Source organism: Spirosoma terrae, from assembly GCF_010435915.1.
GTDB lineage: Bacteria > Bacteroidota > Bacteroidia > Cytophagales > Spirosomataceae > Spirosoma > Spirosoma terrae.
In genome coordinates this window covers 230686-288356 of the sequence record NZ_JAAFZH010000008.1, presented here as the reverse complement: position 1 = coordinate 288356, position 57671 = coordinate 230686, and the positions used below count along the sequence as shown (strand labels likewise).

General features: G+C 47.9%; 46 protein-coding genes (2 of these 46 only partly in view). 15 read left to right on the top strand and 31 right to left on the bottom strand.

All coding sequences use genetic code 11. From position 1 onward, the window contains the following. On the top strand, positions 1 to 356 hold the final stretch of the coding sequence (locus GK108_RS18690; RefSeq protein WP_212592834.1) for a sensor histidine kinase. 1183 nt of this gene lie to the left of the window's left edge; only the last 356 of its 1539 coding nucleotides appear in the window; its start codon lies off the left edge, out of view; the stop codon is at positions 354 to 356. 1 nt (position 357) lies between these two features. Here GK108_RS18690 and GK108_RS18685 read toward each other — a convergent pair whose 3' ends face one another. Next, a complete protein-coding gene (locus GK108_RS18685; RefSeq protein ID WP_163951892.1) occupies positions 358 to 1359 on the bottom strand; it encodes a glycosyltransferase family 9 protein in 1002 nt (333 codons plus the stop codon). A 43-nt stretch (positions 1360 to 1402) separates the two neighbouring features. On the opposite strand from GK108_RS18685, the gene GK108_RS18680 reads away from it, so the two are divergent. Beyond that, positions 1403 to 2638 (top strand): M16 family metallopeptidase, encoded by a 1236-nt coding sequence (locus GK108_RS18680; protein ID WP_163951856.1) that lies wholly within the window; start codon positions 1403 to 1405, stop codon positions 2636 to 2638. 116 nt (positions 2639 to 2754) lie between these two features. Continuing rightward, the gene (locus tag GK108_RS18675; protein WP_163951854.1) at positions 2755 to 3816 is read left to right on the top strand and encodes a M28 family peptidase; all 1062 of its coding nucleotides are present in this window, start codon (positions 2755 to 2757) and stop codon (positions 3814 to 3816) included. Between the two features lie 91 nt (positions 3817 to 3907). On the opposite strand, the gene GK108_RS18670 is transcribed toward GK108_RS18675, so the two are convergent. The 3 genes from GK108_RS18670 to GK108_RS18660 all read right to left on the bottom strand — a co-directional run bounded on the left by GK108_RS18670 (position 3908) and on the right by GK108_RS18660 (position 8435). After that, the gene (locus GK108_RS18670; RefSeq protein ID WP_163951852.1) at positions 3908 to 5917 is read right to left on the bottom strand and encodes an alpha-1,4-glucan--maltose-1-phosphate maltosyltransferase; all 2010 of its coding nucleotides are present in this window, start codon (positions 5915 to 5917) and stop codon (positions 3908 to 3910) included. A gap of 83 nt (positions 5918 to 6000) precedes the next feature. Beyond that, positions 6001 to 7482 (bottom strand): phosphatase PAP2 family protein, encoded by a 1482-nt coding sequence (locus GK108_RS18665; protein ID WP_163951851.1) that lies wholly within the window; start codon positions 7480 to 7482, stop codon positions 6001 to 6003. 41 nt (positions 7483 to 7523) lie between these two features. After that, positions 7524 to 8435, bottom strand: a complete 912-nt coding sequence (locus tag GK108_RS18660; RefSeq protein WP_163951849.1) for a hypothetical protein — start codon at positions 8433 to 8435, stop codon at positions 7524 to 7526. 403 nt (positions 8436 to 8838) lie between these two features. On the opposite strand from GK108_RS18660, the gene GK108_RS18655 reads away from it, so the two are divergent. Next, the gene (locus GK108_RS18655; protein ID WP_317166547.1) at positions 8839 to 9477 is read left to right on the top strand and encodes an MgtC/SapB family protein; all 639 of its coding nucleotides are present in this window, start codon (positions 8839 to 8841) and stop codon (positions 9475 to 9477) included. A gap of 61 nt (positions 9478 to 9538) precedes the next feature. Here the strand turns inward: GK108_RS18655 and GK108_RS18650 are convergent, their stop codons facing one another. The 15 genes from GK108_RS18650 to GK108_RS18580 form a co-directional block, all read right to left on the bottom strand. Beyond that, positions 9539 to 10630, bottom strand: coding sequence for a glycoside hydrolase family 99-like domain-containing protein (locus GK108_RS18650; RefSeq protein ID WP_163951847.1), 1092 nt, complete (start codon positions 10628 to 10630; stop codon positions 9539 to 9541). Between the two features lie 145 nt (positions 10631 to 10775). Continuing rightward, the gene (locus GK108_RS18645; RefSeq protein WP_170305406.1) at positions 10776 to 11744 is read right to left on the bottom strand and encodes a metallophosphoesterase; all 969 of its coding nucleotides are present in this window, start codon (positions 11742 to 11744) and stop codon (positions 10776 to 10778) included. A 30-nt stretch (positions 11745 to 11774) separates the two neighbouring features. After that, positions 11775 to 12887 (bottom strand): glycoside hydrolase family 99-like domain-containing protein, encoded by a 1113-nt coding sequence (locus tag GK108_RS18640; protein WP_163951845.1) that lies wholly within the window; start codon positions 12885 to 12887, stop codon positions 11775 to 11777. Positions 12888 to 13011: 124 nt separating this feature from the next. Continuing rightward, positions 13012 to 14028: a DUF5627 domain-containing protein gene (locus tag GK108_RS18635; protein WP_163951843.1), complete on the bottom strand. Its 1017-nt coding sequence runs from the start codon at positions 14026 to 14028 to the stop codon at positions 13012 to 13014. A gap of 146 nt (positions 14029 to 14174) precedes the next feature. Further along, positions 14175 to 15932 (bottom strand): RagB/SusD family nutrient uptake outer membrane protein, encoded by a 1758-nt coding sequence (locus tag GK108_RS18630; protein WP_163951841.1) that lies wholly within the window; start codon positions 15930 to 15932, stop codon positions 14175 to 14177. A gap of 14 nt (positions 15933 to 15946) precedes the next feature. Beyond that, the gene (locus tag GK108_RS18625) at positions 15947 to 18940 is read right to left on the bottom strand and encodes a SusC/RagA family TonB-linked outer membrane protein (protein WP_163951839.1); all 2994 of its coding nucleotides are present in this window, start codon (positions 18938 to 18940) and stop codon (positions 15947 to 15949) included. 40 nt (positions 18941 to 18980) lie between these two features. Further along, complete coding sequence (locus GK108_RS18620) at positions 18981 to 20819, bottom strand: RagB/SusD family nutrient uptake outer membrane protein (protein WP_163951837.1); 1839 nt, start codon at positions 20817 to 20819, stop codon at positions 18981 to 18983. A gap of 10 nt (positions 20820 to 20829) precedes the next feature. Then, complete coding sequence (locus GK108_RS18615; RefSeq protein ID WP_163951834.1) at positions 20830 to 24306, bottom strand: TonB-dependent receptor; 3477 nt, start codon at positions 24304 to 24306, stop codon at positions 20830 to 20832. A 215-nt stretch (positions 24307 to 24521) separates the two neighbouring features. Next, positions 24522 to 25604, bottom strand: a complete 1083-nt coding sequence (locus tag GK108_RS18610; protein ID WP_163951831.1) for a FecR family protein — start codon at positions 25602 to 25604, stop codon at positions 24522 to 24524. A 69-nt stretch (positions 25605 to 25673) separates the two neighbouring features. Beyond that, a complete protein-coding gene (locus GK108_RS18605; protein WP_163951829.1) occupies positions 25674 to 26270 on the bottom strand; it encodes an RNA polymerase sigma factor in 597 nt (198 codons plus the stop codon). Between the two features lie 545 nt (positions 26271 to 26815). Further along, positions 26816 to 28363: a phosphatase PAP2 family protein gene (locus GK108_RS18600; protein WP_163951827.1), complete on the bottom strand. Its 1548-nt coding sequence runs from the start codon at positions 28361 to 28363 to the stop codon at positions 26816 to 26818. A 13-nt stretch (positions 28364 to 28376) separates the two neighbouring features. Then, positions 28377 to 29273: a hypothetical protein gene (locus GK108_RS18595; RefSeq protein WP_163951825.1), complete on the bottom strand. Its 897-nt coding sequence runs from the start codon at positions 29271 to 29273 to the stop codon at positions 28377 to 28379. Positions 29274 to 29367: 94 nt separating this feature from the next. Next, the gene (locus GK108_RS18590) at positions 29368 to 31578 is read right to left on the bottom strand and encodes a TonB-dependent receptor family protein (RefSeq protein ID WP_163951823.1); all 2211 of its coding nucleotides are present in this window, start codon (positions 31576 to 31578) and stop codon (positions 29368 to 29370) included. A gap of 218 nt (positions 31579 to 31796) precedes the next feature. Continuing rightward, positions 31797 to 32909, bottom strand: a complete 1113-nt coding sequence (locus GK108_RS18585) for a hypothetical protein (RefSeq protein ID WP_163951821.1) — start codon at positions 32907 to 32909, stop codon at positions 31797 to 31799. A 260-nt stretch (positions 32910 to 33169) separates the two neighbouring features. Beyond that, positions 33170 to 33712, bottom strand: coding sequence for a hypothetical protein (locus tag GK108_RS18580; protein WP_163951819.1), 543 nt, complete (start codon positions 33710 to 33712; stop codon positions 33170 to 33172). A 481-nt stretch (positions 33713 to 34193) separates the two neighbouring features. Here GK108_RS18580 and moaA point away from each other — a divergent pair, with 481 nt between their 5' ends. Then, positions 34194 to 35174 (top strand): GTP 3',8-cyclase MoaA, encoded by a 981-nt coding sequence (moaA, locus tag GK108_RS18575; protein WP_163951817.1) that lies wholly within the window; start codon positions 34194 to 34196, stop codon positions 35172 to 35174. Between the two features lie 7 nt (positions 35175 to 35181). On the opposite strand, the gene GK108_RS18570 is transcribed toward moaA, so the two are convergent. Together GK108_RS18570 and GK108_RS18565 are read right to left on the bottom strand one after the other, a co-directional pair. After that, entirely contained in the window at positions 35182 to 36141 is a 960-nt protein-coding gene (locus tag GK108_RS18570) for an ABC transporter substrate-binding protein (RefSeq protein WP_163951815.1), read from the bottom strand. A gap of 157 nt (positions 36142 to 36298) precedes the next feature. Further along, positions 36299 to 37072 carry an NUDIX hydrolase gene (locus tag GK108_RS18565; RefSeq protein WP_163951888.1) on the bottom strand — a complete coding sequence of 258 codons (774 nt, stop codon included), beginning with the start codon at positions 37070 to 37072 and terminating at the stop codon, positions 36299 to 36301. Between the two features lie 84 nt (positions 37073 to 37156). Here GK108_RS18565 and GK108_RS18560 point away from each other — a divergent pair, with 84 nt between their 5' ends. Next, entirely contained in the window at positions 37157 to 39928 is a 2772-nt protein-coding gene (locus GK108_RS18560; protein ID WP_163951813.1) for a PQQ-dependent sugar dehydrogenase, read from the top strand. Between the two features lie 48 nt (positions 39929 to 39976). Continuing rightward, the gene (locus GK108_RS18555) at positions 39977 to 41002 is read left to right on the top strand and encodes a sugar phosphate isomerase/epimerase family protein (RefSeq protein ID WP_163951811.1); all 1026 of its coding nucleotides are present in this window, start codon (positions 39977 to 39979) and stop codon (positions 41000 to 41002) included. A 126-nt stretch (positions 41003 to 41128) separates the two neighbouring features. Here GK108_RS18555 and GK108_RS18550 read toward each other — a convergent pair whose 3' ends face one another. The 3 genes from GK108_RS18550 to GK108_RS18540 all read right to left on the bottom strand — a co-directional run bounded on the left by GK108_RS18550 (position 41129) and on the right by GK108_RS18540 (position 43468). After that, positions 41129 to 41986 carry a polysaccharide deacetylase family protein gene (locus tag GK108_RS18550; protein WP_163951809.1) on the bottom strand — a complete coding sequence of 286 codons (858 nt, stop codon included), beginning with the start codon at positions 41984 to 41986 and terminating at the stop codon, positions 41129 to 41131. Between the two features lie 87 nt (positions 41987 to 42073). Beyond that, the gene (locus GK108_RS18545; protein WP_163951806.1) at positions 42074 to 43012 is read right to left on the bottom strand and encodes a polysaccharide deacetylase family protein; all 939 of its coding nucleotides are present in this window, start codon (positions 43010 to 43012) and stop codon (positions 42074 to 42076) included. A 153-nt stretch (positions 43013 to 43165) separates the two neighbouring features. Next, the gene (locus GK108_RS18540; protein WP_163951804.1) at positions 43166 to 43468 is read right to left on the bottom strand and encodes a hypothetical protein; all 303 of its coding nucleotides are present in this window, start codon (positions 43466 to 43468) and stop codon (positions 43166 to 43168) included. Between the two features lie 237 nt (positions 43469 to 43705). Here GK108_RS18540 and GK108_RS18535 point away from each other — a divergent pair, with 237 nt between their 5' ends. Together GK108_RS18535 and GK108_RS18530 are read left to right on the top strand one after the other, a co-directional pair. Continuing rightward, positions 43706 to 46132, top strand: coding sequence for an endonuclease MutS2 (locus GK108_RS18535; RefSeq protein ID WP_163951802.1), 2427 nt, complete (start codon positions 43706 to 43708; stop codon positions 46130 to 46132). Positions 46133 to 46211: 79 nt separating this feature from the next. Further along, complete coding sequence (locus GK108_RS18530) at positions 46212 to 46847, top strand: Uma2 family endonuclease (RefSeq protein ID WP_317166546.1); 636 nt, start codon at positions 46212 to 46214, stop codon at positions 46845 to 46847. 7 nt (positions 46848 to 46854) lie between these two features. On the opposite strand, the gene GK108_RS18525 is transcribed toward GK108_RS18530, so the two are convergent. The 6 genes from GK108_RS18525 to GK108_RS18500 form a co-directional block, all read right to left on the bottom strand. Continuing rightward, positions 46855 to 47058 (bottom strand): hypothetical protein, encoded by a 204-nt coding sequence (locus GK108_RS18525; protein WP_163951800.1) that lies wholly within the window; start codon positions 47056 to 47058, stop codon positions 46855 to 46857. 22 nt (positions 47059 to 47080) lie between these two features. Further along, positions 47081 to 47998, bottom strand: coding sequence for a restriction endonuclease (locus GK108_RS18520; RefSeq protein WP_163951797.1), 918 nt, complete (start codon positions 47996 to 47998; stop codon positions 47081 to 47083). Positions 47999 to 48059: 61 nt separating this feature from the next. Continuing rightward, a complete protein-coding gene (locus GK108_RS18515) occupies positions 48060 to 49112 on the bottom strand; it encodes a sugar phosphate isomerase/epimerase family protein (protein ID WP_163951795.1) in 1053 nt (350 codons plus the stop codon). 91 nt (positions 49113 to 49203) lie between these two features. Next, complete coding sequence (locus GK108_RS18510; RefSeq protein ID WP_163951793.1) at positions 49204 to 49578, bottom strand: four helix bundle protein; 375 nt, start codon at positions 49576 to 49578, stop codon at positions 49204 to 49206. A 32-nt stretch (positions 49579 to 49610) separates the two neighbouring features. Then, the gene (locus tag GK108_RS18505) at positions 49611 to 50756 is read right to left on the bottom strand and encodes a Gfo/Idh/MocA family protein (RefSeq protein ID WP_163951791.1); all 1146 of its coding nucleotides are present in this window, start codon (positions 50754 to 50756) and stop codon (positions 49611 to 49613) included. Between the two features lie 84 nt (positions 50757 to 50840). Beyond that, positions 50841 to 51974: a Gfo/Idh/MocA family protein gene (locus GK108_RS18500; protein WP_163951884.1), complete on the bottom strand. Its 1134-nt coding sequence runs from the start codon at positions 51972 to 51974 to the stop codon at positions 50841 to 50843. Between the two features lie 407 nt (positions 51975 to 52381). Between GK108_RS18500 and GK108_RS18495 the strand changes: the two genes are divergently transcribed. The 4 genes from GK108_RS18495 to GK108_RS18480 all read left to right on the top strand — a co-directional run bounded on the left by GK108_RS18495 (position 52382) and on the right by GK108_RS18480 (position 55708). Next, the gene (locus GK108_RS18495; RefSeq protein WP_163951789.1) at positions 52382 to 53632 is read left to right on the top strand and encodes an MFS transporter; all 1251 of its coding nucleotides are present in this window, start codon (positions 52382 to 52384) and stop codon (positions 53630 to 53632) included. Positions 53633 to 53730: 98 nt separating this feature from the next. Then, positions 53731 to 54591, top strand: coding sequence for a LytR/AlgR family response regulator transcription factor (locus GK108_RS18490; RefSeq protein ID WP_163951787.1), 861 nt, complete (start codon positions 53731 to 53733; stop codon positions 54589 to 54591). A 104-nt stretch (positions 54592 to 54695) separates the two neighbouring features. Continuing rightward, on the top strand, positions 54696 to 55409 hold the full coding sequence (locus GK108_RS18485; protein WP_163951785.1) for a hypothetical protein: 714 nt from the start codon (positions 54696 to 54698) through the stop codon (positions 55407 to 55409). After that, complete coding sequence (locus GK108_RS18480) at positions 55409 to 55708, top strand: DUF3471 domain-containing protein (RefSeq protein WP_163951783.1); 300 nt, start codon at positions 55409 to 55411, stop codon at positions 55706 to 55708. Before GK108_RS18485 ends, GK108_RS18480 begins: the two co-directional genes overlap by 1 nt. 71 nt (positions 55709 to 55779) lie before the next feature. Here the strand turns inward: GK108_RS18480 and GK108_RS18475 are convergent, their stop codons facing one another. Continuing rightward, positions 55780 to 56112, bottom strand: a complete 333-nt coding sequence (locus GK108_RS18475; RefSeq protein WP_163951781.1) for a YegP family protein — start codon at positions 56110 to 56112, stop codon at positions 55780 to 55782. A 281-nt stretch (positions 56113 to 56393) separates the two neighbouring features. Between GK108_RS18475 and GK108_RS18470 the strand changes: the two genes are divergently transcribed. Next, positions 56394 to 57170, top strand: a complete 777-nt coding sequence (locus GK108_RS18470; RefSeq protein ID WP_163951780.1) for an META domain-containing protein — start codon at positions 56394 to 56396, stop codon at positions 57168 to 57170. Between the two features lie 165 nt (positions 57171 to 57335). Further along, on the top strand, positions 57336 to 57671 hold the beginning of the coding sequence (locus GK108_RS18465; protein ID WP_163951778.1) for a ThuA domain-containing protein. It continues 3084 nt past the right edge of the window; 336 of the gene's 3420 nt are visible here — the first part of the coding sequence; its start codon is at positions 57336 to 57338; its stop codon lies beyond the right edge, outside the window.

Sequence of the window (57671 nt, the reverse complement as noted above, 5' to 3'; positions counted from 1 at the left end):
TCCAGAATTTATTATCCAATGCACTGAAGTTCCATAAACCCAACGTTACGCCATTCATTCGCGTTACGTCGCAGAAAATAGCGGCAACAGACTTGCCGCCAACCATTAAGCCAGCCCAATGGTCTTCTGCCTATTACCGGATCCGTATCTCGGATAATGGGATTGGCTTCGATGAACAATACTTGAATCGTATATTTCAGGCATTTCAGCGACTCCATACCCGTTCTCAATATGCTGGTACTGGTATAGGCCTGGCCATCTGCGAAAAAGTAGCAAAAAATCATGGTGGCGATATAACCGCATTTAGCCATCCGGGAGAAGGTGCCACCTTTGAGATTTACTTACCAGTGGCATAAACTAAAAACTAGCCAGTTCTTCTACAGAAATACCCCAGGCACACCGAAAATGGCCGAGCGGGCAGGCTGATTTACCGTGGAGATTGCAGGGCTTACACTCAAGCATCTCATTCACCTGTACGACGCGAGATTTTTCGGCCAAGGGGCCAAAGCCAAATTCTGGCACTGTGGAACAGAAAATAGCCGTTGTTGGCGCATTCATGGCCGAACATAAATGCAGCGGTGCCGAGTCATTAACGTAATTCATGACGGCCCTTTCCTGTAGCGCAGCCGACTGCAATAAACTCAGTTTACCGGCCAGATTCACTACGTTACTACGTCCAGCACGGGCAATCATAGCATCGCAGGCAGGCGCATCGGCCGGAGCACCCAACAAATAGATAGACAGATTTGTCGGTATCTGCAGCATCAGCTCAATCCAGCGTTCCTGCGGATACTGCTTGGTAAACCAGACCGAGGTGGGCGACATACAGATATAAGGCCGTTCCTGATACGGCTTCACTACGTTATAATCCGCTTCCGACGGGTAAAGTTTGGGCCGCTGAATCGTTCCATTCACTTGCAGAGGACGTAATAATTCTGCATTCCGTTGAATTTCATGAATACCGGGCTCAATACGATGATCAACCCGATACGTAAAAAATCGGGAAAATGGGTTTTTATTAAAACCAACCGTAATTTTTGCGTTCGACAGAGCCGTTAACAAGCCCGTTGTCCCAAATCGCTGAAGGTTCAGCACTACGTCGTATTGCCGCAAACGAATTGTTTTAAGCAGTTGCCAGAGGCTGCTGTATTTCGCCCCTTTTTTATCCCAGACCAATACCTCGTTCACAAACGGATGATTAGCCAGCAGACTCTCATTACCTTTGCGGACCAATACGTCCAGAATGGCATCGGGCCTTGCCTGATAAAGCTGCTCCAGAAGAGCCGTGGCCAGAATCACATCGCCGATAAAAGCAGTTTGATTGATCAGGAACCGGGGCGAATTGGTTACGGTTATCATTAGTACGCCAGATGCGTCTTGCGACTGCGTCAATTGCTTAAGAATGGAAGATTACGAAGTATATACCCTGCCGAATGGAATTCGGATTGCCCATAAACAAATACCCCATACGCAAATTGCTCATTGCGGTATAATGCTTGACATTGGAAGCCGAGATGAACAACCTCATCAACAGGGCCTAGCTCACTTTTGGGAACATATGGCCTTCAAAGGTACGGAGAAACGTAAATCGTACCATATTATCACACGATTAGAAACGGTTGGTGGTGAATTAAATGCCTATACGACCAAAGAAAAAGTTTGCTTTCATGCCTCAGTATTAGGCGCTCACTTTGAAAAAGCAACGGAATTGCTGGCCGACATTACGTTCCATTCTGTATTTCCCGAAAAACAGATTGAACGGGAACGGGGCGTTATTCTGGAAGAAATGGCCATGTATTACGACTCGCCCGAGGATGCCATTCAGGATGATTTCGATCAGCTGGTTTTTCCGGATCATGCGCTTGGTGGTAATATTCTGGGTACAACCGAAACTGTGAGTTCGTTTCGTCGCGAGGATTTACAGCGGTTTATTGCTGAAAATTACGACACCAACCGGATTGTTTTTGCGTCGGTAAGCAATCTCTCGTTCAAACAGGTTGTCAAAATTGCCGAGAAATACCTCCGCGATGTACCTAGTCAACACTCCAGTCGTCAGCGCAAAACGCCTACGGGTTATGTATCACGCCATACGCGCGTTGAACGGCCCATTACGCAGGCTCAGTGCGCGCTTGGTCGTCCGGCTTACGGGCTGACCGATCCAAGACGATTACCTTTTTTCATGCTTATCAACCTGCTGGGCGGCCCTGGGATGAACTCCCGGTTGAACATGAATCTGCGCGAAAAATATGGTCTGGTGTATTCGATTGATGCCAGCTATACACCGTATCTGGACACAGGGTTTCTGGGTATTTATTTCGGCACCGACCCTAAAAAAGTAGATAAAGCACACTCGTTGATTGGCAAAGAACTGAAACGTCTGCGCGAAGAACCACTTACTACGTTGCAGCTTCATCAAACCAAAGAACAGTTGATTGGGCAGCTGGCAATGGCCGAAGAAAGCAATAATAGCTTTATGCTGATGATGGCTAAAAGTCTGCTCGACATTGACCGCGTTGAAGCACTGAACGATATTTTTAACGATATCAAAGCCGTTACGTCAAGCCAGCTACAAACACTCGCTCAGGACATTTTCGACGAAAGCCAATTCAGTTCTCTTACGTTCGTGCCGGAGAAATAAGTTTTTACGTTTACAGTTTTGGGGCATAGTTTTAAGGGTTCGGAAGTATGACTCACACATAACTTCCGAACCCTATTCGTTTTATTTCAGATCAATTATTCACGTTTTATTTCCCGATGAACAATACGTTTCTACGGTATTTAACTGTTTCTATTACCCTGATCACCAGAGCGTATTCCCAGCCAGCTATTTCTTCTGTTTCAGTACCTGTCTCCCTGTTAACCAAACATGTTTATGCATTAACTGACGATAGTTTCAGAGGCCGTGAAACGGGTACTACAGGTCAACTAAAAGCCGCTCAATATTGTGTACAGTCATTTAGAGCGAGCCATCTGGGATCTGTTTTTCGGGTCGATTCGGCCTATGGTTCTTTTTACCAGCCTTATTTTCTGTCCTATTCAACTATTTCTCTGGTTAAAACCGAAAGAGGGACACTGCCACTCACCTACAAACGGTATGAGCTAGCCCCATCGCCAGTTACCAAATGGGATAGTAGTCAGGTGGTTGCTAGTCACAACGTAGCAGGCCTCCTTATTGGGACAGATCTAAAACAAGAAGTCGTCGTCATTTCGGCCCACTATGATCATCTGGGTTACGTCGAAGGCCGCATCCATCCAGGTGCCGATGATAATGCTTCTGGAACGGCCAGCGTGTTAAGCATAGCATCTGTTTTCGATAGTTTAGCACGCCAGGGTATCCGTAGCCGCAGAACCATTTTGTTTGCGCTCTTTTCGGGAGAAGAAAAGGGCTTATTGGGCTCCAGGTATTTTGTGCATAATAGTCCTATTCCAGTTCAGCAGTTTGCGGGTAATCTGAACATCGATATGGTAGGGCGAATTGATTACAAGCACCGCAAAAAACCAGAATACTGCTACTTGATCGCAGGTCCTAAAGATGACCAACTGCGTAAACTGGTTTCGGCTGCCAATAAGCGTTCTGTTGCTATCGAGCTTGATTATGAGCACGATAGCATGAACGATTCAAAACAATACTTCTATCGCTCTGATCAGTATAATTTTCACAATTTCGGTGTCCCTGCCGTTTTCTTTACAGATGGCGAACATCCGGATTATCATCGGCCAACAGATACAGCAGACCGAATAGATTACCAGATTTTATCCAAACGGGCAACACTGGTTTTTCAAACAGCCTGGCTTCTGGCAAACCCAGATTCCTGACGTAATGAAGAATCAGTGTTGAGTTTACTGTTTTCAGTAGCTGACGCGTCAGCTACTGAAAACAGTAAACTCAAAAACTATAAACTTTAAACTATACCTCAATCCGGAACAGGTGCATAGGCAACACGTAGGGATCTAACTCAACGTAGTTCCATTCGCCTTTCCAGGTATAATACGCTTCTGTCAACAAATCGTGGACGGCGTACGACTGCTCCGGATCGATACCAAGCTGCCAGATCGGAACCTGTACCATAGCCGCCCGACGGTTATAGGCATCCGTATTAACTACGATCAGCAATCGATTATCGCCCGCTGTTTTTACGTAGGCCATAATGGCATCGTCGCTGACATTACAGAATGTGAGGTTGTTCGTCCGTTGCATAGCCGCATTCTCATGCCGAATGCGGTTAACCAACGTAATCAGATACGTCAGCTTATTCGTTTTATTCCAATCCCAGAATCGAATTTCGTATTTCTCCGAATTCAAATATTCTTCTTTATTTGGGAACGGTACGTGTTCCATCAATTCAAACGATGGACCATAAATCCCGTAATTGCTCGACAACGTAGCAGCCAGAAAATAACGGATCAGGAACTGCGGTTCATGTCCAGAATGAAGACTGGGCGGGTTGATGTCGTGCGTAGTAGGCCAAAAATTCGGACGGAAGTAGTATTTCATATCCGTCTGCGTCAGTTCCGTCAGGTATTCCTGCAGTTCCGCTTTCGAATTTCGCCAGGTATAGTACGTATAGGAGTGCGCAAACCCTCGTTTCGCCAGCTCCTGCATCACTTTTGGTTTCGTAAACGCTTCTGACAGGAATATCATATCTGGATACTCCCGCTTCACCTCGGCAATAACCCATTCCCAGAAACCGAATGGTTTTGTGTGCGGATTATCGACCCGGACGATACGTACACCCCACGACGCCCATACGAGCAATACACGTTTGAGTTCTTCCCAAAGGCTTCTCCAATCGTCCGTTTCAAAATAAATCGGGTAAATGTCCTGGTACTTTTTGGGTGGATTTTCGGCGTATTGAATCGTACCATCCGGACGTTTCTTAAACCATTCCGGGTGTTCTATCGCCCACGGATGATCGGGCGAACACTGAATAGCCAGATCCATGGCTACTTCCATACCGTAATTGGCCGCAATAGCAATCAGATGTTTGAAATCCTCTACCGTTCCAAGTTCAGGATGGATCGAATCGTGTCCTCCTTCCGGCGATCCAATGCCATAGGGAACGCCCGGTTCGCCCGGCTGACACGTAACGGAATTGTTTTTTCCCTTGCGATGTGTGGTGCCAATTGGGTGAATGGGTGGCAGATAAAGCACATCGAAACCCATGCCCGAAATACGGGGTAGTAACGCTTCGACGTCTTTGAACGTACCGTGCCGACCTTCTTCTTTTGAGGCTGAACGAGGGAACAGGCAATACCACGTACTGAATCCGGCACGCGCCCGGTCGACTTCTATACCCAATTCGTGCACGTAACGTACTACGTGCTGGCGCTCGGGGTACCGATTGGCGTAGAAGGTAAACTGATCGCTTTCAGCTACAGATACGGCTTCATCATAGCGGTTCTCATCCCGAAACAGAGCAGCCAACTCCCGCAGTGTCTTAACATCCGTCGACTCTTCCGCGACATTTTTTTTACTACTTTTTTTCTTCCCATCTGCCAGCGTGCCGCCCGCCCGAACCAGCATCCCGTCTATGTATTTAGCGCCCGCCAGCAGTTCGCTCGTAATACGTTGCCCATCGGCTACTTTCAGGTGAATTTCGTGCTGCCAGGACCCCGGATGATCGGCCCATCCTTCAATCGTATACAGATACCGACCCTGTTTTTCCACAACGAACGAAGCGCCCCAACGATCGTTGTTCAGCAGCGTCATGGCAGTTTCAGACCAGTTGGCATCGTCACTATGTTTATAAAGCAATACGGCTGATAAATAGTCATGTCCATCCGCAAAGATGTCGGCCTCAACGGCTATTACGTCGCCAGGAACGGCTTTTATAGGGAAACGCCCTCCATCTAATTCAGGCGAAACACGTTCAATAACTACACGAGACTGGCCGGATAGATTAACAGGAATACTCATGAAATCAGTGGTTAGGTTGTCAATAGCAGGGCAATGTTACAAAAAAGCCGGACTCATCGCCCGGCTTTACTCGATCAATCCATTTATTTAGCACCATCATTAGCAGACCAGTCTACAGCAGCTTTACCAACTGCGGCACCCAGTTTAGCCCCATTTTCATTGGCGAATCGAAACTGAGTTCCAGCATACAACCCGGACAAAGTAGCTTCACTCGCCATTGCATTCAGACTTGTCGCTTCATCTGGAAAAATCGCCCCCAATACCGACGTAGCAGCACTGGCAAAGGTGGCCTGCTCCGATACGTAACTCGGCGTATTGGGTATGAGCGTGGTGGTCTTAATGGCTGGATCGATTTGCGAAGGCCGTGGCACAAAATACGTGTACTTTACCGACCAGCAGAGGGCTCCCGCATCCTGCAAAGCCCGATTCATCAGCGCATACGTACGAGCCGCTCTTAACTCATTTTGCCGATACTGATGTACAAATTCCTCAGCAATCAGATTCCAGTGACCGGGAGAGGTGTAGGTACCGGCTCCATCGTCCCATTTGGCTGCTATACTCGACTGCTCACGGGTGCGTGCATTGGCAATCTGCTTCACTTCACCTAAATCTTTCTGAAATTCAGTCGACGTAGTGACCGGAGGCTGACCCACCAGATTTCCACCAGTTGTTACAGTAAACCAGGTTTTCACCTTCCCAGCCAAAGGTAGCAAAGGCGTTCGGGCTGGAATCTGCAAACTCGTCCATTTAACATCATAAGGAGATTGAGCCAACAAGGCTTGCCAGGTATTACCAGGATCGGCGGCACTGCTAAAATTATCCGTCTTAAGATAATCAATCACTTTAGCCATTACGGCCGCACCCAGGTCTTCGCCCGCTTTTACGTCGCTCGGTACGTTAGCGCCGTTCCAGATCCGGCTCTGTTTATGTTCAGCAGCTTTGGTTTTAAGCCAGGCGCTTTCATTTGGAAAAAAGTAAGCCAAAATCTGACACGAGGTTTCGGCAACAACTGCATCTTCTGACGGATACGACGGTACGTTAGCCACGGGCAAACGGGTACTAACTCCCTGATCGACCATCGACGGGCGATTGTATTGGTACTTTGCTTTCCAGGCAACCACCAATCCATCGTATTGAGCCGCACTCAAGGCAGCGTACAGCCGGGCAGCAAACGGCGCACTAGCCGACGAATTTGCTACGTCCTGCGGGTTACTCGATTCGGTATTGTATTTGGCAACCAGCTGACGGGCAATCTGATTCCAGCGTTTTACGCCACCAACGGCCCAGTAATTGATTGCGGTTATTTTCTCCGGTTCCAGCGTTGCCAAACTGTTTTTCACCTGCGCGAATTCGCTTTTATAGGCATCAGACGTAACAGCGTTAGGCTGAGGAACACTGATATCAGCTGTCGATTTCAGTATAATCGTTCGCCAGTTTCCACCGTTGGGATCTGTGGTGGCGGGTTCACTAAAGGGCAAAACCCCTTCATCAATCATGGGCTCTTTACAACTGGCAACCCACAGAAAGAGGACCGTGAAAGAGAGTATAGAAAAAAGCTTGTTCATTCGTAAAAAAGATTAGGACATGGCAGACAGTAACGACTCCCCTACTTCGAGAATCGGCCAAAAACCAGCCCACCCGTCAGCCGGGTCGACTTACCAATATTACGTCCGTCGATGGTTGTGCTATAGCCTGCCGTCAAACCAATCTGCCCAAACAGTTTCAGGTAAACGGTAGCACCTACTTTCGAAAAACCAACCGCGTTGGTTGGGAATGGAATACCAGGAGCTATATCGGTTCCTTTCGTGTATGGAGTCTGTTGCTGATACCAGACATCGGCATAGAAAGGCCGCGTCGCAAAGCCCGTCCGAACAATGAGTTCCGTTACGTCAGGCACATTCACTTTCGACCCACTATTGGGGTTGGCCTGATCAGGTTCGTAATAGTTCACTACACGATCGAGCGTAACCTGTCCGCGTCGGATATAGCCGTATTGGCCGGTCATAAAAAAAGGACCGCCAACAAAGTGCAGCATGGTTCGGCCATCCCAATTGCTGGAACCGCGTCCGATCGCAATTAGCTCATCACTAATATAGTTTTGCATAGGCATCGAGTACCCCAATGCGAACAACCAGGAAAGTCGGGACTTCCCGATCTTATAATCATAGGCCTCCCAACGTAGCGCGGCCGAAACGTCCTGAAAACCTTCCTGTTTTTGCCGATAGCCTGCACTGGCTTCGTTTCGGATATAGGGTGCCGATACAATCAAGTCCAGATCATAGCCTAAGCCAAAGCTTCCATACACGTTTAACACCTGCGACGTTACCGTACCCAGATTCGGATCTTTTGTTTCTGTTTTGTTGATATAATAGGAATCGTAGGTTTCCTGCGAATAGGTTATAGACAGATTAGCCTTGCGGTCGCCACGCATGAAGCCATCGATTAGCCCTTGAGAACGTATCGGTTGAATAACAACCAGCCAGGCTCCAAGAAAGAGTAGTATTGGAATAAATCGCATAAAATGGCTTTAGGCGGGTAAAGGTAGCCCTTGGTCCGAATCGTTCCCAGTAAAAATATGGATTCTGAACCAGCGGTCTGAAGCAATAACGCTCATTACGCAGAAGTCTTATGTACAAATTAGTAAAACGCAACCGGCGCTGAAATGAACCGGACCAGATGGTAAACGTTTTTGTTCAGTTCTCCGGCTAATATGTTCTGTAACCTGAAATCCCCCATTTACGGGTCAATACGAGCCATGTCCGCATCCATTGTGATCCGACTGACAGCAGCACCGTTTAAAGCATAGCTCGATACGGGGACGTAAATTACAGGATAGAAAACGTTGACAATTCGTGCTACCGGGAATAGATTTACGAATGAAGGCTATGGGGATGTAGCCCGGCATTTACTATTCCGAAACTGTGATAGACTTCGATCTGGAAATTTTGATCCGCTTCTTGCTAGCCATTCTCTGGGGGAGCCTTGTTGGCGCCGAACGAGAGTACAGAAGCAAAGCCGCTGGTTTTCGTACAATCATTATGATTTCTATCGGGGCCTGTTTTTTCGCCAACATGTCGGCAGCCATAGGCGGTCCCAACAACCCCGATCGTATTGCCGCCAACATCGTAACGGGAATTGGTTTTCTGGGAGCCGGTGTCATTTTCAAAGCCGACAACCGGATCAATGGTGTAACCACAGCCGCCACAATCTGGGCCGTGGCCGCCGTAGGGCTTGGCATCGGCACGGGTTATTATTTTGCGTCGGCCTGTGGCAGTCTGTTAATTCTGTTCGTGCTGGCCGTATTACCCTCCGTTGAAACGACTATTGATAAATTCAACCAAAGCCGGGAGTTGATTGTGCATTTTTCGGTACGTCAGGATCAAACCGCAGCCTGCGAAGCACTGCTGACGGAACTTTCACTAAAATACCGACCCGTTAAAACCATTAAAGACGACCAGTTACTAAGAGTTAGCTGGCTGGTTCAGGGTAGTGACCAGACGTTTCGAACGCTGCTGGCTCAGTTAAAGACGATGGAAGCGATTCACTATTTCGAACTGTAGACTCGCTGAATCGGGCGTATTGTCTGTATGTTTGAATGAAAATTTACTACGTTATCTGACTTTACTTACTTTTCTTTTTGCCCGACAGAGCCGCTTTTAGTCCGGTTAGCGGATTTAAACCATGTTTCCCGGGTGTCAGCCAGGCGCCTTCTCCGTTTTCATTCCAGGCGTAGAGCAGGCCAATCCGTTCCTGAGTCAGCGACGAATCGTGCGTGTTCATCCAGTTAAGCAGGCCGCTTACCGATTGCTGAACCGATTGGGCCGAAAATCCGGTGAAGTACGGTTTCTCTACGTATTTATTTTTCTCATTCGACCAGGGGCGCGGGTCCCAGCCCATCGTCGATACGGGGATGTAGGGTTTCTTTGCTACGTTCCCCAGTTTGCTCCACAATTGCTGTTCGGCCGAGTGCAACGTATCGATCGGAATAGCCTGGTTAGGTCCTTTAAAGCCAATGCTGTGATAGTTATATCCGGTGATGATGTCTGCGCCCGAACTTTCGGCCTTTGCGATACCATCGGGCGATCCCGCACAAATAGCAATCGATGCACCGGGGAGTCCTGCTTCAACGGCACGCTTTCTTAACTTGTCAAAAGCTACACTGACCGCTTCCGGCGAACCGAAATTTTTGATCAGCGAGGTGAATTCAAAGAAAATGAGCAGCGGTTTGTTAGCTACGCGCATATACTGTGGGTGTTTAAATTCAGCCAGCCAGATATCGGTCAGCTTCTCCCAGTTTTCAGGCCCTACATCAAAGCCGCCGTGGTTGGCAACCAATAAACAGTATTCCAGCTTTTTGACATTCTTGGACTGTTTATACAACGACAAGGCTCTGTTTTCGGGTAGCTCCTCGACAGTACGTCCGTTGCGATGGTACCAGCAGAAACTAAAAAACGAAAGCCCGGCATTAGCCGCCAAGGCAATCTGCTCGTCAACAATCTCTTGCTTACTCGTTACCCATCCCCAAACCGGCTCGCGGTCGGAATAGTTGGTTTTCAGGTCGTCGGTGATATGGAACGTAGTGCCACTCCAGCCGTCAAAGTAGTAAGCGCCAATTTTGTTTTTGCCTTTTTGGGCCAGTAGCTGATTTCCGGTAAAGAAGAGGACCGCTGTGACCAAAATGGTCAGAACAGATCGGGGACGTAGTGAATGCATAAGGGTAAGAGGTGATGAGTTAAAGATGAGTTTATTTCTACTCAAGATTACCACCCCCTGCCCCCTCCTAAAACAGGAGGGAGAACGTACAGAAGATACTCTTCCCCCTCCTGTTTTAGGAGGGGCCGGGGGTGGTAATACATACTTATCGTTTCAGGGCGCGTTCTTCACCTTGTTTAATCAGGTCGACGCCTTCCAGCACAAACCGGGACGTATCCTCTTTGGTCTTTTTATAAAACGGAGAGTACATACTAGCCGAAACGGTCTTTTTGTCCATGTCGAACGAGAGCAGGCGGATATACCCTCCTCCCAGATCTTCGTTCTGATAGTTCTGGAGAATCTGGTAGATTTTATTGCCATTTTCGCCGGTATCCACTTTCAGCGCCGAACTCATTACGTGTCCGCTAAGCACAAACCGAACGTTGGCGTATTTCTTAACCAGCCGATCATACACAACCTGTGGGCTAAAGTCCCCGTATCCAGCGTTACGTGTGTCGATCTCTCCTTTCGTGGTTAAGTGGTAGTGCGTGAGAATAATCACGTTGTAATTGAAATACTCCTTAATAATATCTCCCGCCCAGTTGATCGGCCCCATTCGCGGGCAAAACTCCAGACTGATTACGAGCCAGTTGGTTTGCCCCACTTTAAAGGTGTAGTAGGCGTTGTCGCTCTTATCGGCTTCGTAGCGACCGCGCTGGTGCGTAAACCGGCTGACGGGAAAGTACGAATTGAACTTGTGGGTTTTCCGCAGATTCTGGTTCACGTTGCCCGGAGCTGCACTGCCACTATTGAACCCAACGGCCTCCGTATCGTGATTCCCCAACGTAATGGCATACGGGATATGATGCGCATCGAACACGTCGAACCCCTGGCTGGCGACTTCGAAATGGTCGTAATTATCAAAATTAACGACATCGCCCACGTGTAGAACCATCGGAATATTCAACGAATCTTTATGGTCTACAACCCATTTGATCCGGCTGCTAAACATAGCATGGTTACCGCCAACTTCGCTCTGCGTGTCAGGGAAAACGGGAATGGTAAATTTTTGGGCATATACACTGGTCATGGTGGCCACGCCAGCCAGAACGACCAGGAGAAATCTTGTTATCATGCGAATGGTTATTTGTACGTATTCCCGCCTTTATTTTTTCTGCCCGGAGGCAACCTCTTTAACAACCTTCAGGTAGTCTCCATTGGGGTCTCCTTTGGTCGGAACCAGGTAGCCGCCTTCGCCAAGTTCGTTCCAGGCGTAGATCAATACCATCCGTTCTTTGGGCGTCTGCTCCGGGTGGGTATCCATCCAGGAAACAGCATCGTTCAGGAAGGTTTTGAACTGTTCGGGTGTCCGACCGGTATAATACCAGCCCTGTTTGGCGCCCCCTTTACCGTTGCCACTGGCATCTTCCCAGGGACGTTTATCCCAGCCCACAATCACCGTCGGGATATAAGGCTGTTGGGCAGACCCTTGCCACTTGCTACGTTGCGCATCGGCCAATTCGCTGTAGGGGTGTTCCTGCGAACCTGCCGAATAACCCGGTATTACGTTATAGTGAGTTGTTACGTTAAAATTCTTCCCCGTTGTATTGCCACATCCCGCAATCGTCAGTCCGGTTAGTCCGCTTTTCTGAGCAACCTCCTGCATACCGACCAAATCAGCATTTTCGATGCCCTTTGCGTTGAAAACAACCACCAGCGGTTTAGAATCAACCTTAGCGTATTGCGGGTCATTAAAATACTGCATCCAGTGCTCGGTCGCTTTTTGCCAGTTTTCGGTACCGACAATTTCAGCCCCCTGATGATTGGCAACAAGAAGGGCAAACTTGATTCGGTTTTTGTTTTTCGCCTTCAGATACCGCATCATGCTTTCATGCTGGGGCAGACTGGCGATTTTTTCCGGGTTGAAGGGGCCGTTGGCATCGCGCCAGTACCAGCAGAATAGAAAAAACTCGATACCGTTATCAGCCGCCAAATCGATTTGCCGCTCCATGATTTCCTGCGAATCATTCCGCCAGCCCCATATCGGCTCTCGGTCGGCAAATTCATTCAGCATCCGTTTGGTAACCTGCCGGGGTGCCGTTTTTGCCCAGGGTTCGTTCGGATCATCGGCTTTGGGGTTTTTGCCGCCCCACCCGTCATAATAATAGGCGCCAACGCTAATTGGCTTCTTCGCCGTTTGACCATACAGTCGAGCTGCAATCCCGCTCAGGCAGACCAGCATGACTACCGAAAGCAATCGTATTGGTTGAATTTTCATAACGTTACGTACTGAAGTGCACCTAGTTTAGAGTATTTCAAACTGATGTTTTTGTCATGCTGACCGGTCAGCATGACAAAAAATACGATACAGTTTAGATGAGCCACTTATCTATCGAAACCCATTACTTCGTAATCACTGGCTGAAAAACTTCCAGTACTACGCCCCGATCCCGGATAACCAGCGTATCGGTTGCCGAATAGGTATTGGCACCTTGCTGGAATTGATACGTCAGGTGAATGGCGTCCCGTTTTTTGTTACCCCACTCGTCGGCATCGTCGAGAAACTTCCCGCTGCCGGTCACCTGAAAAGCAGAACCGGGGTTGCTACGTACGGTACAATCATTGCCGGTAAAAGTCAACAACAGGCTCACTGTTCCTTTAATCGCCGTGGAGTTCACGTTACCCGCCAGCGTAACCTGATTCTTGCTTTTTGTCGTCAGGTTCCAGACTTCGTTTTTCTCGATGAATTGAGTCCGGTACGTAGTTGACTCGATTGTCAGACCGGCTGCATCTTTCACCGTGCTTTTGCCCCGACGGAAATAACTACCATGAAACGGATTGATAAATTTGACGGCAAACATGGTAAAGTCCTTAGGCACTACGTCCCAATTGCTAACGATTCGGGGATCGGGCTGCGCTAAAGACGATTTACCTTTGAGCAATGAGTCTAAGCCCACCACTTCCTTGATACGTACCGGCAATACGTACGCCAGCTTGGTGGCCAGCGTATCATCAAAAAATTCGTCTTTCAATTGAACCGCAATATTTCCGTTGAATTCGCCCGCCGGAATAATTAGCTGATCGGTCGAACTCAGCGTGTAATATTTTTCTGGCAGGGGGTATATAGGCTGATTGCTAGAGGCAAATTTTGCCTGATTACAAAGGCTGTTATCGACCTGAATCTTGAAAACCCGATCCTTCGTATTCGCATACACCCCGCCCATGGCTGCCGATATCAGAAATTTATGGTTGTTATCGTTGGTGTTATCGTATATGTAGTCGCCAAGAACCAGCGTCCGAACGGGGTACTGATACGGAAAGTAACCCGATGTATAGTTGTAATCGGGAAACACAATTTCCTGATTTTTACAGGCATACAACCCAGCCAGTAAAACAAGTAGGAGCAAAATCTTTTTCATGTCGGATCGCTTGTAATGATTTTTCCGAATTTCTGATGACAATGATTGACCAGTTTTTTTTGACAGGATTAACAGGATTTTCAGGATTGTTTTTTCTATTCCGATCAATAAAACCTGTTAATCCTGTAAATCCTGTCAAATACCCTTTACCACCCCTGGTTTTGCTGGAGTGCCTGATATTTGACTATCTCCGTTTGGGGCACAGGACCGTAGTGCATGAAGTTATTTTTATACACTCGGGGCTCAACATCAACGACCGTGTACGTTCCGCGATTGATATTGACGCCTTTTGCGGTTTCGGTTAAATCGGCCTTCCACCGGCGTAAATCCCAGAACCGGAATCCCTCAAAGCAAAGCTCCAATCGACGTTCATTTCGGATGAGTTGCCGCATGTCTTCTTTCGTTGATACGCTCATCAGATACGGGTCAGCTTTCGGAATACCCGCCCGACTACGTATCGCACTAATTACTTCCCTGGCTGAGTATCCCCAGGTGCCCGAACCCGTTGGTCCCCAGGCTTCGTTGGCGGCTTCGGCGTAGAGCAGAAACAGCTCCGTGTAGCGCATATGCACTTCGTAATGCTTTTGGGTTGTGGTTGAAACGGGGTTCATATTGACTTCTTCGACCAGCAGTTTTTTCAGATAGTACCCAGTCCGTGTAGACGTTTCCAGCGAATCTTTCGCGTCGATGCCACCACCTACGCCCGTAAGAATCGTTTTTCCAGAAATCGTATTGCCGTTGTAAGCGATGTACTGGCGCAAACGTGGGTCACGGCTGTCGTATGGTTTTGTTCTATCGTATTTACTTTCTGGCCGGTCGATTGGATAGCCATTTGCCGCCGGAAAGGCATCAACAAGATTTTGTGTAGGGTTAACATTCCCTTTACCAAAAAGCGATGGCGGATAATTGGCGGCTTCACGCGTATTTGTCGTAACAACCGACCGTCTCCACAAGATTTCCTTCTGTTCGATTGGGCTGGCAGCCGATACGTTCAGTTTGTCGACGAGCGTTTTCAGGTAAAACTTATTCCCTTCCGGATCAAGCCCGGTCAGGCCACCAATGTCTTTCAATACGCTGCCAGCATGATTAGCGGCCAGCTCCCATTTGGTAGGATCTGTATTGAAGGCTGGGCTGGCAGCCAATAGCGCTACTTTTGCCCGTAACGCCCGGAGAATCCGGCCCGAAATACGCTGATTGAGTTCAGCCCCAAACACAATGTTATAGTTACTGGTCGATACCTTTTCATAGCCGGGCGGTAACTGAGCTGCACTGCTCACATTCAGGTAATCGTTCATGGTCAGATACTTCAGCGACTCGTTGATGTCGGCATAAATCCGATCGACGGATTCGGCAAACGTAGCCCTCGGAATATTGAAGTTGGCGTTTGCATCCAGAAACCGGTCAATGACCGGAATACCCAGCATCTGACCACCGGGACCGGGGCCAGCAACCGCTACCAACAGGTGATATTGCAACAAGGCACGTAGCGCATAAGCTTCTCCTTTGAACCGCTGCGTATAGAGCCAGTTCAGTTCTGGAACGGAGCCTTTCCAGTTGACCGTATCGATGAGCGTAATGAACTGATTCGTGATCTGAATGCCGGAAATGCAGTTGGCCCATTGATCCACCGGATTGTACATCGCCGACCATTGGCCCGTAGCCATACGCAGGTAATTATTCAGCTTATCGTTACTCACGGCATCGTCGGTTGCTACGTCGTTGAAGCTGAGGTTATTGGTTGGAATTTTGGTGTAAGCTCCCATCAGTACGCCTTCGGCATAACCAGGGTCCTGATAGAGCCGATCAATTGTGCTGTGATTATCATTCACGGGTTCCAGCAGGTCGCAGGACCAGAACGTAACCGTACCCAGCGCAAACAGGATGTATAGAACGAACTTCTTCATATCTTTTTCACAAATTAAAACGAGATGTTCAGACCCAGCGAATAGGAACGATACTGAGGTTCGCTGCCAATGTTCAGCTCCTTAAACTGACGGAACTTCGAAATCATAACCAGGTTCGACGCATCGGCAAAAACCGAAAACCCTTTCATATTCAGCTTGTTTGACACCTTAACAGGAACTGCATACGTAAGCTGCACTCGATCGACAGTAAAGTAGTTATCTCGATACAGCCAGAAATCAGAACTACGGTAGTTGTTGGTATTGGCAATTGAACTCAGCCTGGGGAATGTAGCAGTGGCCTGAGTAGCTTCCGTCCAGCGGTTCAGCACGAAGGTTGAATACTTATCGTCGCCATCGACCCAGAAATAGTTGTTCGAGATTTCGCCATCGGCACCCATTCGTCCATTGCCACGCGCAAACAGGGTCAGGTTTTTGTAGGAAAGGCGCAGGTTAAGGCCATACGAAAACGGAGCCTGCCACCGGCCAATACGTACCTCATCGTTGGCGTCGATAATGCCGTCACCGTTTTGGTCTTTGTACTTGATATCACCCGGCTTTACGGTTCCGAATGCCTGCGTTTCGTGGCTTTCAATATCGCTCCGGCTGTTGAAGAAACCATCCGAAGCCAAGCCAAAGCGGGCGTCGACCGGCTGACCGGTTCGATTTCGGTTGCTGGTGGCATACAACTCATCCCGTTTCTTCACCTTCGAATCAGCGTAGAGCATGTTGGCACCAACAACCAGTCGGAAGTCGCCCCAGTTTTCGCGGTACGAAAGTCCTAACTCGGCTCCCCGATAGGCATTGTCTTCAAAGTTGCGGTAGGGAATGAAGGTGGAGAAATAGTTGGGGTAGATGGTTTGCGGGCGGGTAATCTGGTCGTAATACAAGCTCGTGAACATATTGGCATCCAGCGACAACCGATTGCCAAACAGCAGGCTCTGAAAGCCGATGTTCAGTTCATTCCGTTTTTCGAAGGCAAGATTCGGATTGCCGCCATTCTGAGCGACTACACCAGCGCGCGACCGTGTACCTTCGTACCACGAGTAGCTACCAGAACTCGTATAGCGCTCGTCGTAGTTATAAAATCCACTGATGCCGTTGTCGGAATTCAGCAAACCAGCCGACACCCGAATTTTCAGATAATCGACAAACGACACCGACGACATAAACCCTTCTGAACTCATGACCCAGGCCAGCCCCAGCGATGGTGAGAAAGCCGTACGGTTATTGGCCGGCAGTTTAACGGAGTTTACGACGGCACCACTGAAATCGACCAGGTATTTGTTTTTGAAACCGTAGCCCAGTCGCAGCCCCAGATTGGCGTTTTTATTGCCCTGAATATCGCCCTGCACCTTGTCGTTCGTCAGATAGGCCAGCATCGAGCCGGTAATCTGGTGTACATCGTCTACGTTTTTATTGTAATCCAGCAATCCGTAAAAGCCGATCCGGCGCCGATACGACGCATTACCGACATTCTGGGTTCCGCTACGTACGTCTTCGCCATACTTCTTAAGACTAACAATACGGTCTTCGGTAGCAGACCAGGTCGGTTCATAAGCGGAATACGTATTGCTGATAAATTGATCGTACAGCGTCAGGAAATCGAAGCTCAGGTTGGTGTGAAACGCCAGCCCCGGAATCGAACGACTCAGGTCGAAATCAATTCGGTTGTTAAACGAAAACACCCGTTGCAACTGCCGATTTTGTCCACCCGCGTAGCCCGAGGCTATCGGGTTTGTCAGATACGTAGCGGTTCCACCAATCAGGTATTGCCCATCGACGTCCGTTTTACGTCCTTTGAGCAACGCATTTTCCGGATCGATTAGCGACATCGGAATTAAGGGAGCATACAAATTCGGCCGTAACGTAGCGGCATTGGCGAAAAAGCTTCCCTGTGGCATATTGTTGTCGTTCAGCACAAAAACGGCATCCAGCGCACTTTTAATCCAGGGATTAACCTTCAGGTCAATATTGCCACGCACGTTGAATACGTTGGAATTCATGGATTTACCTTCCCCGAAATTGTACAGGCTCCCGGTTTGGGTCCAGCCGATGTTCGTGTAGTACGTTGCTACGTTGTTGCCGCCCGAAAAATCGACCATTGCCCGTGAAAATGGCTTTTGCTGTTTTAAATACTCGCCCGAGTAATAGTCTACGCTGGGGTATCGGTAAGGATTACCAGTTCGGAAATTCTGGATTTGGGTAGGCGAATACTGGACACCCAGCCCATCATTTAGCCGCGCTTCATTATACAATTCCATGTAATCGGCCGACGAAAGATATTGGGGTAAAGCGCTGGGCCGGGAGATACCGTAAAAAGCGGTTGCATTGATCTGTTTCTTATACGCCTGTCCGCGTTTGGTGGTCACGAGCACTACGCCGTTGACCGCGTCATTGCCATACAAGATGGATGAGTTGATGTCTTTCAGGACCGAAATCTGCGCTACTTCCGACAGGTTGAGGGTGCTCACATCGCGCGGCAAACCATCGACCACAAACATCGGGCTACCAATGCCCCGAATATTTGAACTGCCGAGCATACCGGGAATCAAACCGTTAAGTGCCGAAGCAATGCTTTGTGTATTGTCGAACTGTCTGAGATCGTCGGGGTTCAATACACTGACCGCGTTGACCAGATTCCCTTTTTTGATTTTGCTGAACGCCACATTGATGTCGTCGCGCTGCCCAAACAGGAAGGGTGATTTTGGTAACGTCAGTCGTTCCTGATTGCTGTAATCACCGGGTTTAAATACGACGGACTCGAATCCGGGCGCTTCAATAAGTAAATCGCCCAATGTTGGAATAGAAATGGCGAACTGGCCGCTGGCATCGGTCTTGCTAACGGAAATACCTTCGTTACCGTAGATAGTCGCGTTACTGATTGGCGTACCATTTTCATCCGCAACGCTCGACTTGATCACCATCGGCGGAGCTGCTTTTTTCTGAGCTATAGCCACGACCTGACACAATAGCAACAGGCAGCTCAGGTATAGGTATATTCGTTTCATGTAATTCAACGGGTTAAAGGATGACACTACGTATTACTGGTTACCACCCTGGATTTTGGGGAAAACCTTCATACAGTTTTGTGTCTTTCAATTGGAAAGGAAGCCAGTTATGCCGTTTCTCAAAGACGCGGGTAACCACTACCCGTTCTTTCAAATTGGTGGGTTTGCCATTAGCTCCCCGATCAAAATCAATCGCCGTTTTCTGAAGGTATTCGGGGTTTCCGGCAATATTCCACCGGCGAAGGTCAAAAAAGCGATGCCCTTCAAAGGCGAACTCAACTGCCCGTTCCCGGATAATTTCTTTCATGAAAGCATCTTTCGATGCCGTGTATTTGTTAGCCAGGTTGGGCAACGTAGCGCGGTTTCGGATGGCGTTAACCGCATCGACAGCCGTTAATGCCGCTCCCGGCGATTGAGAAAGCGGTGACCCGTAGCCATGCAGTACGGCTTCGGCATACATCAGGTACACATCGGCCAGGCGCATCTGCGGATGATAGGATTGGAAACTTCCCCATCGGTTATCCCAGGGGTTACAGCCTTTGGGTGTCCATTTTTTGTAAAAATAGCCCGTAACGCTCCCTGCTACGTTGCTGCTGGCAGGCGTACCGTTCCGATGCATACCGTTGTTGGCCAGCTGAGCAAACTCGTTTTGCTTGGCTGCGGCAGCGGTGGCATTGTCCACCATACGGACGCCGTCGTAAATAATATCGACGTAGAATCTCGGATCGCGCCCGGTCCAGGGATCGTTCGGATTGTAGCCTGATTCAGGGTCATCAATGGGCAGGCCGTTGGCCATTCCGTAGTTTTTAATGAAGTTGTGCGTGGGCACTTCAACCCGGTTATTACCCGCGCCATATTGCACCGGATTGCTGACCCGATTGGTGGTAAACCGGACATAACTCGGAATGTAAACGGTCTGATTCATAATCACCTCAGTACCACCCGGCCGATCCCGGTTGCTGGGAGACCAAACCCAGAAATTATCCGTCCAGGTAGCCCAGGTTTGCAATCGGTATGCACCGGTTTCCCGGCATAGTTTAATCACATCGCCCAGCACATCGGCAGCCTGCTTACTCAGTTCCGCATCGTAAACATTCTGGCCCGTTGAGGATTCGTTCATCATCGGGCTGGCGGCATAGAGCAGGTTTTTACCCAGCATCGACAACGCATGGATTTTTGTAATCCGCTGTGCGTTATTACCCAACGTAGCAGCCCCCATAGCCGTACCGTCCCACTTCAACGGCAACAAATCGGCGGCTTCTTTGAAATCCTTAGCAGCTTTTAGCGCTGTTTCTTTGTACGTAAGCCGGGGTAGGGTGAGGGGTTCCGATGAGCTTTGTACGGCATCGACGTAGGGAAGACCGCCGTAGTATCGCATTAATTCAAAGTGAAAAAAGGCCCGAAAAAACAGGCATTGCCCTTTGATGGCGTTTTTCTCTTCCTGCGTGGCCTCCAGCATATCCAGCTTGCTCAGGCCGAGATTTGCCTTTCGGATGGCATACCAGGCAAACGGCCAGACACGCATTCCGGTGAGATTGGAATAGTAGTTGAAATTGGGGGTAGCACCGTACAGAAAGCTTGACTGGTTCCAGTAGTTGCCATCGTCCCAGGGCAGCGGCACCGTCGATAAAACCTCATCAGAAGCACTAAAGCTATAGAAGAAGTTACCCCCCAGCACTTTATGAATGTCAACTACGCTGTTGTAAATCTCCTCTACAAAGCCCTGAAAGCTGATAAAACTTCCATACACATCTTTGTCCGATATGGATGCTTCAGGAGCCCGGTCAAGGTAGCTTTCGCAACTGCTGGCAAAAAACGCAACGAACACCATACTGCTTACCAGCCAATGTCTGAGTCCGTGCAGTCTATTTCTGATCATGACCTATGTATTAAAAAGTTAAGTCGATACCGAAGTTTATGCGTCGTGGCGTAGGGTAAGCACCTGCATTGGCGGCACCACCCGAAGCGGCCGACTCCCGGTCGTCGGGAAGTTTCGACCAGAAGAGGAGGTTGTTGCCATTGACGAATAAACGTAGTGAAGAAACGCCCAGTCGATTGGTTACGGTCTTGGGCAAAGTGTAAGCAACCTCGGCCGCGCGCAGTCGCACGAACGAGCCGTCATAAATGAAATAATTACCAATAAATTGCCCCTGCGACTTCCATCTGGGCAGAAAGGACGTAGCATCCTGATTGTCTTTCGACCAGTGATCACGTACATGCGAAAACAGTACGTTCTGATACAGGTAAAAGTTGTCGAGCGGGATGTTCCGGGATACGTTGTTAACGGCAAAAAACTGCAGCATTACGGAGAACCCTTTGTAACTAGCCCCAATCGTCGCATTATAATTGTTCTGCGGTACGTCGGAGTGCCCAAACGGAACGGCATCGTCGTTGCTGGTAATGACACCATCACCATTATAATCCAGCGTATTATAATAACCGGGCAACTTGGATAAATCATTGGTTTGCTGCGGAACGCTGGCATACACCTCATCCCAGTTATTGTAAAAGCCGGTATTGATCAGGCTTCGGGTTTGGCCAATCTGAAAGCCGGCCTGCTTCTGATAGGCAGCCTGCAGGGCTGGATCATCGCGATTTAGTACGGTATTTTGGGTGTGGGTAAACGCGAAATTGCCCCAAAGGTTTATGCCCGACGGAAAGCGCTTGTTCAGCTTCAGTTCCAGTTCATACCCTTTTGATTTTACCTGACCCAGGTTTGCTGAGGGCGGTGTGGCCCCAAAATAAGGCGGAATGGCTCTGGAAGCCCCCGTAATAATGATGTCGGTTCTGTTCTCCGTGAAATAGTCAAAATTCATCTGAATCAGATCATTGAAAAGACCTATTTCAGCACCATAATTGTGTTTTCGCGCTTTTTCCCAGTGGATATCCGGGTTACCGACAATCGATTCTTTATACCAGAGATAAGGACTTTTTTCGTTCGGGTTCGCATTCAGCAAGCTCGAATTCCCATACGCATACTGCGACTGGTACGCCCACCTCGATCCACCAGCATCATCCCCCACGGTTCCGGCGCTGTAGCGGAATTTCAAATGGTTGATGGCGGGGATTTTAAAGAACTTTTCGTTAGAGACATTCCAGCCAAATGCGTAAGACGGGAAGAAGTCAAAGCGGTAGCCTGGACCGAATTTTTCCGACCCATTGTAAGCCCCGTTAAACTCAAATAAATACCGGGAATCGTAGTCGTAGGTCGTCCGAAACACCCAGTCTTCGCGGTAGCTTGGAAACATACTGCCCTGCGCAAACTGCTCGCGTTTGAATAAGCCCATTGCTCCTACATTGTGCTTATCGAATGAGCGGGTATAATTCGACTGCAATTGATACATCAGTCGGCGCCGAATGGGTAGGTAGCCAACAAACGTCGAGGATACTTCTTCCGGGTTAATTGTCCACGGACTCGCCACCCAGTCAAACGCATTGGCAGCGGTAACTGGCGTGGTTTCCGTGTACTGGCTTGGATCTTGACCTTCGCCGGTGTACCGGTCTGGGTAAACAATTTTCCCGAGCAGGTTGCTCTCGGGTCGCACGTTATTCTGGTCCGTAATACCGCCAACGGTTTGCAGGCTATTGTCATAGAATAACAAACCCGTTACGCTAAGTCCTTTCGTTAGAAAGTCTAGTTTCTGCTCAATGGTAAAATCAGTATTTAAGGCTACTTCACGGCGCTCCCATACGCCCGTATTGTAAATCAACGCAACCGGGTTTTGAAGCTGCTCCGGAGGCAGCGCATAGTTTTGGCCCCAGCTTCCATCGGGGTATTGCGGCAAGATAGCATCCGGCGGAAACCGATACGCTGCTGCCCAGGCCAGTGGGTTGGTGCCCGACGTACCACTGGCGTAGGAGTAGTTGGTGTTCTTCTGGCTGAAAAAACCGGCCAGATTCACCTTCAGGTTCGTGGTGCCGGTGACGCGAAAGTCCAGATTGCTCCGAAAGTTAAACCGGTTAAAGCTATAGCTGGGATCGTAATTCTTATTGTTCTCGTACTTTTTAAACATGTCGCTCTCGTTCAGATACGCCAGCGACCCAAAATATTTGACAAATTTGGTTCCCCCCGTTACGTTCAGATTCGCCTTCTGCGACCAGGAAACATCTTTGAACATGGCTTTTTTCCAGTCGACATTCGGGTAGAGAATGGAGTTAATATCGCTCTGGGGCCGCCGGTAACGTAACGCCACTTCATACGGTACGTAGTCGCCCCACGAAACCGGACTGATGGGTCCTTCGCGTTCAATCATCTCATTTCGGAGCATGATGGCTTCAAAGGAGTCCAGCTTATCGGGCAGGCGAGACACCGACAGGGCCGTCGCATTATACGAGACGGCAAGCTGCGGTTTGGATTCGGAACCCCGTTTGGTCGTGATCAGGATAACCCCATTCGCCCCCTTCACCCCGAAAACGGCGGTTGCCGAAGCATCTTTCAAAACCGACACCGTAGCTACCTCGTTTACGTCGATGTTCTCCATGTTACGTTCAACACCATCGACCATAATGAGTGGTTGACCGCCATTCCATGTGTTACGTCCACGAATAAAAATCGAGGTGGCACTTTCGCCGTTGGCGGTTCCACCCGGCTCGCCACTGGCGGTGATCGTTGTTAAACCCGGCAGGTTTCCCGTCAACGCCTGTTTGAGGTCGGTTACGTTACCTACCCGTTTTAACTCTTCATTTGTTGTCTGCACAATAGACCCGACTACGCTCTCTTTTTTTTGCGTGCCAAACCCCACCACAACCACCTCGTCGAGCGTCTTGTCGTCGCCTTTGAGCACTACGTCGATTTTCGTCCGGTTTCCAACCGTAATTTCCTGCGATAGAAAGCCTACGTAAGAGAAAACCAGTGTAGTTTCCCGAGTCGGTACACTGAGAGAAAATTTTCCCTCAGTATCCGTGGTCGTGCCCCGCTGCGTTCCTTTAATCAGAACGGTTACACCAGGGAGCTTTTCGCCCTTATCGTCAACAATTGATCCTGTAATGGGAATGTCAGCTTTAGCGTCTGGTGTTACGTCCGTTGCCGAAGAGTTTGACTCGACTTCGTTGGGCGTCAGTACTATCTGTTTACCGATAATCCGGTATTTTATGCTGATTGGCGTCAGCAGTTGATTCAGTACGTCTGCTAATTTGTCGTTCCGGTAGTTTACCGAAACAGCTGGTTGTTCGGGTAGTAATTTGGTGCGGTACGTAAACGTAATGTCTACCTGCTTTCCAATCAGCGATAGCACTTCGGCTACACTTCGGTTCTCTATTTTAAGAGTCACTTTCTTGTTCAGTAAATCCTGAACGGCTGGTTCACGCGCCAGCGTGAAGTTTGAGAAAGCAACTACTATAGCCAATGGTATAAGCAGCACTCTCATCAGGAATCGGCAGCATAGAGAACTATAAACGTTTCTCATTGATTTGATCTTTCTTGATTTTAGGCAATAGTTTTCCTGTATCCATTCTAACGGATATCAATATACGTAGACAAAAAAGAGGAGGTAAGCCCGGTATGATAGCAGGTGGGCTCTGTTTTTAGAAGGATAGTTTATAGCATAAGCGCTCGCGTTTTTGTTGGATTGATCGTGTCGATTTACAGGCACCGTCGGGCGTTTATGACGATGTGCGTTTCTTCTATTTTATACGTAGCATTAATCGCTTCACAGAGTACATCCAGTCGTTGATACAGCGATTCATCGTTGAATGAAGTGGTTAATCGACAGCCGGTGAGCAAGCTCTTATCGAACTGAATCTCTACCCCGTACGACCTCTGAAGGTTTTCAAGCAGTTCGGCAACAGGAATGTTATCGAACGTAGTTGGCTGGCGTTCACTTGCTGGCAAAACCGGTAACGGTTCATCGACCAACGTCCGGCTCAGCCTGTCCGAATCGGCTTTGTAATCCGCCTGTTGATTGGGCAACAAAATCACCCCCTCCGCTTGCTCTGCAACCTCTCCCTTTGCCTTCTTATAGACAAACACTTTCCCCGTCTTTACGGCTACGGTCATGTGCTTATCATCTCCGTTGGTCTTTATCCAAAAGCTTGTCCCTAATACTTTGGTAGTCAATTCATTCGTATACACAACGAATGGTTTTTGAGGATTACGGGCGACCTCAAAAAAAGCATCTCCAGTTAAATAAACCTCACGAACTGAATCGGTAAAATAGGTTTTATAACGAAGTTCAGCGCCACGCGACAGCGTTATACGACTATTATCCGGAAGCCTTATGATCATAGAATCGGCCGTGTTGTTCGATACCCGGGTTAAATCGCCCGATAATATACCATACGCGTCGCGGCTTAGTGAAACCAGGTTATTTTCTTCATGTTGAATCTGCCATACAGTTAATCCGCTAACTAATACCAACAGAGCGGCTGCCGCCCTGAACCACGTTCGTTGCCACAGCGGCACAACGAGAACCGGTTGGTTGATGGACTGTTGGAGGTTTTGCCAGATATCATCCACATCCTGTTTTTCAACGTCGACGTAGGTAGCCGCGCCTAACCTCAGCACAATTTGCCTAGCCAGACTGATCGTTTCCTGCTGAAAAGGGTATGTTTCCAGTACCAAAGACCAGAAACGATTACTCGCCGGGTCTGGATTCTTGACCCATCGAATAAACTCCCCGTCCTGCACAAAGTCGTCGAGATCGTATGTAGCGTATTTCTCAAGCATATAGCATGGCAACCAAACGTCTAAATGGAACTTATAGACGTTTGTACTCAAAATGATCTAAAAATATTTTTACTCTTTATTGATATGGTTAAAAACGAGCAGAAAAAGCCAGCCCGCCAACTCGCAGATTTCTTTTAACTGCGCGATGGATCGGTGAATGAGGTTACGTACCGACTGGTTATTAATCTGCATGACCGAGGCTATTTCGTCGAGGGAGAAATCATGGAAATAGCGGAGCTGAATAACTTCCTGCTGGCGTTTAGGAAGCCGGTCGATGGCTTTTCGAAGTGCTTTGATCTGGTACTCAGAATCTTCCTGTTCAATAATAGTGTGCTCTAACGGCAAGTCGCTAAAAACCTTGTCCAATATTTGCTCTACATCAGTCCAGGCTACCGGAGCTAATACTTTACTATTATTAACAATCCGATTACGTAGCGATCTAAATAGATAGAATCGGATATTGTCGGTATCGGAAAGGTTGTCACGATGCAGCCACAAATGCAGGAATAAATCGTGAATACTATCTTTAATAAGTTGTTGGTTGGAGCATACCCGGTAACCATACCGTAGCAGATCTTTGATATTTCGATCGTAGATCCAGGTAAATGCCATCCTGTCTCCTTTTCGAAACGCTGCCCATAGTTCGCTATCAGATGGTGATTGCACAGGTGGAAGGTTTTAGAGCAAACTAACAAAATCCTCAAACTCAACAGAAAATCCTTTCCTTTCTTAACGCACTAAGTATGCTTATACAAAGATAGAAGCACATAAATATGAAACAAAGGAAATAGAATTATTTTTTTGTTAAATAGAATGAAATGACTTTATGTAGCTTACTTACAGTTGTTAGCAAGTAATATGTTTTATTATTTATAAAAATATTTACAAATACAATTCGTTCCAGCTATCCTAGTAACCCTCCCCAATCGTTTGTTCAAATCAAGCTCCTAACTCCTCTCCCACACAGTTGGATATAACCAATGAACCGACGGCTTTATATAGCGCTTTAAACGGATCTACGACAAAAAGCTTACGATAAATCAATTCTACCCGATCTGTTTGAGACTAGTTATCAGAAACATCTGTCAGTGAGACCATCGGCCTACTTAATCTAGTCTGCAGACATACCAAATGTTCATAAAACAATAGTCCCCGGTCGCAAAGCAACCGGGGAGCTACGATAAACCTATGATGAAAAACAGGAATGGCGGCTATAAGCCTGAACCATCGGCCTTACCACGCGCAACGGCGTAAGACCCAATATTTTTACCGCATTGTAAGCCTACAACACAATCGAAACGGTAGTGAATAAGTCCATATATCCGGGAATTGGAGGCATCCTGCGCCTGCGCCCAGAACTCGTCGGCACGTTCAGGAAACACACTTCCCAGAACCGTTGCAGCGGCAGCGGAGAAGGTAGAGTGTCCTGACGTATAGGACGGGAAGTTTGGCAAACCAACGGAGGTTTTAACACCAAATTGTTGAGGGCGTGGATAGTAGTAATAGTATTTCGTATCCCAGCAGCAGATACCGGCATCCATCAATGCTGTATTTACCAGCGCTAGTGTGCGGGCCATACGTACTTCGCTGTATTTGGCATCGTTAGCGGCATTAGCGGCCATCCGGCTCCAATGGCCCGGCGGAGTATAACTGCCAGCACCATCGGCCCAATAGTTCGCAATACGTGCCTGTTCGCGGGTTTGATCTTTCTGGATGCTTCTAAGCTCCTCCAGATCCTTCGTAAATTCTGTGCTATTCAGGGCTGGTGGGGCTGCAGGACGAAGCTTGATTTTGGTGGCTTCATCAAAATTCCAGGTTATCACCGAGCCGTAGGTAGGTAACATAGGCGGGCGTTTTGGGCTTTCCTGGCTCAACCATACATCTGATAAACCACGGCTTTTCACCGACTCAATCATGGCTGCTGTTGCCCCCTGGTTGTTGGCCATCCCCATACCGTCGGATCTCGCACGACCCATTACTTTAGCGGCCACCTGATTACCTAGATCCGCACCTGCTGCCAGATCGCTTTTTACGTTCATGCCAGCCCACAGACGGCTGTTCTGATGTTCGGCCAGCTTAGCATCCAGAAACGGCACCTCTCCCGGAAACATGGCTTTTAACACTACGTATGAAGCGGCAGCAACTACCGCATCTTCGGATGGATACGACGGCAAGGCTGAGGCAGGCAATGCAACTTTAACACTTGCATCGACCTTACCCGGAGCCACCCGCTTGTATTTGTATTTATAGTTCCAGGCCGCCACCAACGCATCATATTGCGCTACGCTCAGGTAAGCCAGTGCCCGAGCCGTATAGGGTGGGTTGGCAAACGGAAATTTGGGGTCAGCCAACGGGTTGTTCATATCAGGAACCGGATATTTACCTTCTGCATTTGAGGCTGGCGGTATATTGTAACGAGCAGCCAGTTCGCGGGCAATTTCATTCCAACGATAAACGGCCCCGGCGCCCCAATACACAACGGCCTGCTGCTGTTCAGTCGTTAAACTCGACGACTGCGATTTCAGATCGGCGAGTTCAGCCTGATACTCCGATGACGTCGTCAGCGTAGGAGCTGCTACCGTTACGTCGGTTGGGGCTGTCAGTACGTAGGTTTTCCAGCTAGCGGCTTTTTCGTCTACGCTCGCTGGCGTGTAGCCAACACGTAATGGCTCTGTGATACTTTTATCGCAGGAAACCGTAGCGACTGCTACCGCTGCCATTACGCTGCAAAGAGATACGATCTTACTATATTTTTTCATGACGCGTTACGGTCTATTTTTTGAAGTCAATCTGATACAATAATCCAACAGTGTAGCTCGTGCTTTGTCCAACGTTGCGGCCGTCGAGAACGTAGCCGATCCGGGCATTCACCCCAATATGCCGGGGCTGAACTTTGCCGTACCAACCTACCGACGTCGCTTCCATATTATTGGTTGGGAAAGGCATATCATTCCGACGAATATCATCGCCCGTTAAACCACCCATTCGTTCGGCAAAAATTTCAGTTTGCCACTTCCGACGCAGAATACCCAGCTTTACACTCGCATCGTACGTATTAGGCACACTCACTTCATTGGTGTTATACAACCGGTTATTCGCCACATACGCATCGCGATCAACCTTGATCGTGCTCCGCCAGTTATAGGTTCCGTAGGCTGTCAGATAGATTCCCGTTTTGGGATGCTTGTAGCTCGCCAGTAATCGCCCGGTAGCTGTCCGCGCCCGTAAGCCGATTGACATGGGCAGGAAATCCGGCACGTAGTTCGATGCGGGTAGCGATCCGCCAAGGATGGTATGCAATGAAAAGCCACCAGCCTGGACTGTTTTAATTTTTACCCAGGCCGATAAGTCCTGAATCCCTTTTTGTCCCATCAGGTTGCCAGCACTAGCCTCAGTCCATACGTAAGGCAAGCTTAATAAGAGGTTCACCCGCCGACTAATTCCAATAGCAGGCATCACCATTACGTTCTGCGTAGTCAGCGTGCCAATATTTTCATTATGTCGTTTAAGCGGCCCTTCCCAATATTCGTTCCAGGTGCTACGTCCATACATGCCAGCAATACATACCGACCCTTTCGCCATGTAAATGGCATCGTTCGGCATTTGGGCTTTTGCCGATAGAGACATCAGCAGCAAACCGCCAGTCAGGATTTTTAAAGGTGTTTTCATTGATAAGTTAACTAAACAAGTTCACAATGGAGTAAGTCGTTGTCATACTGGTTATGGCCCTACTACCAGCAGCCATAACCAGTATGTGCTCCGATCACAGGCGGAGACCTACGGTCAGGACAGCGTTCCGACCATCAGACGGCCACACGCCAGGGCCAGGATAGAACGTCGGACGTTTCGTAAAATATTGTTTGTTCAATAGATTGTTAATGCTGCCACGTAGCGTCAGTTGACGACCAATATGCCAGGTACCGTTCAAGTCAAGCAAACCATAAGATGGCACGGGCCCAACAGCCCCATTGGCCGATGGCGTAGCCGTATTTAACGCGTCGGAGAAGGTTTCGCTAACGTAGCTGTATTGCAGTGTCAGGCTAGCCAGTCCGTAGCGAGCAGTAATCCCATTCCGTGTTGTCCAGCGAGGAGCCGACTCTACCTGGTTACCCGCCACCGTACGGTTTTCAGAACCAGCCGCCACCCGACCATTCAGATAGCGTGCATTGTTGTAAGCCGTCGATGTAAAGCCGCTGATCAGAAACTTTTCAGTACGTACTAACTGAGCTTCAATCAGTGCTTCTACCCCCGTGCTGCGGCTATCGCCAATGTTGGTCCGGAAAATATAATTCGATCCGTCAGGATTACTCAACAATAACGTACCCAACCGATTCCGATACAGTAGATCGAACAGTGTTACGTTCAGGTGTAATCCCTGCCAGCGACCTTCAAAACCAACTTCGGCGTTATAGCCGTAGGCATCTTTCAAATCCTTGTCGATACGTTCGTAAACTGATGTTGGAATAATATCCTTAAATACGACAGGCCGGTACGACTGCGCCCAACCGCCATATACTTTCAGCACATCGTTAATCTGATATTGTGCATTTACGCCCAGCAACGCAAATTTATGCGTGATGTCGGTTGGCAGATTCTCGGGAGCGTAGTACGTAATTTCTCCGCGCATTTCGGTCTTCCCGTGTTCAATACGAATGCCAGGCGAAAGCGTCAGGCGGTCGGTCAGATGAAACTGACTCTCTGCGAAGGCAGCAATATTTTTCGTGCGAAAATGCAGATCACGCCGGAATGGACTGGTCAAAGTCAAATCATAGTCGCTGGCGGTGGTTCCTACGCCGAGTTGACGACGATGGAGGTCGTTACTCATAAGCTGAATTCCCCCCGCAACAGTTGCCGCTACGTTACCGATCTTATAATTATGCAGTAAGCGCAGTTCGGTGGTATAACTATTGAAATTATCGATATCGACCTGCCGGGCACGGTACTGTCCCGTGGCGGGGTTGATCGTATCCTTCACCGTAGCGAATGCATCCACTTGAACGCTGTTTCGGGCGCCAAGCACAGCCGATGTGGTCCACAGCAAACGAGTCCGATCCGACAGTTGCCAATCCACTTTTATGGACGGCACATAAATATCAGGATTGAAATAGTTACGGCTCCGCGTCGACTGGCGTGGGTCCTGCGCAAACATGGCATCCGTTAATGGTCCTGGAATCTGATACGTATAGGCAGAGCGTCCAAATTCGGCAGTGATGCCCAGTCGTTGATTCGCCTGATAGAGCAACCGAGCGAGTTGAGCATCGGCATTCGATTCGCTATTTTTCCGATAGCCATCAGAGTGGCGACGATAATAGTAAGCATAGTACGTCCATTTACCGACGCGGCCACCAATGGCGTTGTAGGTGCTTAGCAAGCCATATGACCCTACCGAATTGATTGTTTCAAAACCAAACTGGCGGGTGCTGTCAGCGCGTTTTGTTACGTAGTTCAGCATACCGCCAAACTGAGCACCGTATTGTAGGGAAGCTGTTCCCCGCACAAATTCAATGCGATCTACACTTTCCATCGGAGCCGAATAGTGGCTGGCTGGATAGCCATACATATCAGAGTTGGTAATGACTCCATTCTGACGAATGTTATTCTCCCACGAACGGTGTGGATCAAGACCACGGGTCGATACGTTAATCTGGTTACCTGTACCGTCCATGTCGTACACAAACACGCCCGGAATACGAGCAAACAACTGGCGGGGCGTTTTCTCGGCTACGTTGATATCGACCTCCGACAGTTTAACGACTTCGCTACGTTTACCACCCATCAGATACGTACCATACACCGCTGGTAATGCCTCGACAACAGCCGATTTAACTCCTTTGACTGTTACCTGATTTAACGTACGAGTGGGAAGTGAATCGGGTTTTGTTTCCTGCTTATTAGCCACTCCCTGCGCCAACAATTGGGAAGGAAGTACTATAAGACATACATATAGAAACAGTAAAAATTGCTTTTTATTCATGGTCAGATTGTACTATTAATGACGAGCTTACGCATGTACTTTTGGGGCTAGCCACGGTTTCCACTACGTTGTCGTTGCGTATTGTCAGTATATGCCACTATGCTTGTTGCATATACAGGCAATTGTTCATGTTATATGATGAGTAGCTTTTAATAGCTATCAGCAGTCCGCAGCGTGATTACTGATAGCTACTTCTTCGGAGGCAGTCAACGGATCGGTTAGAACCAGCGCGAAACGTTAACGGAAATCAGATAGTCGGCAAAAGCCGCGTCGCCGTGTCGAACGCCCAGCGGATCGAGACGGTCAGAATAGCTCTTGATTCGATTGCGGTATAAAGCGATAGGTGCCGTAGCAGCCACCGAGGTCTTGTTCCGCATATAGGCTAAGCCAGGCTCTACAGAAACGATATAGCCCGGACGACGAAATCCAGAGCTACCACCAAAGGCGTCGATTGCGGGAACGCCTTCCACACGTCCGCCCAGCATAACAGACAGGCCGGGCATAAAGCCTAGTGACTGGCTCAAACCCACCCGCGCAGCAAACTGGTCGGCCACCGAAAAGGTACCCGTTACCAGATCGATAGTGGTGGCTTCCGGACTGCGAACAACGCCGTTTGTTTCGCGTGGATTAAACAGGTAATAGCCATTGGCATAGGCCGTCAGCGTTTTGGTTAGCTGCGCATACCCCTGCAATTCAATGCTGGCTCCCACCCCGCCATCGCCCAGTTGAATGGATTGATCAACAGGTTTAACAATAGTATAGTCTTTACCTTCTTTATCGAGTTTATGGAACGTATCGGTTGCCTGATAGTTACCAGTTGGCAGTTTGACGCCCAATCCGACGGCCAGATTAGCCTTTGGCAACGTAGCGGGGTTAATTACCCAGTAGCTACCAGAAATCCGTAAATCACCAACGCCCTGCGATCCCGTATGGAAACGCTTTTGCTCGGGGTTCTGGGCAACCGCATTTCCGTAATGCTCGTACAGCGACGAACGATCGTTGTACTGGATCGGCAGATTGACTGAGAACGACAACCGGTGATTGACCAGATAGGTCAGTCCTAAATCAAGCGCATGTGAAATATTGACAACCTGGGTTCCCTGCTCAACGCGCTGTTTCTGCTCCTCATCACCAACGAAGTGTTTGTAGGAGCGAAAGAAACGGTATCCGGCCGATACCTGCCAATGCCCGTTCCGTTGTTTAAAAAAGTCGGCTGAATTGGGGGCCGTACTGCTCATATGGCGAACAGCAACACACCCTTGAGCCAGCGTTAATGAGGAAGAAACTAGTATACAAGCTACCGCCAGAACGATAGTAGAAATCGTTTTCATAATAAATAGATCTGAGTTTGATTACGAATTGCCTAATACATCGGCCAATGCCTATTACCTGAATCTATGGCTCAGGTTAACAGCACCTTATGGCATTCTGATTTGGGCAAAAAGATCGTCAAAACCCCCGGTATGGCTCAGGAGTTGCTCACTACGTAATGAGGCACGGGATAAGCAGACTTGTTCCCGCTTCAGGACGTAGCATACAGCTTCCCAATCAGAACATACATCTGGGGAGAATGACAGTAATACAGGAGAACTCAGATCTCAGGCGGGGGAGAATGAACAGGCAGCGAGCGGGCTGCAAACACGAATACGGCTTCAGGGATGCGAACAGCCTCGCGCCAATTGGACGATAAAAAGCTAAAAATGATTCGAGGATTGATCGAATATTCTTTCAGCAGAAACTTCAGAAACTGGTTAGCTTTCTGATTGGTATCAGTAGTACCAGTAATATGATCGTTTAAAAACGAGAGTAAATCACTTTGCCAGAACGAGCGCTTACTGGTTTCCAGACCAGAAATGTGAAGTATATCGCCCACTATTTCCAGACTCACTACGTCATAGTAACGGCCTTTGTACGTAAAGCCTTCCGTAGTTGTATTGGTAATAGCAGTGGCGTCGGGTTTGTCTTTGAGGGGAATTTGAAACTCAACGATACTATCAACAGACCGGTAAACCAGCAGTCGCTCAGAAAGATCATGTTCAGCCTGCCACCATGCGCCAACGCACACAAGCACATGGGCCAGTGTGTGGTAGAGCAGCAGCGCTGAGAGACCAATTGAAACGACTTTCTTTAGCATTCTGAAAGTAAATTTATCCCAAAAATAATACTAAAATTTGAAACAAAATCTATTCATGTTAATTACTGGGTATTTTTACTGACATTTTAAGCCGAATACTAGTAGGCATATATATCGTAGGCATCAAATTTAGTAGTCCAAATTACCTGTATACCAGCACAGCTTGAGATAGTTAGCCAGGTATTTTTTGACCGAACTGGCTTATTCCGGGAGCTATTCAAACAAACGAAAAAACGGATTGGCAACAACCAGTTCATATCATTCATACTCAGAAAATGGCCTTTCAAATCAAGACGACTCCGCAATTAGTCTAGAAAACAGGATGAAAATAACGGGTGCTTACCCTCTATCCAGATCAACTATTGTGCCAGTTGCTAGTGCAGTTTATAGAGAATTAATGGAGCCTACTTGACGCTGTCGATCGATATTCTGAGTATAGTTGCAATCAAAATCTTTATTTTTATGTTGGATCGATAGCTGTATGATCTACGACAACCACAATCGCCCTATTTCGTACCTCCGGCTTGCCGTAACGGACCGCTGCAATCTGCGGTGCTTTTATTGCATGCCCGAAGAGGGAATTAAATATCTGCCGAAACATCAATTGCTTACCTACGAGGAGATGGAACGAATCGTAGCAGTGCTAGCAAAACTAGGCGTGCATAAAGTACGTATTACGGGCGGAGAACCCTTCGTTCGGGCGGGCTTAATGGATTTTCTGCATCGACTGGCCGACATTGAGGGCATCAATGAACTGACCTTAACCACTAACGGTGTTCTGACCGCTCCACACGTAGCCGATCTGGTTAAGTTAGGGGTTCGCTCCGTCAATCTGAGCCTCGATACATTGGATCGGGAGCGATTTTATCAGATAACCCGACGCGATGAACTACCTGCAGTTCTGAAAACGCTGGACGCTCTGCTTAATGCGGGCGTGCAAACGAAAATAAATGCGGTTGTCATGGATGGCCAGAATATACAGGATCTGATTCCACTCTCAGAGCTAACGCGCGACCTTCCGGTTGATGTTCGGTTTATTGAAGAGATGCCTTTCAACGGAGAAGGGAGCCATTATCCGGTTTTACACTGGACGCACCGACGAATCATTGACGAAATCAGAGCGACCTACCCCGATCTGACTAAGTTACCTGATCCGCCCTTCTCTACGTCCAATACGTACCAGATACCCGGCCATCAGGGCACAATTGGAGTCATTGCTGCCTTTAGTCGTACGTTCTGCGGTACCTGCAACCGCATTCGGCTGACCGCACAGGGAACGCTTAAAACCTGCCTGTATGATAATGGCGTTCTGGATATACGGGCATTGATCCGATCAGGGGCTTCGGATGATGAGCTGACAGCAGCCTTCCTGAAAGCGTTTTCACTACGTCCTGCCAATGGCTTCGAGGCCGAACAAAAACGCGACGTTGTTACTGAATCGATGTCTACTATTGGTGGTTAGCCATTTGTCACAGCCGAACGGTTATTGTTTCGTTTTCCAGAAATTCGTTGGTGAATAATTTGTCGACATCCAGTTGCTGAATCACTTCGCCATCCCGGTTGGTCAGTATCTGGTTCCGAAGCATCCAGTTGGTAAACGACGTCCAGACGCCCTTGTGCATATAGCCCCACCGGCCTTCGCCATCCAAGTAGTAACACGATACCATTTGCTGGCTTTGCTCAACAAAATTACGGTCATTCAAGGTTGGGTGTTTTGCTGTCTTGCCCAGAATACGAGCGGCTTCATCAGGCTTTTTGACCGCAAATTGAAATCCTGCTGAGGTTGCTTCCAGAAACCGACGTAACGCATCGCCATTCTGCTCGACCCAGCTTTGGTGAGCTGTAAGAACCGGGTTATAACCATACGGAATTTCGTAGTCATCGAATAAGAACTGGTTTACGTCGACTCCATCAATATAGGCTTTTACACCCTCCCAGGTCAGCCAGAACCAGGCGGCATCCACTTCACGAGTCAACAGCGCTTTCCAGATTCCCGACCAGCCGGTTTTATGGGCCACAAACTGCCCCCGACCATTATCGTTCTGAATCAATTGCCGGATAATATCGTCCTCATACCGCGCGCCGTAGGCTGCATATACTTTGCCGTCCAATTGTTTAGGCCGCTCAATGCCGCTGTCCTTTAAGGTCATAATAGCACTTATATCGCGCGCCAGAACGGTGGCTACGGCTACTAGGGGTCTTCCGTTAGTCCGGTAACTAATCACACTCTCAGAGGGTGTAATAGCCAATTCGCAGGCACCCTGTGCTACGCGCCGGGCAGGCATGAGCTGATAATTATCCTGATCGGGGGATATAAATTCGACATCAAGACCCGCTTTTTGATAAGCGCCATTCGCCAGAGCGACGTAAAATCCTGTATGGTTTGTGTTAGGCGTCCGGTCAAGCGCCACACGTATTTGGGTATTCATACTATTTCGTACTGTTACGGCTTGTTTAACTTCCTAAAACAAGGAAGGTTTTTTGCAAACGTATTGATTTCGTTATCTAGTATTGGTCCTAATCTTTTTTCAGGGTTTTAGCCAGCAAATTTAGCTCCCAGATCAATCATGTAGGTTTATTTATCTGTTAACCAACAAATAAACTTTCCTCAGCCAACACTTTTTCATATTTCTCTTTATCGAATCGGTACAAATAGGGCGCTTTGTGAGCACCACCAAATTTACGCTCTTCCAGCCGTTCTAAAATACCATAACCAAGCATCCGCTTCTGAAAATTCCGCCGGTCGAGCGATTGTCCCAGTATAGTTTCGTACAGTTGTTGCAGATCAGGCATGGTAAACTTGTCGGGCAGCAGGCTGTAGCCTATCGGCTGATAGCTTAACTGCCGACGTAGCGTTTTTAACGCCAATGAGATCATATCGTTATGATCGAACAAGAGCGTAGGCACCTGGTTAATATCCCACCATCGGCACTCATCCGTAAAAAAATCGGGCGTGGGCACTACGTTCTCAAACTCCACCAGTGCGTAATAACCTACCGAAACATCTCGATTAGCGAATTCATGCACAGCTTCTTCCGGTAATCCCAGCTTCCTGAGCGTTTCATGCTGATCAATGTGTTTATAGCGCAAAACATCACCAAAGGTGTAGAACTGCTGTAAGAAAATCTCACGAAGTCCCGTCCGCTCGCGTAAACTGCGGTAGGCCGAATCGTCCAGATTCTCGTCGTTACGAATTCGCCCACCAGGCAGGCACCATTCTTCGGTCCCTTTCCAACGTAGCAACAGCACCTTCAATTGCCCATCATGGAAACCAAAAATAACCAGATCGACAGATACGGATGGCAGATAATTCGTTTTAAAATCCTCAATCAGCCGCTGAAGCTCTTTTTTGTATTCTATCATGAAAAACTAAAAAAATAAACATTGTGTACGCGTTACACATTGACACAATTTAGTATTATTGTGTTGAAAATACGCATTATAATGAAACGTATTCCATTTTCGCTAAAACCCTACCCAATATTGATGCTCATTGGGAGCACTATTGGCCTTTGGGCTTATTCTACCCGATCGTTTGTAGATATAGGAGACAAGCCCGACGAGAACCGATTTACAAAAGTAGTATTGGCAGAAAAGCTCAATGAGCCGCTCGAAATGGCGATATTACCCGACGAGCGAGTTCTTTTTATTGAACGACATGGGCAGGTGCAGTTATACTCGCCCATAACAAAACAGGTAAAAACCATCGCCACCATTCCGGTTAGCACTAAATATAAGGATAAAGAAGGACACGAAACCGAAGCAGAGGATGGGTTGCTGGGTATCAACATTGATCCTGATTTTGAGAAAAATCATTGGATTTACCTCTACTATTCGCCCGCTGGCAACGATCCCAAAAACATTCTGACCCGCTACGACCTAAAAGGCGATGAGTTGGTAATCTCTTCCAAAAAAGTGTTGCTGGAAGTCCCGGTTCAACGGGAGCAGTGTTGCCACACCGGTGGTTCCATTGATTGGGATAGAGACGGCAATCTCTATCTCTCGACCGGCGATAATACCAGTCCACGCGCTACGTTGTACGCTCCAATCGACGAACGACCCGAACGTGGCCCCTGGGATGCGCAAAAATCGTCGGCCAACACCAACGATTTGCGCGGTAAAATCCTGCGAATTCATCCAGAACCCGACGGTACGTATACCATACCGGAAGGCAACCTGTTTCCCAAAGGAACCTCTATGGCAAGACCAGAAATTTATACGATGGGGCACCGGAATCCTTACCGCATTTCGGTTGACAAACATACTGGCTACGTCTACTGGGGCGACGTAGGGCCCGATGCCGGAACCGATTCCGTGGGCGTGGGCCCTATGGCTGAAGACGAATATAATCAGGCTCGTAAGCCCGGCAATTTTGGCTGGCCCTATTTCGTAGGTGACAATAAAGCGTATAACGACGTAAATTTTGCGACGAATAAAACGGGTGAGAAATTCGATCCGGCCCACCCCATTAACGATTCGCCCAATAACACGGGTTTGCGTGACCTCCCCCCTGCCAATCCGGCTCTGATTTCGTATCCGGCCTCCGAAAGCAAGAAGTTCCCTATTATGGGAACAGGTGGACGTAGCGCAATGGCTGGTCCTGCCTACTACAAAGCCGATTTTGCTAGCGCTAAACGCGCTTTCCCCGATTATTATAATGGCAAAGTATTCCTATTCGAATGGATGCGCGACATGATTTTGTCGGTCAGTTTCAATGAGAAAGGCGACATGACAAACATAGAACGCTTTCTGCCGAATATGGCGTTCAGTCACCCTATCGATATGGCGTTCGGACCAAACGGCGATCTATACGTACTGGAATATGGAACGGGCTGGTTCCTGCAAAATGACGATTCGCGGCTGGTACGTATCGAATTCAACGGGGGCAATCGCAAGCCAAACATCAAACTCGCGGCCAGTCAGAAAGCAGGTGCGATTCCCTTCAAAGTCAACCTGTCATCGGAGGGAACGACAGATTTCGACGGCGATGCGATGACGTATCAGTGGAAAATAGTTAGTAAATCGGGTGGCAAACCAATCGTTTTAAACGATCCCAATCCAAGCTATACCTTTCAGAAGCCCGGCCAATACAAAGCCATCCTGACCGTGACGGACGCTAAAGGCGCGAACGATTCGCGCGAGATCGACATAACAGCGGGTAACGAGCCTCCCAAAGTTGAGCTGGCCGTAACAAAAGGAAACAAGAGTTTTTACTTCCCGGAACAACCGATTACGTATCAGGTAAATGTAGCAGATAAAGAGGATGGCAGTCTGGCAAGCGGACGTATACCGGCGAAATCAGTCCTGGTACGTGCCAGCTATCAGGATGAAAGCAGCCCCAAAAATGAAAGCGGTGCAGGGCATAAATTTACGGAAGCGGCTTATTTAGGTACCGGCAAAACACTAATGGACAAGAGCGATTGTAAAGCCTGTCATTTCACAGATAAAAAATCGGTAGGGCCCGCTTTTATTGACGTAGCAAAACGATATAAAGGTGACGCCAACGCCGTAGCCAGCTTGTCGAACAAGATCATTAAAGGCGGTGGCGGTGTATGGGGCGATGCCATGATGACGGCCCATCCGCAGGTCAGTACAGCCGACGCCAGTGAAATGGTGAAATACATCCTTACCTTATCCGACCAGAAAACACCCGCTCCTTCTTTACCAACTAAAGGAGCATTCACACCGGGCAAAAGCGAAAAAGGAAATCTGGTTTTGCTGGCATCGTATAAAGACCGGGGCGCAAACGGACTTCCGGCCCAAGTCTCTGAGAGCGTCCTGACGCTACGTCCTTCTTTACTGGTTCTGGGTAATAGCGATAGCCAATCGAAGGGGATTATGCTGTATAAAATGGCTGGTCAACCGTTTCCATTGCCCATTGTGATGGCTCCAGAAACCTACGTACTGTTCAATAAAGTCGATCTTTCGGGTATTCGGATGGCTGAATTCGCCGTATCGATTCCTAAAAACCAACTTAATGCCGCCGGTGGACGTATCGAAATACGTATCGATTCGCCAACGGGCCAGCTTCTTGGTCAAACCGAAGAAATGGCTCCCGTAGACAGTAAAGATCCGGCGGCCATGTTTAAACCAACCATGGCCAAAGCACCGATTACGCCCACTACGGGAATGCACGATCTGTACTTCGTTTTCAAGAATGAAAAAGCGGGGAAAGCCCCCCTCTTCGTACCCGTTACCGCACAATTATTTAACTAATCTAACCTGCTGCGGGTGTAATCATACGCGGCTTTTCTACCATATGCCATGAACCAATCTCGTCGTGATTTTCTGCATCAACTTGGCCTGACTACTGCGGGTCTGAGCCTTTCATCGATGTTACCAGCCGATACGTTTGCTGCTATGAGCGCTAAAAAATTCAATTTCAATATTTCGCTGGCCGAGTTCTCATTTGCCGGTGAACTGTTCTCGGGAAAAATGACCAACATGGATTTCCCGGCCAAAGCCAAAAACGATTTTGGTATTAACGTACTGGAATACGTATCCATGTTTTTCAATAACAAGCATACCGATCAGGCGTATCTGAAAGAGCTAAAACAACGCTGCGACGATCTGGGTATGAAAAACAACCTGATCATGGTCGATGGCGCCAACATCGCTGATCTGGATGCCGCTAAACGTCAACAGGCAGTCGAAGCCCATTTCCCCTGGGTCGATGCTGCCAAATTTCTCGGCTGTAGCTCCATCCGGGTTAATCTGGGCGACACATCAAAGGCACTTACGGGCGTACCCGACGATCCGGCCGAAGAAGCAGCCAAAGCAGCGGCCGACGGCTATCACAAACTGCTGGAATATGCCGCCAGGCAGAAGATGAACGTAATTGTCGAAAATCACTTCGGTAACTCAACTAACATTGATTGGTTAGTTGGCGTATTGAAACAGGTAAATATGCCAAACGCCGGTTTGTTGCCCGATTTCGGTAACTTCTGTCGCCAACGTAGTAAACCCGAAACGAACGACATTAAAGGCATTATGGCCACAAAATGCCTGCAGGAATATGACCGATACGAAGGGGTTAAGAAAATGATGCCCTACGCCAAAGGGATTAGTGCTAAAACGCATAAGTTCGATGCGCAGGGCAACGAAACGGAAAGCGACTTCCGTAAGCTATTCAGGATTATCAAGGATGCCGGCTTTAGTGGGTACGTAGGTATTGAATACGAAGGCGGGCTCATGAATATGTATAACCCAACCGGCGGCTACCTATCCAGCGACGATGGCGTTAGAGCAACCAAGAAATTGCTGGAGCGCGTACGTACCGAACTGGCCTAATCTAGCTGATATTTAAAGTTTTGTCCTCTTGGCTACGTCAGGAGGACAAAACAATACGCTAAAAGTAAATGGCATACTATATATAGCTCTTCTCAGGGTTAAAAGATAGAGGTGTTGTTGTCACGCTTACAATTGATTGTACCCGATCAATTGAATGCCTTTATCTTTAATAAGCTGCTTCACACGCGGATGTGTCCATACGTCTGTTACGCCCTGCCGATCTTCAGCCACATTCTCATAGCCAATATGATGAATGGCGCGCACTTCTGGTGTGTCCAGACCAGGATGATCCACAAAGAGATAGGTTCTTCCGGCGTCCAGGCTTTCCAGCATTTTCAGGAAGCTTTGCAACTTCTCTTCAGACGTTTTGTGCGGCCCCAGGTAGCCTACATACGTAACACCCGACTCCGATAGGCTCATATCATGATGCTTGATACGGTACTCCCGAGCCAGCTTTTTAACTAGTTCTTTTACGTCGTCGGTCAGGCTTGTACAACCCATATGGCCAGAAAAATGGCTTATACGAGGTATTTTCTTCATCGCCAGCTCAATCTGAGCGCGAAACTCTTTCTCTACGTCGGCCAGATTCCAGTTGTTTTCCACGACTGACCGTTTCGGATAGTTCTTGTTAGGCCTTACCATCGGATAAAAGTAGCCATCAGCATCGCACAAGCTCGGGCAATACGATACAGGACGCCATTTGATGTTGTCCCACTCACTGGTCAGCGTTAAATGGATGCCAATGTCTGCATCGGGTATTTGTTTCAATAGCTCAACCGCTTCCGGAAACCAGGGCGACGGCGCCAGTACTTCAATTGATTTTTCGATGCCTTCTTTGTAGCATTTCAGAATGGCTTCATTACCCGCATGTGAATAGCCCATATCATCGCCACGAACAATCAAACGTGGTGGGTTGGCCTGAGCCAGCGCAGATTGCCAGGCTCCAACAAGCAACGTACAAATCAGTAATAGTTTGTGCTTCATTGTATAGTTACAGGTCTATTTCAGTTATCAATGGCCCCGAAAATGAAAAAAGCGACCGAAGCCGCTTTTTTCCTGTAGACAGTCAATCTATTTATTATCAAAACTGCCAATCATATTCCGGTACATGGTTTTGGCTTTCCACTGCCCCCCCGCAATGATACGTCGAACGGTATAGAGCGGCATCTGATCATCGCGTTTGTCAGCCAGACTGAATGCGAGCAGATAGCCCCGCTTCTGTAGTTCAGGAAGCGCCTGTTTGTTCCAAAGCCCGAACGGATAGGCAAAATATTTCACGGGTTTGCCCGTAATGCTCTCCAGCTTGGCGTTGGGTTCTTCGATCTGCGTTTTCCAGTCGTCACCCTGATATTTTTTTACGTTATGGTGGTCCCAGGTATGTGCTCCAATGGTATGTCCCCGATCCGACAGATCTTTAATCTGGGCTTTATCCATATACGGCTGTTTACCCCGCCGGCCAATGGCTACGGTCATAATGAAGAATGACCCTTTAAAACCATGTTTCTCCAGTTCAGGAGCGGCTACTTCGTACTGGTCCAGATCACCATCATCGAACGTCAGCATGATGGGCTTGGCAGGTAACGTAGCACCCGTAGTCAGATACGCATAAAGCTGATCGGGAGAAATGGTATGATAACCACTATCGGCCAGCATCTGCATTTGCTCCTTGAAGGCGGCAACCGGAATAATGTAATCTTTTGCCGTTTTAGAATCGCTCGGACGCCAATCCCGAATCTGGTGATAACACAAAATGGGCACCTGCGGGCGAGCCAGAATCGTAGCCGCATCGGCTATCTTACTGGCGGGAATTTTGGCAGGATCGACCACAGTAGCGGCAGCTTCGGTGGTGGAGTCGGCGGTTTCCGCCGTTCTCGATGCGTCGGCGGTAGTTGTCGAATCTGTTGTTTCTGACGTATCTGAACCTTTCGACTGGCAACCGACCAAACCACTACTAATCAGGACAGACAAACAAACGGCGGCAACGAAGGGAATAAATTTCTGGGTACGCATAGTAATCTAGTATGCCCCAAACATACACAAAAGAGTTTGGCCATTATCAGACTTTTTACGCTGGAGCACAAAAATTAATGGAATGGACTTACTATGAGATTGTAGCTGTTCTTACTATCATGACTACAATCTCATTCCTGTCCATTCAACTAACTAGATTTGCTCACTCACTGTTAAGCCCATCCAAGTCAATATAGGCCGAAACAGGGGGAAAAACGAAAAGCCCGTACCTGAATCTTTCTTTGGTTGTGCGTTTAGTTTAGCTACCAGATTCTGTCCTTTTCCGTAGAATACGACCCGGTCGGTAGCAATTTCTATAATAGACATAACGTCTGTGGCTGTATTAGGACGTACTGTTGCCATCGCCAGGGCATAGACACGGGCAGATTCAACGCTTTCTGTGTATTTGAAGGTGGGTTCGTTACCCGAGTAGTAAGCAATTAAGTAATTTTGCATTAGTGATATACAAGTGTAGGTGAATAGTTTTTTACGGCAACTAGCCTTATCATTCACACTTAGTACATTTCATTTAAAACTAAGTACAAACAATAATCGATTCAAGAACAAAAAATCTACCTTGTGACGGGTCATTTATAGCTGACGTCACTCTGCAACAAGATTATTTTTACAACGAACCTCATCATTCGTTAAAACGTTATGTATAAGGCTATTGACAAAGCCTTCTCTTACTAAATGCTTTACCCAAACACATTAGAACAAAAACTAGGTTTTGATACCATCCGTGAACGGTTAAAAGACGCCTGTATCAGCACACTTGGGCAGGATTATGTCGAAAAAATCCGCTTTACGGATAATGCTCAGTTGATTGATAAACTGCTACGTCAGACCGACGAGTTTAAGCAAATCGTTCAGTATGAACCCTCCTTTCCAAGCAGCAACTACATTGATGTTCGGCCCCAACTGACCCGCGCCCGCGTTGAGGGCCTGGCTCTGACCGAAGCTGAATTTTTTGATCTGAAACTGGCGCTACGTACCATTCAGGAGTGTCTTAAATTTTTAGCCCGTCAGGAAGAAGCTAAAAATGGCAATACGTTTCCTTTTTTACGTGAACTGGCGGGCCCGATAGGCGTTGACAAACAGTTGTCGGCTGCCCTCGAACGCGTTATCGACGATCGAGGACTGGTTCGCGACTCGGCATCGCCCGAGCTGGCCAGTATTCGCCGACGTATCATCAGCGAGCAGGCCAATCTGCGTAAACGACTCGATAGTATTCTCCGGCAGGCCCGTCAGAATGGCTGGATACCGGATGATCTGAGTCTGACGATACGTGGGGGACGTCTGGTTATTCCAATTGCGGCCGAACACAAACGTAAGATCAAAGGATTCGTTCATGACGAATCACAAACGGGGCAAACGGTTTTTCTCGAACCCGCCGAAGTGTTTGATGCCAACAACGAGATTCGGGAACTGGAATACGAAGAACGGCGCGAGATTTATCGGATTCTGCTGGCGTTGACTGATCAGATACGTCCTCATCTGGATGAACTAAAGAAAGCGGTCAATTTTCTGGCTCAGATCGACTTCATCCGGGCGAAGGCAAAACTCGCTGTACAGCTGGACGCCATCATGCCTAAACTCCACGAACGCCCACTGGTAAACTGGATTAACGCCCGGCACCCGCTTCTTCATTTGTCGTTCCAGAAGCAAGGCAAATCGGTGGTCCCGCTTAGCGTTCGTCTGGACGAAAAAACACGTATCCTGATTATTTCAGGGCCCAACGCGGGCGGTAAATCCGTCGCTCTGAAAACCATTGGTCTGATTCAGTATATGCTGCAATGTGGCTTGCTGGTTCCTATGGCCGATTACGCCGAAATGGGCGTTTTCCAGAATCTGTTCATTGACATTGGCGATGAACAGTCGCTGGAGAATGACCTTAGTACGTATTCGTCGCACCTGACGGCTATGAAAAAGTTTCTGGTTGGCTCAAACAAGCGCACTCTTTTCCTGATCGACGAATTTGGTACGGGTACCGAACCTGGTCTGGGCGGTGCGATTGCGGAATCCATTCTGGAAGAGCTGAATAAATCGGGGGCTTATGGTGTTATCAACACCCACTACACCAACCTGAAAGTATTTGCCGATAAAACAGCTGGTCTTATCAACGGTGCCATGCGATTCGACGGCGAACATCTTGAACCGCTCTATCAGCTGGAAATTGGCCGGCCAGGCAGCTCGTTTGCCTTCGAAATTGCGCAAAAGATTGGTTTACCCAAAGGCGTGATTGACCGGGCCAAAGAAAAGCTGGGAAGCCAGCAGGTCAATTTCGAGAAATTGCTGAAAGAGCTGGATATTGAGAAACGAGTCTTCTCGGAGAAGAATCTGGAAATCAGCATCAATCAACGCAAACTAGCTCAACAGCTTGCCGAGTATACGGCGCTCAAAACCCGTCTGGATAACGAGCAGAAACAACTGATCAACAACGCCAAGCAAAAAGCGAAAACGTTGGTTCAGGAAGCCAATCAACGTATTGAGAATACCATCCGCGAAATTAAGGAGTCTAAAGCCGACCGCGAAGCAACCAGACAGGTACGGCAGGAGCTGGAACGATTCGACGAAAAAGAATTAACACCGGAGGTTCTGGTTGTTGAAAAACCGAAGCAACCGGAAGAAGAATTCGAAGCGGATGGCGGTGCCATTTCAGTGGGTAGCTACGTACGGATTTCCGGACAGAATGCGATTGGTCAGGTTATTTCGTTACGAGGTAAAGACGCAGAAATTCGGATTGGCGATCTCAAATCGACCGTAAAACTGAACCGACTCGAAAAAGTGAGTCGTAAGGTCTTCAAGGACGCTACTGAAAGCAAAGAAGAGCGACCACGTAGCCAGGGGCTCGACATGAACGAGAAGATGCAGAATTTCAGCTTCAACCTCGACATTCGGGGCAAGCGGGGCGAAGAAGCACTTGGAGAAGTCGACCGTTTTGTTGATGATGCGCTCATGCTCGGCTACCCTGAACTACGTATCGTTCACGGTAAAGGAGACGGCATTCTGCGTACATTGATACGTAATCATTTGCGTGGCTACAAGCAGGTAGCACGGATGGACGATGAGCATGCCGACCGTGGTGGTTCCGGCGTAACGATAGTGAAAATGAAATAAGTAAAGGCCGGGGCAAGCGAAAGCCTGCTCCGGTCCTATAGTCTAATTCGTCGGGTAAAATATGTAGTATTGCTGTAGAATGAATTCAATCGACAAAGCCATGCCAGTAGCTGTAGCAACAGCGCACAGAAAGCGCAAAAAAGCGGGAGTGCCCTCGTATTTAATTTACGAGACACTGAATGGGCGTCCTTTGTACTACCGTAACTATAAGGCCGTTCTGGACGGCCAGAAAAAACCCGCCGAAATTATGGGAAGTAGTTCTTTACAGGCCATGCTTGTATCGCTTATACATGGCTTTCTATTTATGCATATCAACCGAAAGCGCTATTTGCTTGTCACCAACGAATCAGGTATCCACATTGACAAAAACACCAACCTATCGAACGACATTGCTATCTTTGATAAAGCCGACAATCTGACGTTAACGAACAAATATTTCGACACCGCGCCTAAAATTGCGATTGAAGTCGATGTACGTATTGAACCGGAAGAATTTGAGGGAAAAGAGTCAGGCTATGTCCACGAAAAAACGGAGCGGCTTCTATCGTTTGGCGTAGAAACAGTAATCTGGATTACAACCCAACCCCGGAAAATTTTCGTTGCTACCCAGCAACAGCCCTGGCTCACCCAAAATTGGGATGCCAACGTACCAGTTCTGGATGAGGTTATCCTGAATCTGGCCGCTCTGTTAGCCGAAGAAGGCATTGAATTTTAAGAGCGGCTCAATTAGAAGGCTTATAGCGGGCCGCATCAATGATTGACCACAGGTGAATTGCCCAGCCCAGCAGGAAAAACCACAATACGGCCGCCATCACAAACTGCACAATGGCGATCAGCAAACGGCCCTGCAACAACTGACCTAAACCGGGAATGAAAAAGCTGCACAGTGCAGCCAATACGTTACCTCCTGAACCTTGCCCTGCCATAATGGTGCTGTTTTATTTTCTTCTATTCGCTACTAAAGTAATCATTGTCAATCCGCTTTACCTCAAACGTTTGTTGTAAGGCAACTCCGAGATTATAATCAATCATTAATTGTGCTAATTGTTCTCCATCAATTAAAACAATTTTTGTTTCATTCCGGGGAATATACTCAAGTGCTTCCCGAGTAAAAGATGAGGTAGTAATAAAAACTCCCTTTTTTGCTCCTTGTCCTGCTAAAGCCCCAATAAATTTATGTATCTCAGGACGTCCCACTACATTCCCAGGCTTCCAGCGCTTTGCTTGAATATAGATAATATCTAGCCCAAGCTTATCTTCTTTTATTGTCCCATCGATTCCCTCGTCACCACTTTTACCTACTGCTTTACCTGCGTCTTTTATAGAGCCTCCGTATCCCATCCGAACAAGCAACTCCACGACCAACTTCTCAAAGAATGCAGGTGAGAGGCTAACTACTTTGTCAAGTAAATCCTGCGCAAGTGCTTTTCTGATACTTAAGTAAGATGCCTCTAAAGACTCCTCGGGCGTTTGCGAGGTAATGCCAAGAGTGTCTATAACCAACTCTCCAGTGTCTGGCTTTTTGGTATTATGAAACTCCAGAAACTCTGGATACTGCCTCAGAAAACTAACATTAAGCTGCTTAGGCTTTTGACGTAACACATTTTTACCACGAGCAGTGATTATAGTTATCCCTCGCCTTGGTGAATCTATGATACCCGCTTTTTTCAGATAAGTTCGTGCCCAGCCTACACGATTACTAAAAAGAAATGTTTGTCCACTCGGCAACAACTCTGCGCGCTCGTCATCAGTCAACCCAAATTGATTTCCTAACATATCAACAAGGGCCGTTAGCTTATATTCACCACCATCTTCAAGAAGCTTTAACAGTGGCAACATAATAGTCTGGTAGTCAGGAATAGGCATGGTATGAATAAAATATGGGTGCCATTTCATACAATGGCACCCATGAATTTGGCAATATGAATTACAATCCCAGCACTTTCTTGTTAAAGGCTTCGTCGGCACCGGTTCCGGCGAAATCATCGAAAGCGCGTTCTGTTACGCGGATGATGTGGCTTTCAATGAATGGAGCTCCTTCAGCCGCACCCTGCTCAGGATGCTTCAGCGCACATTCCCATTCCAGAACGGCCCAGCTATCATAGTCATACTGTGCCAACTTGCTGAAAATACCGCTGAAATCTACTTGACCATCACCTAGAGAGCGGAAACGTCCTGCACGCTCAACCCATCCCTGGAAGCCGCCATAAACCCCCTGCTTGCCAGTCGGATTGAATTCGGCATCTTTTACGTGGTACGCATAAATACGCTCGTGGTAGAAGTCGATAAACTGCAGATAATCCAGTTGTTGCAGCACGAAGTGGCTTGGGTCGTAGTTGATACCTGCCCGTGGGTGGTTGCCCACTTTTTCGAGGAACATCTCGAACGTAATGCCATCGTGCAGGTCTTCGCCAGGGTGCAGTTCGTAGCCTACGTTTACACCCGCTTCATCGAAAGCATCGAGGATAGGTTTCCAGCGGTTCGCCAGTTCGGTAAATCCGGTTTCAACTAAACCAGCCGGACGTTGTGGCCACGGATAAACGAATGGCCACAGCAGTGCCCCCGAGAACGTAACGTGTCCGGTTAATCCTAAATTTTTCGATGCTTTAGCCGCCAGCTTCAACTGGTCGACAGCCCACGCCTGCTGTTCAGCGGGCTTGCCTGCCAGCTCAGCGGGGCCAAAACCGTCGAACATAGGGCCATAAGCCGGATGAACTGCTACCAGTTGTCCCTGAAGGTGGGTCGACAGTTCGGTAACCTCAACACCAATATCTTTCAGTTTTCCTTTATATTCATCGCAATACGTCTGACTTTCAGCAGCCTGCTTCAGGTCGATCATGCGCGGGTCCCAGGTCGGAATTTGTATTCCTTTATAGCCCAGATCAGCCATGTATTTGGCAATGGACTCCAGCGAGTTAAAGGGCTCGGTATCACCTAAAAATTGGGCAAGAAAAATGCCCGGGCCTTTCATTGTTTTCATGGATGGTTAATTTTGAATGAGTGAATGAGTGAATGATAGAATAGGTTATGCAAATCACTTATTCTATCATTCACTCATTCAGAAATAATTCTCACGTATTTTTGCGCGCTTTCGAAAGCACCTTGATAATTTCAGTAGCCTCCTGCATCAAACTCTCAAGTCGATTGGTAGGAATAATTTTTGCCTCTGCCATTATTTCCATCCAAAAAAGCGATTCGTCTGCTTCTTCAACAGTAACGCTTAATTTTGCATAAAACTCTGCCTTACTCCTCGCACGACAAACTGCCCGATAGTTGGCTCCGGTCGAAGATGCCGATCGTAAGAACTGCCTGCCAATAATCCGAGCTTCATCAGTTTGAGGGAGAGCCTGAAATACACGAATACTTCGGAGGACAAAATCTTTAGTCCTTTTTTTGAAATCTTCAATAAATTCCTGCTTTTCTGGCAGATCTGGCCTCACATCCATTATTCTATCATTCTCTCATTCAGCATTGACTATTAAATTTCCACCCACGCCTGCTTCCGGTTACTTTCCAGAATCTTTTCGCAGATCAGTAGCTCACGGTATCCATCCGCAAAGGTTGGGTACGTAGGTTTTTCGGGTTGCTTACCGGCTGCAATCGCATCATAGACCTCTTTAAAGAGTTGCTTCGACGTATCAGGAAACCCTTCGTTATGCCCACCTGGGAACGAAATAACCGAACGGGCTTCTGGATGCGCCAGTGATGGATCGCGCATGAACGATTCATTAGCACCATCCCGATTTCCGATCCACATTTCGTTTGGCGCTTCAGAATTCCAGGCGTAGGTTTTTTTCGATCCGGCAATCTCCAGTTTCATCTGATTTTTACGGCCAGCCGATACCTGCGAAACCGTAATGACCCCACGATTACCATTGTCGAAACGTAGCAGTACGTTCGCGTGATCTTCGGTGTTGATAGGCACATCGGCATAATCTTCCGGCTGAAGCATCTTACCCGAATAGGTTTCAACAGGCTTCAGAGGCTTCTTACGCAGTTTGTGAACCGTATTGAAATCAGCCATAACCGCTACCGTTTTCAGTCCGGTAATGTATTCCAGACTGTCCATCAGGTGTGAACCAATATCGGCAATAGCGCGTGAATCACCCGACTTATCGGGTTCCAGACGCCAGTTATAATCTGTATCGTAGAAAAGCCAATCCTGCAAATACGATCCGATCACGGAATAAACGTCACCCAGGTCGTTTTGCTCCCGCATCACCTTCATCTGACGAACCAGTGGATAGTAACGCAGGTTAAAATGCACGGCGTTGACCAGGCCCGTTTTCTTGGCCAGTTCAACCAATTCTTCGGCTTCGTGCAAATCTTTAGCCAATGGTTTTTCGCACACTACGTGTTTGCCAGCCTCCAATGCTGCTTTCGACTGCGAATAATGCAGGAAGTTAGGCGTACAGATATGCACAACCTGAATGTCTTCCATCTTGAGCAATTCTTCGAACGTACAAGACCGCTCAATACCCAACTGATCAGCTTTCTGACGGGCCAGTTCAGGCGTTACTTCGCAGAGTGCCAACACATTGGTATTCGGCAGGCGACGGAGAGCTTCGATGTGTGCAGGACCAATAAATCCAGTGCCAACGACACCAACATTGATTTTTTGCATGATTAGGGTTTTGTAGCCAGGACGGCCACGTCCGGGCGAGATCGCTAAAGATAATTATGCCCGGACGTGGCCGTCCTGGCTACATTACTGAACAAACTTCGTCCATTTCTCGTCGGATTTCGACGAAGCAATGACCGTGTCGATGAAGGCTAGGCCGCGAACGCCATCTGCTACGCTCGGGAAATCATAAATTGGGTCGGCAGGTTTGCCTTCCATATGGGCTTTCACTGCATAAGCAAAATTCCGGTACACATTGGCAAAGGCTTCGAAAAACCCTTCTGGGTGACCAGCAGGCAACCGCCAGTGAGCTTTGGCCGATGCCGACAGATCGCCCACGTTAGGCCGAATAATACGTTGGCCTTCCTGGGTTTTGTATTTCAACGTATTGGGCTCCATTTGGTGCCATTCCAGGCCTCCCAGTTCGCCGTAAACGTATATTTTCAGCGAGTTTTCTTCGCCGTTGGCAATCTGACTGGCGTGCAGAACTCCTTTCGCACCACCGTCGAAACGTAGCAATACGTTCCCATCGTCGTCGAGCTGACGACCCGGCACAAAAGCAGTAAGATCGGCGCATAGCTCGGCAATTTTCAGGCCCGTTACGTATTCAGCCAGGTTTTCGGCATGAGTTCCAATATCGCCCATACAGCCTGCGGCTCCCGACTTAGCCGGATCTGTCCGCCATTTAGCCTGTTTATAATCCGTATCTTCTTCTTTCTTCGATAACCAACCCTGCGGATATTCAACAACTACTTTCCGGATTTTGCCGAGTTTACCGTTACGTACCATGTCGCGGGCCTCTTTCACCATTGGATAACCGGTATAGTTGTGGGTCAGCCCAAACACCAAACCCGACTTTTCAACGATTTGCGCTAGTTCTTTAGCTTCTTCCAGATTCAGCGTCATCGGCTTGTCGCACATAACGTGAAATCCATTTTCAAGCGCCATTTTAGCGGGCGGGAAGTGCATGTGATTGGGCGTAACAATGGATACAAAATCCATCCGTTCACCTTCTGGCAGTGCTTTTTCCCGTTCAATCATCTCTTCAAACGATGAATAGACGCGGTTTTCGGGTAAGTAAAGAGCATGGCCGGTAGCTTTCGATTTATCGGGCGAGGAGCTGAAAACGCCACACACCAGTTCGATTTCATTATCAAAACCAGCCGCCCGGCGGTGAACGGCACCAATGAAGGCGTCAAGCCCTCCGCCAACCATACCCATTCGCAATTTTCTGTGCATCGGAGTTTGAGTTGAGTGTAAAAAGATAATTATAAGAGTGATGTAAGCGTATTTCTGACCTGTAGTATCGGTCAATCGACTCGGTAACAACAGAATACAGCGAAGAGTACGTAAACCACTACTATGACAAGGTTAGGACGTAGCATACATACTCTGTTTTTGCGGCCGGAAATTAGCAGTTTTCTATTATTTTTCGGAAATTTTACATAAATACGATCAGGTAACGGGGAGTTTATTCTTGCTGTCGTCTTTAGAAAACTACGGACCAGGTAAGCATAACACAGCATACGTAATGTTTTTACGATGCACCTGAGAGACTTAAAAACTGTTGATCAAAACCCTTTAAACGTTCGAACGGATTAATAACCACTAAATCCCTCTTCTACAAAATGAATCAAACCGTTAACCCTTCGCGGCTGTTTTTAGCCAGCTGCTTCGCTCTGATCACCACGGCCTTTTCGTTCAGTATCCGAGCGGGAATTTTGCCTCAACTAGGCACTGAACTTGGCCTATCGGCTGAGCAGTTAGGTTTCATCAATTCCATGTGGTTCTTCGGCTTCCCTATCGCTATGATTGTGGGTGGGCTGGTTTATTATTCAGTAGGTCCCAAGCTCATCATGAATGTTGCTTTTGTGTGCCATACGCTGGGGATTTTGTTGACTATCTACGCCGGTAGCTATTCTATGTTGCTGATTTCGACCTTGCTGATCGGTATTGGTAATGGTTGTACAGAAGCCGCCTGTAATCCGATGATTGCGGATATGTTTACGGGTGCTCAAATGAACAAGATGCTGAATCGCTTCCACATGTGGTTCCCTGGCGGTATTGTAATCGGCAGCCTCATTTCCAAGTTTATGACAGATGCTGGTCTGTCCTGGCAGACCCAGGTATGGATCATTATGATTCCAGCCCTGATCTACGCGTTCCTGTTCTTCGGTCAGGCATTCCCAACGTCAAAAGAAGTCAAAGCGGCTTCGCTGAGCAGTAATTTTCAGGCAATGCTTACCCCGCTTTTCCTGTTCATGTTTGTTTGCATGGCCTTTACTGCTATTTCGGAATTTGGTCCACAACAGTGGGTTGGCCTGATCATGAGTAAGAGCGGAGCTACGCCAATGTACATTCTAGCCCTTACAACAGGGCTGATGGCAATTGGTCGCTATTTTGGTGGGCCAATCATTCATAAGCTGAATCAAACGGGTGTACTCTTGGGTGGTTCCGTTTTCGCCACTATCGGCGTTTACTTATTCAGCACACAAACCGGGTCTATGGCTTACGTAGCTGCCGTTTTCTTTGCCATCGGCGTATGTTATTTCTGGCCAACCATGATTGGGTTTGTAGCCGAAAATATTCCGGCGAGTGGTGCATTAGGCATGTCAATTATTGGGGGCGTAGGTATGTTCTCTACCTCCATTTGGCAACCCATCATTGGAGGTTGGATTGATGCTGCCAAGGTTGAAAAAGCAACAACAGGGTTAACAGGTGACGCGCTTGAACTCGCAGCAGGGCAGGCGACTCTAGCCAAGATGACCATGTTCCCGATCTTTCTGATCGTTGCCTTTACCGTATTATGGTTCTGGATGCGCAACCGCAAGCCAGGCCATGTTGATGAAAAACTGGTAGCTGAGCAACCTCAACTGTAGACCCGTAATCACTACGTAGCAATACATTAAAATCCCCGTACCGACGAATGTCAGTATGGGGATTTTTGCTAATATAGTCCTTCAATTTTCCTATCTCCATGGCTCCACTCACCGCAAAGCAACATCGTTACGCCCGGTTAGTTATTGTTCCGGTGGCGGCCTCTATAGCTTCTCATCTGGTTTTCTATAAGCATTACCCCTACGAAATTGACTACCGCTTCCCGTGGCCTTATTTCTTAACGGTAGCCACCGTTATGCTCTGCTGCTGGGAGACCAATCTGGCCATTTTCCGGTATCTGGATCAGCATACCCCTTTTTATAAAAACCCAGGCAGACGTATTCGTCAGCAAATTCTGCTTGGTGGATCGCTGACTTTGTTAACGTTCTCCGTTGTCTTTCCCTTAGCCATCAGAGTGTATTCCGGCAACTGGCCATCTATGCCCCTCGTTACGTCCGGTATATTTGTTTGTATTACGATCGCTACGCTTGTCAACGGCGGCTATGTTGGGCTGTATCTCCTTCAAACAATCTCTCTTGAGAAACGGCAAAACATAGCCAATAGTCAACCTAAACTGATCCCAGCAACTCAGTCATCAGCTGGCTTATTGATTGATGCAGGAACACGGCAAATTCGTTTAATGCCCAGCGAAATTGCTTATTTCTACTCTACTGGAGGAGTTGTCCTACTCGTTCAAACCAATGGGCAGCAACTAACCACTAATTATAATTCATTCGCCAGCCTGGAAAATCAACTACTGACAACTGGATTTTTCCAGCTCAATCGACAATTTATTGTTGCGATGCATGCAATCCGACAGGTTCAGGATGATAGTAACCAAAAACTTCTTGTTGAGTTAATGCCAGCATTGCACAAAAATCAAACGGGCGAACAGGTAACCGTCAGCCGGTATCGACGGGCTGACTTTAAAAAATGGTTTCGCCAGACCGTTCCCATTTAACCATCCATTACGTCTTACACTACCATTCGTTGATTTAGCCCATTTTCTCCTTGGTAGAAACTCGTCATGGCCTGTTCCTTTGTTCAAACAGACAAGCAGGAATCATGAAACCGAATCTATCGTATCTATTTGTTGAACCGCCCCTTTGGCTGGCTATTGCTTTTGCTGCTACTACGGCCATTACGTTCATTGGCTTTCTAAAAGCAGTTCATCGATCCGCCCCAAAACGAACTATCTCTACTGCCTTAGGTTTACTGGTCTGGCTGCTAATCCTGGGCGTATTGGCGGCTCAGCATTTTTTCACAACGCTTACCAGCAAACCACCCCGACTCCCCCTGGCCATCCTGCCGCCTTTCCTGCTGATAGCGGGTTTATTTAGTTCGTCGAACGGTCGTGCTTTTCTGGACAAACTACCACTGTCTACACTTACCTACATCCATACCATCCGGATTCCCGTCGAGTTAGTTTTATACGCTTTATATATCCATCATCAAATTCCAGAACTCATGACGTTTGAAGGGCGCAATGTTGATATTCTGGCGGGTCTGACAGCTCCGGTAATCGCTTATTTTTCTTTCAATAGACCCATCCTCAGTAAACAATGGCTATTTGTCTGGAACGTAGTGGCTCTGGTGCTGTTGCTCAATATTGTGACTCACGCCCTCTTATCGGCCCCTTCCCCCTTTCAGCAGCTAGCGTTTCAACAACCTAACATCGGTATCCTGAAATTCCCGTTCATTTGGCTACCGGGTTTCGTTGTACCCATTGTCCTGCTTAGTCATCTTGTTGCTTTCCGGCAGCTCTGGCGAAGAAACTAATGGATACAGAAGAACCGGCACTCCCGCTGTCAGCATATGCCGGTACGTATAGAAATGGAATTTACGGCACGGTTACGATCAAAACCGCTGACGATGGCCTAAACGTTACGTTCGAACATCATCCTAACCTATCCGCCGAACTCGATTATATGGATAACGATACGTTCCGAATGACTTACTCCAATCAGTCGTACGGTATTTTTCCGACCAAATTTACTGTCACCAATGGCAAGGTCACGAGCGTCGACATTAAGGCCAGCGATTTCGTAGAGTACGACTCTTATGTGTTTACCAAATAACGTACCTTTTTTCTTCACTCGCTTCCAATACGTTTAAGAAAGCGAGTGAAGAAAAGATTGTTTTTAGCTGACTAGGCAGTAGTTTCTTCGACGGTTGCCCCAGGCGCGTTTCGTTTTACAGAATCGATTCCATTATCGCGGCCCGCTTCTGATTCATACATCTGGCTGGAGCCAATGATCTGGCCATTGCCAGCCTTCAGATTGAAATAGTATTTTCCGTTTTTCGATTCCAGCCGGTCATACTTTCCATCGTCGGGCCCATTTTTCCGCACTGACTCAATACCGTTTTCACAGCCTGTTTTGCTGGTATAACCTTCGCTGGTTAGAATTACCTGACCGTTATCGGCTTTCAGGTTGAATTGAAACTCGCCGTTGGCTCTCGTCGATACTACAAATTTGCCCATAGTCGAATCTAGTTAGTGAATGTGATAAATGACCGTCGTATCTTTTGTAACGATCTGCAAGAAAATTACTAATAAATCACACGTTCTACTACGAACAGCACAGAAATTTCGCTTATTATAATCCTATTAAATCAAAGAAATACAATATTAATATATGAATTAGAAACGTTGCGGCTTAACCCTTGTGTCAATCCGTCGATTTTCACGCGGGCGATTTCAGAGGCTGGTTAAACTTTTTCAGGCTACTGAAGTCTTACACAAAACACTTGAATCAGAAAGCTATGCGTACCCTTTTGCTGGGTGTTCTGCTCCTCGTGGTAGGCTGTCGTCGACCTTCTACTCAGTTTGCAGCTATGCTTACTCCCCCCAATCAGTCAGACATTACCGACTTCTCCGCTTATATCAAAGCGGGCGAAGAACTTGTTGCCATTGGTAATGATCCGGGCTGGTCACTGGCCGTTAATGGCTCGACACGCTTGTTACGGTTCAAAGCCACTACCGGCGACAGCCTTAACGTAGTAGTACCGGAACAGCAGCCTGGTGCAGATGGTACGTTCCGCTTCGATCTTCCGGCTCCTTCCGGGCGATTTAAAGCGACCTTTTCGCCTGATAATTGCGTCGATAAACTATCCCAGCAACGATTCGACTATCGCGTGGAGGTCGATTATAATGGGAAGCATTACGTAGGCTGTGGGGTATCGTTACGTATCGTAAGCCTGCTTCAGGATATTTGGGTACTAACTGATTTACAGGGCCAACAGATTACTCCTTCTGCTAACGGCCGGGAGGTCCCCAGGCTGGAAATTTCATTAACCGATGCCCGGGTTACTGGCACAACGGGGTGCAATCGGCTGAGTGGTAGTGTCCACGCCGATACTCATCTGATTCGCTTTGGCCCACTTGTTACAACTAAAATGGCTTGTGTCGATAACATAAGCGCTGTGGAATCTAAATTCCTGAACCTACTTGTCCAGCCGGTGGCCTACCGGGTTAGTGACGGAAAACTTACCCTGTTCCAGCAGGGAAAGCCCGTAGCCACCTTCAAGAAAGTAGATTAATGGTCTATTAAAGATATAATTCACCTATAAAAGCGCTACCATAGCGTTAGGTTTTTCGTTACTTTTGTTTCTTACTAAAAGACAAACGAATACTCGAATAAGTTAACCTTCGCCTGTCTTTCTGGTCAATTTACCGCAACCCAATCTGCATAAATTTCAATCTCTATGAAACACTTCCGGCTTCCCTCCCGCGCGTTGTTGCTGGTGGGCGTGCTAGCAGTGACTGCGCCTTCCTGGGCACAGACAACCGCTAAGCGCACTACGTCCACTAAGCCTACAGCCTCAGCCGAAGCCCCTGTTGCGCTCAATCGGGTACTGGTTTTTTCCAAAACAAAAGGCTTCCGTCATGCGTCGATTCCTGTTGGCAAACAGGCCATTATGAAACTTGGTCAGGAAAATGGGTTTGCTGTCGATACAACGGAAGATGCATCAAAATTTAACGAATCCAACCTAAAAAAGTATGGAGCTGTAATCTGGTTGAGCACTACCGGGAATGTGCTC

Coding starts and splice junctions, on each gene's coding strand:
- GK108_RS18685 (WP_163951892.1), bottom strand. CDS start 1,359: ATGATAACCGTAACCAATTCGCCCCGGTTCCTGATCAATCAAACTGCT.
- GK108_RS18680 (WP_163951856.1), top strand. CDS start 1,403: ATGGAAGATTACGAAGTATATACCCTGCCGAATGGAATTCGGATTGCC.
- GK108_RS18675 (WP_163951854.1), top strand. CDS start 2,755: ATGAACAATACGTTTCTACGGTATTTAACTGTTTCTATTACCCTGATC.
- GK108_RS18670 (WP_163951852.1), bottom strand. CDS start 5,917: ATGAGTATTCCTGTTAATCTATCCGGCCAGTCTCGTGTAGTTATTGAA.
- GK108_RS18665 (WP_163951851.1), bottom strand. CDS start 7,482: ATGAACAAGCTTTTTTCTATACTCTCTTTCACGGTCCTCTTTCTGTGG.
- GK108_RS18660 (WP_163951849.1), bottom strand. CDS start 8,435: ATGCGATTTATTCCAATACTACTCTTTCTTGGAGCCTGGCTGGTTGTT.
- GK108_RS18650 (WP_163951847.1), bottom strand. CDS start 10,630: ATGCATTCACTACGTCCCCGATCTGTTCTGACCATTTTGGTCACAGCG.
- GK108_RS18645 (WP_170305406.1), bottom strand. CDS start 11,744: ATGATAACAAGATTTCTCCTGGTCGTTCTGGCTGGCGTGGCCACCATG.
- GK108_RS18640 (WP_163951845.1), bottom strand. CDS start 12,887: ATGAAAATTCAACCAATACGATTGCTTTCGGTAGTCATGCTGGTCTGC.
- GK108_RS18635 (WP_163951843.1), bottom strand. CDS start 14,028: ATGAAAAAGATTTTGCTCCTACTTGTTTTACTGGCTGGGTTGTATGCC.
- GK108_RS18630 (WP_163951841.1), bottom strand. CDS start 15,932: ATGAAGAAGTTCGTTCTATACATCCTGTTTGCGCTGGGTACGGTTACG.
- GK108_RS18625 (WP_163951839.1), bottom strand. CDS start 18,940: ATGAAACGAATATACCTATACCTGAGCTGCCTGTTGCTATTGTGTCAG.
- GK108_RS18620 (WP_163951837.1), bottom strand. CDS start 20,819: ATGATCAGAAATAGACTGCACGGACTCAGACATTGGCTGGTAAGCAGT.
- GK108_RS18615 (WP_163951834.1), bottom strand. CDS start 24,306: ATGAGAGTGCTGCTTATACCATTGGCTATAGTAGTTGCTTTCTCAAAC.
- GK108_RS18610 (WP_163951831.1), bottom strand. CDS start 25,604: ATGCTTGAGAAATACGCTACATACGATCTCGACGACTTTGTGCAGGAC.
- GK108_RS18600 (WP_163951827.1), bottom strand. CDS start 28,363: ATGAAAAAATATAGTAAGATCGTATCTCTTTGCAGCGTAATGGCAGCG.
- GK108_RS18595 (WP_163951825.1), bottom strand. CDS start 29,273: ATGAAAACACCTTTAAAAATCCTGACTGGCGGTTTGCTGCTGATGTCT.
- GK108_RS18590 (WP_163951823.1), bottom strand. CDS start 31,578: ATGAATAAAAAGCAATTTTTACTGTTTCTATATGTATGTCTTATAGTA.
- GK108_RS18585 (WP_163951821.1), bottom strand. CDS start 32,909: ATGAAAACGATTTCTACTATCGTTCTGGCGGTAGCTTGTATACTAGTT.
- GK108_RS18580 (WP_163951819.1), bottom strand. CDS start 33,712: ATGCTAAAGAAAGTCGTTTCAATTGGTCTCTCAGCGCTGCTGCTCTAC.
- moaA (WP_163951817.1), top strand. CDS start 34,194: ATGATCTACGACAACCACAATCGCCCTATTTCGTACCTCCGGCTTGCC.
- GK108_RS18570 (WP_163951815.1), bottom strand. CDS start 36,141: ATGAATACCCAAATACGTGTGGCGCTTGACCGGACGCCTAACACAAAC.
- GK108_RS18560 (WP_163951813.1), top strand. CDS start 37,157: ATGAAACGTATTCCATTTTCGCTAAAACCCTACCCAATATTGATGCTC.
- GK108_RS18555 (WP_163951811.1), top strand. CDS start 39,977: ATGAACCAATCTCGTCGTGATTTTCTGCATCAACTTGGCCTGACTACT.
- GK108_RS18550 (WP_163951809.1), bottom strand. CDS start 41,986: ATGAAGCACAAACTATTACTGATTTGTACGTTGCTTGTTGGAGCCTGG.
- GK108_RS18545 (WP_163951806.1), bottom strand. CDS start 43,012: ATGCGTACCCAGAAATTTATTCCCTTCGTTGCCGCCGTTTGTTTGTCT.
- GK108_RS18540 (WP_163951804.1), bottom strand. CDS start 43,468: ATGCAAAATTACTTAATTGCTTACTACTCGGGTAACGAACCCACCTTC.
- GK108_RS18535 (WP_163951802.1), top strand. CDS start 43,706: ATGCTTTACCCAAACACATTAGAACAAAAACTAGGTTTTGATACCATC.
- GK108_RS18530 (WP_317166546.1), top strand. CDS start 46,212: ATGAATTCAATCGACAAAGCCATGCCAGTAGCTGTAGCAACAGCGCAC.
- GK108_RS18525 (WP_163951800.1), bottom strand. CDS start 47,058: ATGGCAGGGCAAGGTTCAGGAGGTAACGTATTGGCTGCACTGTGCAGC.
- GK108_RS18520 (WP_163951797.1), bottom strand. CDS start 47,998: ATGCCTATTCCTGACTACCAGACTATTATGTTGCCACTGTTAAAGCTT.
- GK108_RS18515 (WP_163951795.1), bottom strand. CDS start 49,112: ATGAAAACAATGAAAGGCCCGGGCATTTTTCTTGCCCAATTTTTAGGT.
- GK108_RS18510 (WP_163951793.1), bottom strand. CDS start 49,578: ATGGATGTGAGGCCAGATCTGCCAGAAAAGCAGGAATTTATTGAAGAT.
- GK108_RS18505 (WP_163951791.1), bottom strand. CDS start 50,756: ATGCAAAAAATCAATGTTGGTGTCGTTGGCACTGGATTTATTGGTCCT.
- GK108_RS18500 (WP_163951884.1), bottom strand. CDS start 51,974: ATGGGTATGGTTGGCGGAGGGCTTGACGCCTTCATTGGTGCCGTTCAC.
- GK108_RS18495 (WP_163951789.1), top strand. CDS start 52,382: ATGAATCAAACCGTTAACCCTTCGCGGCTGTTTTTAGCCAGCTGCTTC.
- GK108_RS18490 (WP_163951787.1), top strand. CDS start 53,731: ATGGCTCCACTCACCGCAAAGCAACATCGTTACGCCCGGTTAGTTATT.
- GK108_RS18485 (WP_163951785.1), top strand. CDS start 54,696: ATGAAACCGAATCTATCGTATCTATTTGTTGAACCGCCCCTTTGGCTG.
- GK108_RS18480 (WP_163951783.1), top strand. CDS start 55,409: ATGGATACAGAAGAACCGGCACTCCCGCTGTCAGCATATGCCGGTACG.
- GK108_RS18475 (WP_163951781.1), bottom strand. CDS start 56,112: ATGGGCAAATTTGTAGTATCGACGAGAGCCAACGGCGAGTTTCAATTC.
- GK108_RS18470 (WP_163951780.1), top strand. CDS start 56,394: ATGCGTACCCTTTTGCTGGGTGTTCTGCTCCTCGTGGTAGGCTGTCGT.